This window comes from Pseudarthrobacter sp. RHLT1-30-1 (assembly GCF_059383415.1).
In genome coordinates, this window is sequence record NZ_JBWZCG010000006.1 from 1 (window position 1) to 57,488 (window position 57,488).

The 57,488-nt window shown below is 66.5% G+C and carries 52 protein-coding genes and 1 tRNA gene (1 of these 53 running past the window's edge); 30 read left to right on the plus strand and 23 right to left on the minus strand.

What is annotated here, in order from left to right:
* Positions 1-236: 236 nt before the first annotated feature.
* Positions 237-4,997: a DUF4082 domain-containing protein gene (locus AC50YM_RS06205; RefSeq protein WP_494956100.1), complete on the minus strand. Its 4,761-nt coding sequence runs from the start codon at positions 4,995-4,997 to the stop codon at positions 237-239.
* A 365-nt stretch (positions 4,998-5,362) separates the two neighbouring features.
* On the opposite strand from AC50YM_RS06205, the gene smc reads away from it, so the two are divergent.
* Together smc and ftsY are read left to right on the plus strand one after the other, a co-directional pair.
* Complete coding sequence (smc, locus tag AC50YM_RS06210; protein ID WP_494956101.1) at positions 5,363-8,959, plus strand: chromosome segregation protein SMC; 3,597 nt, start codon at positions 5,363-5,365, stop codon at positions 8,957-8,959.
* A 63-nt stretch (positions 8,960-9,022) separates the two neighbouring features.
* The gene (ftsY, locus tag AC50YM_RS06215) at positions 9,023-10,234 is read left to right on the plus strand and encodes a signal recognition particle-docking protein FtsY (protein ID WP_494956102.1); all 1,212 of its coding nucleotides are present in this window, start codon (positions 9,023-9,025) and stop codon (positions 10,232-10,234) included.
* A gap of 133 nt (positions 10,235-10,367) precedes the next feature.
* Here the strand turns inward: ftsY and AC50YM_RS06220 are convergent, their stop codons facing one another.
* Positions 10,368-11,615, minus strand: coding sequence for an MFS transporter (locus AC50YM_RS06220; protein ID WP_494956103.1), 1,248 nt, complete (start codon positions 11,613-11,615; stop codon positions 10,368-10,370).
* Between the two features lie 248 nt (positions 11,616-11,863).
* On the opposite strand from AC50YM_RS06220, the gene AC50YM_RS06225 reads away from it, so the two are divergent.
* From AC50YM_RS06225 to AC50YM_RS06235, 3 genes are all read left to right on the plus strand, one after another.
* Positions 11,864-13,240: an ammonium transporter gene (locus AC50YM_RS06225; RefSeq protein WP_494956104.1), complete on the plus strand. Its 1,377-nt coding sequence runs from the start codon at positions 11,864-11,866 to the stop codon at positions 13,238-13,240.
* The gene (locus AC50YM_RS06230) at positions 13,237-13,575 is read left to right on the plus strand and encodes a P-II family nitrogen regulator (protein ID WP_494956105.1); all 339 of its coding nucleotides are present in this window, start codon (positions 13,237-13,239) and stop codon (positions 13,573-13,575) included. Before AC50YM_RS06225 ends, AC50YM_RS06230 begins: the two co-directional genes overlap by 4 nt.
* 179 nt (positions 13,576-13,754) lie before the next feature.
* Positions 13,755-14,957 carry an acyltransferase family protein gene (locus tag AC50YM_RS06235; protein WP_494956106.1) on the plus strand — a complete coding sequence of 401 codons (1,203 nt, stop codon included), beginning with the start codon at positions 13,755-13,757 and terminating at the stop codon, positions 14,955-14,957.
* A 63-nt stretch (positions 14,958-15,020) separates the two neighbouring features.
* Here the strand turns inward: AC50YM_RS06235 and AC50YM_RS06240 are convergent, their stop codons facing one another.
* The gene (locus AC50YM_RS06240) at positions 15,021-16,409 is read right to left on the minus strand and encodes a glucose-6-phosphate dehydrogenase (protein WP_494956107.1); all 1,389 of its coding nucleotides are present in this window, start codon (positions 16,407-16,409) and stop codon (positions 15,021-15,023) included.
* A 152-nt stretch (positions 16,410-16,561) separates the two neighbouring features.
* On the opposite strand from AC50YM_RS06240, the gene ffh reads away from it, so the two are divergent.
* The 20 genes from ffh to AC50YM_RS06340 all read left to right on the plus strand — a co-directional run bounded on the left by ffh (position 16,562) and on the right by AC50YM_RS06340 (position 33,786).
* Positions 16,562-18,148 (plus strand): signal recognition particle protein, encoded by a 1,587-nt coding sequence (ffh, locus tag AC50YM_RS06245; RefSeq protein WP_494956108.1) that lies wholly within the window; start codon positions 16,562-16,564, stop codon positions 18,146-18,148.
* Positions 18,149-18,207: 59 nt separating this feature from the next.
* Positions 18,208-18,957 (plus strand): alpha/beta fold hydrolase, encoded by a 750-nt coding sequence (locus tag AC50YM_RS06250; RefSeq protein WP_494956109.1) that lies wholly within the window; start codon positions 18,208-18,210, stop codon positions 18,955-18,957.
* Position 18,958: 1 nt separating this feature from the next.
* Positions 18,959-19,462, plus strand: a complete 504-nt coding sequence (locus AC50YM_RS06255) for a GNAT family N-acetyltransferase (RefSeq protein WP_494956110.1) — start codon at positions 18,959-18,961, stop codon at positions 19,460-19,462.
* Positions 19,463-19,472: 10 nt separating this feature from the next.
* Positions 19,473-20,555, plus strand: a complete 1,083-nt coding sequence (locus tag AC50YM_RS06260; protein WP_494956111.1) for an amidohydrolase family protein — start codon at positions 19,473-19,475, stop codon at positions 20,553-20,555.
* A 101-nt stretch (positions 20,556-20,656) separates the two neighbouring features.
* Complete coding sequence (locus AC50YM_RS06265) at positions 20,657-21,532, plus strand: VOC family protein (protein WP_494956112.1); 876 nt, start codon at positions 20,657-20,659, stop codon at positions 21,530-21,532.
* A 334-nt stretch (positions 21,533-21,866) separates the two neighbouring features.
* Complete coding sequence (locus AC50YM_RS06270) at positions 21,867-22,304, plus strand: hypothetical protein (RefSeq protein ID WP_494956113.1); 438 nt, start codon at positions 21,867-21,869, stop codon at positions 22,302-22,304.
* Between the two features lie 205 nt (positions 22,305-22,509).
* The gene (gene rpsP, locus AC50YM_RS06275) at positions 22,510-22,932 is read left to right on the plus strand and encodes a 30S ribosomal protein S16 (protein ID WP_494956114.1); all 423 of its coding nucleotides are present in this window, start codon (positions 22,510-22,512) and stop codon (positions 22,930-22,932) included.
* A 1-nt stretch (position 22,933) separates the two neighbouring features.
* Positions 22,934-23,176 carry an RNA-binding protein gene (locus tag AC50YM_RS06280; RefSeq protein ID WP_290257539.1) on the plus strand — a complete coding sequence of 81 codons (243 nt, stop codon included), beginning with the start codon at positions 22,934-22,936 and terminating at the stop codon, positions 23,174-23,176.
* A gap of 113 nt (positions 23,177-23,289) precedes the next feature.
* On the plus strand, positions 23,290-23,916 hold the full coding sequence (rimM, locus tag AC50YM_RS06285) for a ribosome maturation factor RimM (protein WP_494956115.1): 627 nt from the start codon (positions 23,290-23,292) through the stop codon (positions 23,914-23,916).
* Entirely contained in the window at positions 23,917-24,726 is an 810-nt protein-coding gene (gene trmD, locus AC50YM_RS06290) for a tRNA (guanosine(37)-N1)-methyltransferase TrmD (protein ID WP_494956116.1), read from the plus strand. It begins immediately after the preceding gene.
* 229 nt (positions 24,727-24,955) lie between these two features.
* Complete coding sequence (gene rplS, locus AC50YM_RS06295) at positions 24,956-25,315, plus strand: 50S ribosomal protein L19 (protein ID WP_494895819.1); 360 nt, start codon at positions 24,956-24,958, stop codon at positions 25,313-25,315.
* Between the two features lie 116 nt (positions 25,316-25,431).
* Complete coding sequence (gene lepB / locus AC50YM_RS06300; protein ID WP_494956117.1) at positions 25,432-26,112, plus strand: signal peptidase I; 681 nt, start codon at positions 25,432-25,434, stop codon at positions 26,110-26,112.
* Positions 26,113-27,174, plus strand: a complete 1,062-nt coding sequence (gene lepB / locus AC50YM_RS06305; RefSeq protein WP_494956118.1) for a signal peptidase I — start codon at positions 26,113-26,115, stop codon at positions 27,172-27,174.
* Positions 27,175-27,186: 12 nt separating this feature from the next.
* The gene (rnhB, locus tag AC50YM_RS06310) at positions 27,187-27,858 is read left to right on the plus strand and encodes a ribonuclease HII (protein ID WP_494956119.1); all 672 of its coding nucleotides are present in this window, start codon (positions 27,187-27,189) and stop codon (positions 27,856-27,858) included.
* A gap of 98 nt (positions 27,859-27,956) precedes the next feature.
* Entirely contained in the window at positions 27,957-28,283 is a 327-nt protein-coding gene (locus AC50YM_RS06315) for a DUF2469 domain-containing protein (protein WP_463873936.1), read from the plus strand.
* A 470-nt stretch (positions 28,284-28,753) separates the two neighbouring features.
* Positions 28,754-29,110 carry a YraN family protein gene (locus AC50YM_RS06320; protein ID WP_494956120.1) on the plus strand — a complete coding sequence of 119 codons (357 nt, stop codon included), beginning with the start codon at positions 28,754-28,756 and terminating at the stop codon, positions 29,108-29,110.
* Complete coding sequence (locus AC50YM_RS06325; protein ID WP_494956121.1) at positions 29,111-30,655, plus strand: YifB family Mg chelatase-like AAA ATPase; 1,545 nt, start codon at positions 29,111-29,113, stop codon at positions 30,653-30,655.
* 82 nt (positions 30,656-30,737) lie between these two features.
* Positions 30,738-31,928 (plus strand): DNA-processing protein DprA, encoded by a 1,191-nt coding sequence (dprA, locus tag AC50YM_RS06330; protein ID WP_494956122.1) that lies wholly within the window; start codon positions 30,738-30,740, stop codon positions 31,926-31,928.
* A gap of 112 nt (positions 31,929-32,040) precedes the next feature.
* Positions 32,041-32,967: a tyrosine recombinase XerC gene (locus AC50YM_RS06335; protein ID WP_494956123.1), complete on the plus strand. Its 927-nt coding sequence runs from the start codon at positions 32,041-32,043 to the stop codon at positions 32,965-32,967.
* Between the two features lie 315 nt (positions 32,968-33,282).
* Complete coding sequence (locus AC50YM_RS06340) at positions 33,283-33,786, plus strand: DUF3145 domain-containing protein (RefSeq protein WP_056426723.1); 504 nt, start codon at positions 33,283-33,285, stop codon at positions 33,784-33,786.
* A 117-nt stretch (positions 33,787-33,903) separates the two neighbouring features.
* Here AC50YM_RS06340 and fabF read toward each other — a convergent pair whose 3' ends face one another.
* From fabF to aceE, 6 genes are all read right to left on the minus strand, one after another.
* Entirely contained in the window at positions 33,904-35,139 is a 1,236-nt protein-coding gene (gene fabF / locus AC50YM_RS06345) for a beta-ketoacyl-ACP synthase II (protein WP_494895203.1), read from the minus strand.
* Positions 35,140-35,295: 156 nt separating this feature from the next.
* Positions 35,296-35,541: an acyl carrier protein gene (locus tag AC50YM_RS06350; protein WP_214840220.1), complete on the minus strand. Its 246-nt coding sequence runs from the start codon at positions 35,539-35,541 to the stop codon at positions 35,296-35,298.
* Positions 35,542-35,668: 127 nt separating this feature from the next.
* Positions 35,669-36,730, minus strand: a complete 1,062-nt coding sequence (locus AC50YM_RS06355) for a beta-ketoacyl-ACP synthase III (protein ID WP_494956124.1) — start codon at positions 36,728-36,730, stop codon at positions 35,669-35,671.
* The gene (locus AC50YM_RS06360; protein ID WP_494956125.1) at positions 36,727-37,656 is read right to left on the minus strand and encodes an ACP S-malonyltransferase; all 930 of its coding nucleotides are present in this window, start codon (positions 37,654-37,656) and stop codon (positions 36,727-36,729) included. Before AC50YM_RS06360 ends, AC50YM_RS06355 begins: the two co-directional genes overlap by 4 nt.
* 87 nt (positions 37,657-37,743) lie before the next feature.
* A complete protein-coding gene (locus AC50YM_RS06365; protein WP_494956126.1) occupies positions 37,744-38,988 on the minus strand; it encodes a PucR family transcriptional regulator in 1,245 nt (414 codons plus the stop codon).
* Between the two features lie 196 nt (positions 38,989-39,184).
* Complete coding sequence (gene aceE, locus AC50YM_RS06370) at positions 39,185-41,938, minus strand: pyruvate dehydrogenase (acetyl-transferring), homodimeric type (protein WP_494956127.1); 2,754 nt, start codon at positions 41,936-41,938, stop codon at positions 39,185-39,187.
* 424 nt (positions 41,939-42,362) lie between these two features.
* Here aceE and AC50YM_RS06375 point away from each other — a divergent pair, with 424 nt between their 5' ends.
* From AC50YM_RS06375 to AC50YM_RS06390, 4 genes are all read left to right on the plus strand, one after another.
* Complete coding sequence (locus tag AC50YM_RS06375) at positions 42,363-42,782, plus strand: DUF3052 domain-containing protein (protein ID WP_494895215.1); 420 nt, start codon at positions 42,363-42,365, stop codon at positions 42,780-42,782.
* Positions 42,779-43,297 (plus strand): peroxiredoxin, encoded by a 519-nt coding sequence (locus AC50YM_RS06380; RefSeq protein ID WP_494956128.1) that lies wholly within the window; start codon positions 42,779-42,781, stop codon positions 43,295-43,297. Before AC50YM_RS06375 ends, AC50YM_RS06380 begins: the two co-directional genes overlap by 4 nt.
* A 31-nt stretch (positions 43,298-43,328) precedes the next feature.
* A complete protein-coding gene (locus AC50YM_RS06385; protein ID WP_494956129.1) occupies positions 43,329-44,222 on the plus strand; it encodes an NAD-dependent protein deacetylase in 894 nt (297 codons plus the stop codon).
* Positions 44,223-44,362: 140 nt separating this feature from the next.
* Positions 44,363-44,438 (plus strand) — tRNA-Val (locus AC50YM_RS06390).
* A 170-nt stretch (positions 44,439-44,608) separates the two neighbouring features.
* Here AC50YM_RS06390 and AC50YM_RS06395 read toward each other — a convergent pair.
* From AC50YM_RS06395 to AC50YM_RS06450, 12 genes are all read right to left on the minus strand, one after another.
* Positions 44,609-44,962 carry a hypothetical protein gene (locus AC50YM_RS06395; protein ID WP_494956130.1) on the minus strand — a complete coding sequence of 118 codons (354 nt, stop codon included), beginning with the start codon at positions 44,960-44,962 and terminating at the stop codon, positions 44,609-44,611.
* A gap of 508 nt (positions 44,963-45,470) precedes the next feature.
* A complete protein-coding gene (locus tag AC50YM_RS06400; protein ID WP_494956131.1) occupies positions 45,471-47,372 on the minus strand; it encodes a hyaluronate lyase N-terminal domain-containing protein in 1,902 nt (633 codons plus the stop codon).
* Entirely contained in the window at positions 47,372-47,578 is a 207-nt protein-coding gene (locus AC50YM_RS06405; RefSeq protein WP_494956132.1) for a hypothetical protein, read from the minus strand. Before AC50YM_RS06405 ends, AC50YM_RS06400 begins: the two co-directional genes overlap by 1 nt.
* Positions 47,579-47,587: 9 nt before the next feature.
* Positions 47,588-47,842, minus strand: a complete 255-nt coding sequence (locus tag AC50YM_RS06410; RefSeq protein WP_494956133.1) for a hypothetical protein — start codon at positions 47,840-47,842, stop codon at positions 47,588-47,590.
* Complete coding sequence (locus tag AC50YM_RS06415; RefSeq protein WP_494956134.1) at positions 47,842-48,759, minus strand: M23 family metallopeptidase; 918 nt, start codon at positions 48,757-48,759, stop codon at positions 47,842-47,844. Before AC50YM_RS06415 ends, AC50YM_RS06410 begins: the two co-directional genes overlap by 1 nt.
* The gene (locus AC50YM_RS06420) at positions 48,756-49,418 is read right to left on the minus strand and encodes a hypothetical protein (RefSeq protein ID WP_494956135.1); all 663 of its coding nucleotides are present in this window, start codon (positions 49,416-49,418) and stop codon (positions 48,756-48,758) included. The genes AC50YM_RS06415 and AC50YM_RS06420 overlap by 4 nt, the downstream gene beginning before the upstream one ends.
* A complete protein-coding gene (locus AC50YM_RS06425; protein WP_494956136.1) occupies positions 49,411-49,668 on the minus strand; it encodes a hypothetical protein in 258 nt (85 codons plus the stop codon). The genes AC50YM_RS06420 and AC50YM_RS06425 overlap by 8 nt, the downstream gene beginning before the upstream one ends.
* A 29-nt stretch (positions 49,669-49,697) precedes the next feature.
* Entirely contained in the window at positions 49,698-50,345 is a 648-nt protein-coding gene (locus AC50YM_RS06430) for a hypothetical protein (protein WP_494956137.1), read from the minus strand.
* Entirely contained in the window at positions 50,342-51,337 is a 996-nt protein-coding gene (locus tag AC50YM_RS06435; RefSeq protein WP_494956138.1) for a hypothetical protein, read from the minus strand. Before AC50YM_RS06435 ends, AC50YM_RS06430 begins: the two co-directional genes overlap by 4 nt.
* A gap of 11 nt (positions 51,338-51,348) precedes the next feature.
* Positions 51,349-52,647, minus strand: a complete 1,299-nt coding sequence (locus AC50YM_RS06440) for a hypothetical protein (RefSeq protein WP_494956139.1) — start codon at positions 52,645-52,647, stop codon at positions 51,349-51,351.
* 2 nt (positions 52,648-52,649) lie between these two features.
* The gene (locus tag AC50YM_RS06445) at positions 52,650-53,489 is read right to left on the minus strand and encodes a hypothetical protein (protein ID WP_494956140.1); all 840 of its coding nucleotides are present in this window, start codon (positions 53,487-53,489) and stop codon (positions 52,650-52,652) included.
* Complete coding sequence (locus tag AC50YM_RS06450; protein ID WP_494956141.1) at positions 53,489-56,845, minus strand: phage tail tape measure protein; 3,357 nt, start codon at positions 56,843-56,845, stop codon at positions 53,489-53,491. Before AC50YM_RS06450 ends, AC50YM_RS06445 begins: the two co-directional genes overlap by 1 nt.
* A 34-nt stretch (positions 56,846-56,879) precedes the next feature.
* On the opposite strand from AC50YM_RS06450, the gene AC50YM_RS06455 reads away from it, so the two are divergent.
* Positions 56,880-57,131: a hypothetical protein gene (locus AC50YM_RS06455; RefSeq protein ID WP_494956142.1), complete on the plus strand. Its 252-nt coding sequence runs from the start codon at positions 56,880-56,882 to the stop codon at positions 57,129-57,131.
* On the opposite strand, the gene AC50YM_RS06460 is transcribed toward AC50YM_RS06455, so the two are convergent.
* Both AC50YM_RS06460 and AC50YM_RS06465 read right to left on the minus strand, forming a co-directional pair.
* Positions 57,128-57,394: a hypothetical protein gene (locus tag AC50YM_RS06460; RefSeq protein WP_494956143.1), complete on the minus strand. Its 267-nt coding sequence runs from the start codon at positions 57,392-57,394 to the stop codon at positions 57,128-57,130. The two genes, AC50YM_RS06455 and AC50YM_RS06460, sit on opposite strands and share 4 nt — an antisense overlap.
* A 41-nt stretch (positions 57,395-57,435) precedes the next feature.
* A protein-coding gene (locus tag AC50YM_RS06465; protein WP_494956144.1) for a hypothetical protein crosses the window boundary here: on the minus strand, positions 57,436-57,488 show its 3' portion. The gene runs 613 nt beyond the window's last position; the window shows 53 of its 666 coding nt (coding positions 614-666); the start codon falls outside the window, past its right edge; the stop codon is at positions 57,436-57,438.

A 57,488-nucleotide genomic window follows, 5' to 3' on the forward strand; every position in this document is an offset into this window, starting at 1 on the left:
AGTCAGCGCCTCCAGGGCGCCTCTGTCCCCGTCACGCAACTCCAATGCCTTCGCCAGATAAACCATGAATCAAGTCTGACAAACAATCAGACCCAAAGGAATCAACGACACGCTACACTAGGAACACGCTGCGCTCCGGCAAGACCCGCGCGCGGACCCCTAATCACCCATCGGTTGCTCCATAACTGCCCTTATCAGGCCCCAAAAGGGCCCTTATGGAGCAACCGGTTGGGGGGTCACGTTGCGGCAGGTGTGAAGACGATATCGACGAAGTAGCTGGTGGCGTTCCAGGAGTTCACCGGCACAGAACCTCCTGCCCCGTACTGGTACCGGCCGCTGTTCGCATCCGGCGCCGTCAGCACGCCGTTGATCCATGGCTCGGCGAAGAACGCCGCCGTATAGGCATAGTTTCCGTTCGGAGCCAGGTACGACACGACATAGCTCCCGCCCGGCTCCAGCGCCACCGGGGCAGCGAACGAGACTTGCTGCCAGCCGGTGGCTGTCTCGTCCGTGAACGTCGCCTGGGCCAGTCTCTCGCCGGCGGCCGTCCACAGCGAGCCGACATGCGTTCCGGTGTTGCCCGCCCCCTTGTAGAACCTCATGCCGGTGGCCTGACCCGACGCCGACACTGAGAAGGCGGTGCCCAGCTCAATGGATGACGTGTCCCCGGTTGAGGCCGGCACATCAGGAAGCAGGGATCCGAACAGCGACTGTTCGGCGCCGGCAGGATTGGTTGTGGTGAACTGCCAACTGAGCGGCGCCAGCGCGGCACCTTGAGTGGAAATGACATTGCTGATGCTGGCAGAGATCACGGCGGCCGCCGGCAGCGGCTGGGCCGGCGTGAACGTGATGGTCCTTGCGTCCGCCGAAAGCGTGGAGATGCCCGAGACGGCGGCACCGCTGGCTGTCAGTCCAAAGGTGAAGCCGGCCTGGATGGGTGCTGACAACTTCACCGATGGTTTGGAGGTCAGCGGGAAACCGACGGAATCTGCCGACGGCGCCAGGGTTGTCACCGTGAGTGGCGGCACCGTCGCGACGAAGTCCACGTCCACGAGGTAACTGGCGGAGGATGGGGATGAGGGAAAGTCGCCGCTGTACGTGTATGCCCCGGCGCCTGCTGCCGCGCGCAGGGGTCCGTTGGTGAGTCCGGAGCTGAAACCGCCCGGTGTCGCCGAATAGATTCCGGTAGGCGTGCGGTAGGCGGCCACATATTCGGTGTCCGCTGCGATGTCCACGGGCTGGCTGAAGGTTGCTGTCTGCCAGCCGGAGGAGGATTCTCCGGTGAACGTGGCCGTCGCCAACTGTTGGCCGGTTGCGGTGTACAGCGCCCCGCTGTGGGTTCCGGTGTTGCCCGCGGATTTGTAGTAGCGGATCCCTGTGATCTGGCCGGGCGAATTGCTGGCGAAGCGCACGCCCAGGGTGAGAGGCACCCCGTCGTTGAATTCCGGGACGCCGGGGGTCACGGTGTCCTGGTACAGCGAGCACGGACAGACGCCATCGGGCCGCGGGGATGGAACGGTCGTGAAGGTCCACGTACCGCCGGCGCTGAGTGCCTGGCCCGTCGTCGAAATTGCAGTCAAGGTGGCCGTGTAACTCGTGGCGGCTGCCAGGGCTGCCGACGGCGTGAAGGCTACTTTGCCCGTCGCCGAGTCGTAGCTGGCCTTGCCGGGAACTTCGACTGAGCCGGGACCCGTCAACGTCAGTGCCACACTCGATCCGCCCGCAGGCTTGGACAAGGCAGCGGACACGGTGGCGTCCAGCGGGACGCTCGACGAGCCGGGGAGCGGCGTCTGCGCTCCGGCCACGAACGGCGGATCCGGATACTGGACCACCACGTCAACGAGGTAGCTGGCTCCGGAGCGGGCACCAGGGAACTCACCCGTGTAGGAGTACTGTCCTGCGGCGGACCCCGTTCTCAGGTTTCCGATGCTCAGTCCGGATCCGAAGCCGCTCAACGTCGCGGAATATGCTCCGGTGGTGCTCTTGTAGGCCATGATGTATTCGGTGTTGGCTGTCATGGCAATGGGCTGGTTGAAGGTTGCTGTTTGCCAGCCGGACGTACTCTCATTTGCGAAGGTGACAGTGGCGAGCTGCTCTCCGGACACAGTGAACAAAGTCCCGGTGTGCGTCCCGGTGTTGCCCGCTGACTTGTAGAAACGGACGCCGGTGACGGTCCCTGCAACAGTGCTGGAGAAGCGGACGCCCAGGGTCAGCGGCACACCGTCCCTGACTTCCTGGATCCCCGGGACGACAGCGTCATCATAGAGGCTGCAAGGGCAGGTGCCCGGAACCGGCGGGGAGACAACCGTCGTGAAGGACCACGTTTTACCGCTGGTGAATGCGCCGCCGCTGGCGGCAGTGGCGCTGAGCGTAGCGGTGTAGGTGGTGCCGAGTTCCAGGCCGGCGGCAGGTGTGAAGGTGACCTTCCGCAACGTGGAGTCGTAGCCGGTGGTGCCGGCGACTGCTGTGCCGTTGGCCGTCAGTGTCAGCCTTACGCTCGAATCCGTGACGGCCTTCGAGAACACCGCCCCGACTGTTGTGGCCTGCGGGACACTCGATGAGCCGTCCAGCGGCCAGTGTCCGGACGCCGTCAGGTCGGAGGTGTCAACAGTATCGAACAGGGCATCCACGAAGTAGTTGCCGTTGTTGTAACTGTTGGACGGAAACGCACCCGGGCCGGCGTACACGCCGGCCGGGGGGCTCCCGAATCCGCCCGCCACGGTCAAGGGCGGGTCGGTCAGGCCAAAGCTGGCCCACTGGTTTTGCTTGCTGGCATAGTGGCCGCTCGGGGCGGTGTACGAGACGACATATTTTTGCCCGGCGGTCACCGGAACCGGCTGGCTGAAACGTACTGCCTGCCAGCCGGACGCGGTCTCCGCGGTGAACGTGGCGGTCGCAAGCCGCTGGCCTGCGGCACTCCACAGCGAACCGTTGTGGGTGCCGGTGTTGGCCGCGCTCTTGTAGAAGCGCGCTCCGGTGATGAAGCCGTCGACGCTGGGCGAGATGGTCATTCCCAGCTCATAGGCTCCGCCGTCCTGGGCGTCAGGCACGTCCGGTACCTGTTGACCGAAGACCGAGTATGGTCCGGTCAGGAGGAGGTGACGGGTGAAGGGTGCGCCGATGTTGGCGCTGTCGTCCACGGCGCGCACTTGGATGCTCGCCGTGGCCAGGCCCTTCTGGATATAGGTGTAGGACCAGCTTTGTTTGCCCTCGGCGCGCCGCCAGCTGGTTCCGCCGTCGGTGGAGACCTCGACGCCGGCCACGATGCCGCCGGTGTCGCTGGCCGTTCCGGTCACCGTGACGCTGGTGCCGTGCCCAATGGTGGCTCCCTCCGCGGGGGAGGAAACTGCCACGGTCGGGGGCACCTTGTCGCTGCTGGCCGACGCGGCTGAAAGGGCGGTGTCTCGCGTGGCGGGCTGGGCATTCATGTCGGCCAGAAGGTTGATCTGTGCCTGCTGCATCCGCCGATCCGCGGGCGCGCCGTCGCCGTCATGCTGCTGGTCCAGGCCCCACGTCCACTGGACCGTACCCGCAGAGAAGACCAGCGCCCCGCTGGGGGCGCGATACATAGTCATGTGGTGCGTCGTAGCTCCCGGCAACACGGAGTTGCCGAAATCCTGCAGGTACTCGGGGGTTGTCCCTGTGGTGGTGGACAGCCGGATCAGCCCTGCCGGCCTGAACCCGTTGTCCACGTCTTCATTCGATTCGTAGCCCACCGTGTGCGGTGCCAACTCGGCTGAGCTTCCGGCGGCGAGGGCTGCCACGGTGGTGTTTCGCCAGAGACGCGCTTTGCCCTCGCCGGCGCTGACCGTGATGGGCAGGTCCGTGAAGTTGGACATGTACATCGTTCCGGTCAGCGCGTTTTCCGGGAGGCCGCCGCCGTTGGCCTGGGCGGCGAACCGCGGATCGCGCCAGGTGCCGGTCCACTCCGTGCTGGGGTCAATCTTTCCGCCGGCCCAGGTCTCCTTGTACGAGGTGATGGTGCGTCCGGCTGCACCGTTGACCGGCGAAGGCTCCATCCGCGTCCGCCAGTACACCTCATTGCCGGAGAGGAACTGCAGATTCACGCCGGCGTTGCGGGCGGCCTCCACATTGGCCCGCTGGGCGCCGGACCAATATTCGTCGTGGCCAACGGAGAGGAACACCTTGTGGTTGAGGAGTTGGGCGCCGTTCCGGTCGGTGTCCACGCCGCTGATGTAGCTGACGTCGTAGCCGTTCTTCTCCAGGAAGCGGACCAGGGGGTACTCGCTGCCGAAGTAAAAGTCGCGGCCGTCCGCGGAACCTCGGGTGTTGACCGGACGGTTATAGCTGATCTTGTAGGCACGGCCGTTCTGTGCACCCCGGTAGAAATCCGAGCCGCCGTAGTCGTTGTAGGCCTGCCACGACGTGTCGGAGGTCTGGAAGACGACGTCCGAATGGCTTCCGTCCGAGCGGACAATGAACGTGATGTGGCTCTGGTTGCCGTTGTCCGGCCGCGTCAGGAGGGCGACATACACGCCGGAGACGGCGGTCGCGGGAACCTGCCAGGTCGCGGACACCGCCCAGGTTCCGCAATCGTAGAGTTCCGTGGTGGCGTCAGCGAGGCATTGGGGTTGTGTTTGCCGGAACGCCGCCGGGGTGACATCGGCAAACTTGCGGGCGCCGAGTCCCTGGTACCAGCCGGTTCGGTAGATGCCGATCGTGTAGTTGGCCGCGGTGGTGTCCACCTTGAAGCTGATGGGCTGGCCCGCATTGACACTGATGTCGGTCGCAAATCCCTGGATGTCGGCATCGCCGGCGCCGGATATGTCCCATTCCGAGGGCGGGCTTCCAGGCTTCGAATTCTCACATGCCACAGCGTTCAGGAGCGGGGAGCACGGATCAGCAGCGTTGGCGGAGGGTAGGAGTGCCGCCGGCGCAGCGACGGGCAGGAGCGCTGCGACCAGCGCGGCGACAACCAGCCGAACGGCGCCTCGTGTGAGTGCTTTCAGCGATCGACCGGCTGGGGATGCGGACATATGAACTCCTGAGTGAGTACGCTGTGGCGGTATCGGGCCGGCGCGTCGTGCGCCGCCCTGTGCCGCACCCCCCGGGGCAGCCAACCAAGTTATCCAGTTGCCTTCCAACATCGAGTCGCCAGCCAAACACCCGCCTTTCGACCGTGGCCGGGACACAGAACCAACTGCGTCCTGCCACGCCGGGACGGCGTGAGCCCGCCGGCCCGAGCAGCATCAAGTAACTCTTCGCCGTCAGCCTAGGGTTCCGCGCAGAGGGCCAGCAAAAGAATTCCTTGGGAAAAGCCTAAATCCGCTGATTTTGGGGCGGTGGCGGTAGATTTAGGGCGGGAGCAGCCGTTTCCGCCAGCCAGGAGATCCGAAATACCTTGCACCTCAAAAGCCTGACCGTCCGGGGATTCAAGTCCTTCGCGTCGGCGACGACTTTCGAATTCGAGCCGGGCGTCACCGCCGTGGTGGGACCCAACGGCTCGGGAAAGTCCAATGTGGTGGACGCCCTGGCCTGGGTGATGGGGGAACAGGGCGCCAAGACCCTTCGCGGCGGCAAGATGGAGGACGTGATCTTCGCGGGCACGTCCGGGCGCCCGCCGCTGGGCCGCGCCCACGTCTCGCTCACCATTGACAACAGCGACGGCGCCCTGCCGATCGAGTACAGCGAAGTCACGATTTCCCGCACGCTGTTCCGCACCGGCGGCTCGGAGTACGCCATCAACGGCGCCGGCTGCCGGCTGCTGGACATCCAGGAGCTCCTCTCTGATTCCGGCTTGGGCCGGGAAATGCACGTGATTGTGGGGCAGGGGCAGCTGGACAAGGTGCTGCACGCCACCCCGGAGGACCGGCGGGGGTTCATTGAAGAAGCCTCCGGCATCCTCAAGCACCGCCGCCGCAAGGAAAAGACGGTCCGCAAACTCGAAGCCATGCAGGCCAACCTCGCCCGGCTCAGCGACCTCACCGGCGAAATCCGCCGGCAGCTCACCCCGCTGGGCAAACAGGCCGAAGTGGCGCGCCGCGCCCAGTCCGTCCAGTTCGAGGTCCGCGACGCGCGTTCCCGGCTCCTCGCGGACGACCTGGTCCAGCTGCAGCAGGCCCTGGCCCAGGAAGTCGCGGCTGAGAGCGCGCTCAAAGCCCGGCGCGGCGTCGTCGGGCAGGAACTCGAGCTCGGCAGGCGCCAGCAGGCCAGCCTGGAGCAGCTCGCCGCTGAAGCCACGCCCAGCCTCAACGCGGCGCGCGACAACTGGTACCAGCTCTCCGCCGGGCGCGAGCGGCTGCGCTCGCTGGGCACCCTCGCCGAGGACCGGCGCCGGCTGCTCGGGGCCGCCGACGCCATCCCCGATACCGGCCGCGACCCGGACCAGCTTGACCGGCAGGCCGCCCGCGTCCGGGAGGAACAAGCCGGGCTGGAGCACCAGATTGTTGGCCGCCGCAACGGCCTGGAGACCGCCTCTGCCGCCAAACAGGACGCCGAGCTCGCCGCGGCCGCCGAGGACAAACGGCTCACGTCCCTGCTCCGCGCCGCCGCGGACCGCCGCGAGGGCCTGGCCAAACTGGCAGGGCAAGTCGGCGCTGCCCGCTCCCGGGTTGAGTCCGCGCAGGCGGAACTCGGCCGGCTCCGTGAATCCCTCACGGCAGGGGAGGAGCGCCGCAGGCAGGCCCACGCCGAGTTCGCCGCCCTGGAAAGCCAGGTCGCGGGCGTGGAGGATGGCGAGGAGACGCTCGACGCCGACTACGAGGACGCCAGCGCGGCCCTGGACGCTATCGCCGCCGAGATCGACGCGCTGAAGGCCGGCGAACGCGAAAACGAGCGGGAACGCGGCGCCCTCCTGGCCCGCCGCGACGCCCTCCAGCTCGGACTCAACCGGAAGGACGGCTCAGGCCACGTGCTGGGGGCGGGAATTCCGGGCGTAATCGGTTCCCTGGCGTCCATGATCGAAGTGGAACCAGGGTTCGAAGCCGCCGTGGCGGCGGCCCTGGGCGCCGCATCCGACGCCATTGTGGTGCAGGACAGCGAAGCGGCGGCCACCGCCGTGCAGCGCTTGAAGGACGACGACGGCGGGCGGGCCGCGCTGCTGCTGGGGGGCGCTACCGGGGCCCGGCCATCCACTGACGGGCGGCTCCCCGAGGACGTCCGCTGGGCCTCCGGGCTGGTCACGGCGTCGGGTTCGGAGGACTCCGGCGGGCTGCCCCTTCCCCTGCCCCAGCTGCTGGCCGGCATCGCCGTCGTCGATGACCTGGCCGGTGCGGCGAAACTGCTCGCGGACCATCCGGGGCTGACCGCCGTGACCCGCGCCGGGGACGTCCTGACCGCGCTGATGGTGAGCGGGGGCTCCGCGAAGGCGCCGTCGCTGCTCGAAGTGCAGGCCGCCGTCGACGCCGCGTCCGCGCGGCTTGCCGCCGTTACCGCGGCGCTGGAACGCCAGCGTTTCGCCCTCGCCTCGGCCCACACCCGGCGGGCCGCGGCGCAGGACCGCGCCGATGCGGCCCTGGCGAAACTCCACGACTCGGATGCCCGGCTGGCGGCCGTCGCCGAACGGCTGGGCCACCTGAATTCCGTGCTGCGCAGCGCGGTCGGGGAAAGCGAGCGGCTTGCCGTCTCCCTCGCAAGGGCCGAGGCCAACATCGCCCGCGAACAGGAGGCGCTGGCAGCCGTCGCGGCCCGGCTCGCCGCGGCGCAGGAAGCGCCCGCGGAGGACGAGCCGTCGGCGGAACACCGTGACGCCCTCGCCCGGGCTGCTGCACTGGCCCGCGGCGCCGAAATGGAGGCCCGGCTTGCCCTGCGCAGCGCCGAGGAGCAGCTCACCGCCACCCGGAACCGGGCCTCGTCGCTCGAACGGGCAGCCGCCACCGAGCGCCGGGCCCGCGAGGAAGCGGCGGAACGGGCACGCCGCCGCCGGCTCCAGGCCACCCGCGCGGCCGCGGTGTCCGCCGCCGTCGGCCAGGTGATTGGCTTCATCGATGTCTCCGTCGAACTCGCCCGGCGTGAGCGCGACAGCGCGGAGGAACGCAAGGGGCAGATCGAGGCCGAGCTCGCCGCGGTGCGCGGCAGTAACGATTCCCTCGCCCGCGAACTGGCCGAACTGACCGATTCCGTGCACCGCGACGAACTGTCCCGCACCCAGCAGCGCCTCAGGATCGAGGCCCTGGAACTCAGGTCTATCGACGAGCTGGGACTGACCGCCGGGCAGCTGGTGGCCGATTTCGGCCCGGACCGGCCGGTGCCGGTGGGTGCCGGCGAATCCGCGGACAAGTGGGCGGCCCTGCGTGCCCCGGTCGACGGGGACGGACGCGAGATCGTCGCCGGAAGGCCGTTCGTCCGGGAGGAGCAGGAGAAGCGGCTCAAGCGGGCCGAGAGGGACCTGTCGGCGCTGGGCCGGGTCAACCCCCTGGCGCTGGAGGAATTCGCTGCCCTCGAGGAACGCCACCAGTTCCTCAGCACCCAGCTCGAGGACCTCAAGTCCAGCCGAAAGGACCTGCTGGACATCATCAAGGAAGTCGACGAACGCGTCCAGAAGGTCTTCGCCGAGGCGTTCGAGGACACCTCGGCGCAGTTCGTCCGGATCTTCGCGCGGCTGTTCCCCGGCGGCGAGGGCCGGCTGGTCCTCACCGACCCTTCGGACCTGCTCACTTCCGGCATTGAGGTTGAGGCGCGCCCGGCGGGCAAGAAGATCAAGCGGCTCTCACTGCTCTCGGGCGGCGAACGGTCGCTGACCGCGGTGGCCCTCCTGGTCGCGATCTTCAAGGCCCGGCCGTCACCGTTCTACGTGATGGACGAGGTGGAGGCAGCCCTGGACGACACCAACCTCGGCCGGCTCATCACCATCTTCGAGGAGCTGCGCGAGTCCAGCCAGCTCATCATCGTCACGCACCAGAAACGCACGATGGAAATAGCCGACGCGCTGTACGGCGTCACCATGCGGGGCGACGGCGTCTCGACCGTTATCAGCCAGCGCCTCGACACCCAGGCCTGAGGCGCACCCGCCCGCGTTTTTCAGGCTCCGCGCCGGCTTTCGGGATTGTGAGAAGCTAGGGGAGTGAACGACATCCTCCCCATTCTTCTGCCCATTCTCGCCGCCCTGGTGGTCCTCGGTGCGCTCATCCCGGTCCTGATGAAAACCCGGAAGAACATCACCAACTACCCCGGAAAGCGTGACGCGAACGATCCTGTGGCGCCGGGTGCCGGCGGCGGAACCCTGCTCGAGGACCGCCCCGCCCCGACGCGCGACCGCACGGCGCCGGATTTCGCCGACCACGACGGCACGGCAACGGTTGAAGTCCCGGACGACGTCGCCGGCCTGGAAACCGTCCCGGTGGAGACGCCGCTGCCGGTGGCCGGCCGCCTGGTCCGGTTGCGGGAACGCCTGGTCAAGTCCAACAACATCCTCGGCAAGGGCCTGCTGGCGCTGCTCTCCGCGGACAAGATCGATGAGAACGTCTGGGACGAGGTGGAGGAAACCCTCCTGCTTGCCGACCTCGGCACCGAACCGACCCTGCAGCTGGTGGACGCCCTCCGCGAACGGGTCAAGGTGCTCGGCACCCGCTCCCCGGAGCAGGTCAAGGCCCTGCTGCGCGAGGAACTGATCAAGCTGGTGGACCCGACGATGGACCGCACGCTGCGGGTCGAACGCCATGCCGACAAGCCGGCCGTGGTCCTGGTGGTGGGCGTCAACGGCGTCGGCAAGACCACCACCGTGGGCAAGCTCGCCCGCGTACTCGTCGCCGAGGACAAGGATGTCCTGCTGGGCGCGGCAGACACCTTCCGCGCCGCTGCCGCCGAGCAGCTTGCCACCTGGGGCCAGCGCGTCGGCGTCGCGACCGTGAAGTCCGACGTCGACGGCGCGGACCCGGCGTCGGTCGCTTACGAGGCGGTCAAGGCGGGCATCGACCAGGAAGTCGACGTCGTGATGATCGACACCGCCGGCCGGCTGCAAAACAAGACCGGCCTGATGGACGAGCTCAGCAAGGTCAAGCGCGTCATCGAAAAGCTGGCCGAGGTGGATGAGGTACTCCTGGTCCTGGATGCCACAACGGGCCAGAACGGCTTGAACCAGGCGCGGGTTTTCGCCGAGGTCGTCAACATCACCGGCATCGTCCTGACGAAGCTGGACGGCACGGCCAAGGGCGGCATTGTGGTGGCCATCCAGAAGTCGCTCGGCGTCCCGGTCAAGCTGATCGGTCTCGGTGAGGGCGCGGATGACCTGGCGCCTTTTGACGCCGAGAGCTTTGTCGACGCCATCCTGAACTAGCACGTGTCTGCCCAATAGGCTGGCCGACCGGCCCGCAGTGCAGCCGTTGATACCGGCGGCGCTGCGGGCCGTTCTGCTTTGTCCCGGCGGTGGTTTAGCCCTGTGGTGGACTCCTGCGGCACCTCGCTGCGGGTCAGGCGCCGCGTACGGCCGGCCGCTGGAACGTCTCCCGGGCCAGCAGCCAGCCCGCGGCGGCGGCGACCAGGACGCCGCCAGTGACACCGAAGGCCCAGCCGTAGCCCAGCCGGTCTGCGAGGATCCCGGCCAGGACCGGGCCAACAATTGCGCCGCTGTCGGCTGTCATCTGGAAGATGGCGAGGACCCGGCCACCGGAGCGCTCGTTGCCAATCACGTCGGCCATGACCGCCTGCTGGGCCGGGCCGAGCAGTCCGGAACCGATGCCGGCGACGGCGGTTGCCGCCAGGAACCAGGGCAGGTCATGCGTGAAGCCGATGGCTGCCGTTGCGGTACCGGTGACCAGCAGGCCGGAAATGATCAGGGGCTTCCGGCCCAGGCTGTCCGCGAGTTTTCCGGAGAACGTCAGCGCCGCCGCGTTGGCCGCGGCGAACATCGCCAGTGCCCAACCTGCCGATTCCGTCCCGGCGCCCAGAGCCACAACGGCGAAGAGGGGGACCGTGGCCATCCGCACACCGAAAGTCGCCCAGCCGTTGGCGAAGCTGGAGAACAGTCCGGCCCGGTACGCGCTGTCCTTCAGGGCCCCGCGCAGCTCCATCGCCGGGGCCGTCCTCCCGTCCGGGCGGGAGGCGGCCGGCACATGGCTGAGCTGGGTCTGCACCACAATCGCGGCCAACACCAGGGCGCCCGCGTAGGCGAGGAATGGCACCCGCAGCCCGAACCCTGCCAACAGCCCGCCCACGACCGGCCCGCACACATTGCCAATCAGGAACGCCGAGGCGTAGGCCCCGGAGACCCGGCCACGGCTCTCGGGCGGTGCGAGCCTGACCACCAGCGCCATCGACGCGACCGTGAACATCACCGAACCGACACCGCCGAGGCCGCGGAAAACCAGCAACTGCCAGTAGTCCTGGGCGAAGGCGCATGCCGCCGTCGACGCCGCAACGATCAGCAGGCCCGCCACATATACCGGCCGTTCCCCGAGCCGCACAATCAGGGCCCCGCCGGCCGGAGCGAACACGAGCCGCATAAAAGCGAAGATGCTCACGATGATGGCCGCCTCCGTGTTGCCGACACCGAAGGTCGTGGCGAACTGCGGGAGGACCGGGGCCACGAGGCCGAAGCCGAGCGCGATGAGGAAGGCAGCCACCAACATCACCTTGATGTCGCGGGGCAGTACCGTCCTTCCGTTGCCGCCGGTACCGGCCTGCGGCGGGGAACCCGCGGGGCGGGAGGTCTTACTCATGGTGGTGGCTTCCTGGCGAAACGGGCGGGGGAACGTGGATGTTGGAAAGCTCGAAACATAACCGTAACAAGAAGGATTTGCACCATTTACTTCCGGGAGGTTCTTGTAACAACGCGGCAATCTAAATCCTCTGCCGGCGAAACACGGCCCCGACAAAATCTTCTTAGAACGCAAACCGCGTTGAGGCACGCGGAGGACTCCGCAAGAACAACTTCTAGATCGCATCCAAGCAAGGGAGGACGTGCACCATGGAACTTACCGCAGGTCACGTATGGCTGATGGTGGCAGCGGCACTCGTGCTGTTCATGACACCAGGACTCGCATTTTTCTACGGCGGCATGACGCGCGCCAAGGCTGCACTGAACATGATGATGATGAGTTTCATCTCCATCGGCATGGTCGGTGTGGTCTGGGTGCTCTGGGGCGCCTCGATGAGCTCCGGCGAGGGCTTCCTGCAGATAGTGGGAAACCCGTTCGCCACCTTCGGGCTGGAGGGCATCACCTCCCCTGACGGACTCATCAAGGTCGGCTACGCGGCCACCTTCGCCATTATCACCGTCGCCCTGATCAGCGGCGCGATCGCGGACCGCGCCAAGTTCGGCGCCTGGACCGTTTTCGTCCCGGTCTGGGTCACCCTGGTGTACTGCCCGCTGGCCTACATGGTCTGGGGCGGCGGGCTGTTCGGCCCGGAAGGCGCAATCGGCCAGGCCCTGGGCCCGGCAATTGACTTCGCCGGCGGCACCGTGGTCCACATCAACGCCGGTGTTGCCGCGCTGATCCTCGTGCTGATCATCGGCAACCGCAAGGGCTTCGGCAAGGACCCCAACCACCGCCCGCACAACATCCCGTTTGTCATGCTCGGTGCTGCGATCCTGTGGTTCGGCTGGTTCGGCTTCAACGGCGGCGCAGCGACGACGGCCGAACAGGGCGGACTGATCTGGGTCAACACCCTGGCAGCGCCCGCCGCGGCCATGCTCGGCTGGCTCATCACGGAGCGTATCCGCGACGGCCACCCGACCTCCCTCGGTGCCGCCTCCGGCGTGGTGGCCGGCCTCGTCGCCATCACCCCGGCCTGCGCCAACGTCAGCCCGCTCGGCGCGCTTGGCCTCGGCCTGATCGCCGGTGCGGCGTCAGCTCTCGCCGTCGGTCTCAAGTTCCGCTGGGGCTTTGACGATTCGCTCGACGTCGTCGGTGTCCACCTGGTCTCGGGCATCATCGGCACCGTGGCACTGGGCTTCATCGCCCTCCCGGTCGAAGGTGTCGGCGGCGGCCTGTTCTACGGCGGCGGACTCACCCAGCTGTGGGCCCAGCTCGCAGCGGCCGGTACCGCCATCGTCTACTCCGCGGTGATGACCACCATCATCGCCCTCGCCATCCACAAGACCATGGGCTTCCGGGTTTCCCAGGAACAGGAAGTGGTGGGCGTGGACCTTAGCCTGCACGCCGAAACCGCCTACGAATTCGGTGTTGGGGGCCACGGCGGCAGCTTCACCCCGCTGCACGAACTCATCACCGGCAAGTCCCAGGCCGTGGCTCCCGCCGCCGGAATGGTGGACGCGCCGGCCAGCGCGTCGTCCAACGGACAGAAGAAGTCAGCCGCAGGCAAGGAAAGTGTGGAGGCATGAAACTGATCACAGGAATCGTTCGGCCGGAGAAGCTCGACGCCATCCGGGAAGGGCTCGAATCCTACGGCGTGCAGGGCCTCACAGTCAGTGCGGCCAGCGGCTACGGACGGCAGCGTGGCTACACCGAGGTGTACCGCGGCGCCGAGTACAACGTGGACCTGCTCCCCAAGATCCGTGTGGAGGTCCTAGCCACCGACGAACAGGCGGACGACATCCTTGATGTCATCATCGCCAGCTCGAACACCGGCCGGGCTGGCGACGGCAAGGTCTGGACCGTGGATGTGTTCGAAGCGGTGCGGGTCCGCACCGGCGAACGCGGATCAGCCGCCATTTAGCTTTCGGAACTGCAGACAAGCCCCGATTGGCGTGGACACCAGAAGTCCACGCCAATCGGGGCTTTCGCGTATCCGGCACGTCAAATCTGCTGACGCGCACGAAGGCTTGCCGTAGGCTGGCGGCACTGAGCGGAGCTAGTACGCGGGTGACACCCACCGGCGCTGTCGATGGAGGAAAGATGGAATCAACCCGCCCCCGATACACGTCATTGGACGGACTGCGCGGTGTCGCTGCCGCAGCTGTGGTCGTCTGCCACGTAGTTATTGCGGACGGGAGGGCGGGCGCTATCTACGAGCTGGAGAACACAGGGCAACTGACTCTCTTTGAGCAAATCATGCACTATTCCCCGGCAAGGATTCTCTGGTCGGGCTCTGAAGCTGTCGTGGTTTTTTACGTGCTCAGCGGATTCGTGCTGGCTCTTCCATTTGCCCGCAATCATGGTCAACCGTGGCGATACTTCTATCCCAGGAGGCTCCTACGCCTCTATTTGCCGGCCATCGCCAGCCTTGTTTTTGCATATCTGACCACACTGGTGGTCACCCGTTCGGTGCTGCCGGATGCCGGCCTATGGCTTAACGAACACGCCGAGAAACCCAACGGTCTGCTGCAGGTCCTGCTTGGATCATCATTGATGGCAGGTTGGGGTGGGCTGAATACATCCTTGTGGTCGCTGCGGTGGGAAGTCATTTTCTCGTTGCTGCTCCCGGTGTTCCTACTTTTCGCCGTCCGGTTCAAGCGGCTCCTGTGGTTCAAAGTTGCCGCCGTTCTGACATTCTGCATTTTTTGGCGGCTTTCCGGCGTGTTTTATCCCGATCTCGTGTACATCTCTGTGTTTGCCCTGGGTGTGCTGATGGCATACAACACCGACCTTCTCCGGGACTGGGCGCAGCGTGTTCCGTCCTGGGGATGGATCCTGATGCTGGTGATGTCGGCGGTGCTGATTACCAATTCCTGGCTGATTGCAGGAATTGATCCGGATTCTGCCCTGCGTGCGGGCTGGATCGGACCTGCAGCTGCTGGCGCCGTCCTTCTGGTGTTTGCGGTTGCCCATTGGGCACCCGCCGTCCGTTTTTTCTCCACGGCCGGAGTCCGCTGGCTGGGACGGATTTCTTTCAGCCTCTACCTCACGCAGGAACCGGTGGTTGTGGGATTGGGATTCCTGACCCGTGGGCAGTCGCCCCTCTGGCTCCAGTTACCGCTGGTTGTCGTCGTCTCACTCCTGACCGGTTGGCTGTTCTATGTTGGAGTGGAGAGACCGTCACATCGGATATCACGTCAATTCGGGCTCGCGCGGCAGCAACGGCAAGAGGCGGAACAAGCGAGGGAACCGCGGCCAGCAACGGTCCAGCAGACACAGGGCGACCTGACTGGTACGTCCTAAGGCAAGCCTCCCGGCGCAGCTTTGCCGCCCTATCCTGTAGGCCGAGGTTATGTACTCCGAAGGTCAGCCCGGCCAGCCCTCCGGGCCGCCGCTACCTGCGGCGTACTCCTCCAGCGGTGCGCTGTCCCGGGCCCAGGCCTTGAGGACAGGCGCCAGGATCCGCCAGCAGTCCTCCGCGGTGTCGGCCCGGACGGAGAGCAGGGGATCACCGGTCAGCACCCCCTCCAGGACCTCGCCGTACGGCAGCAGCTCAGAGCCGCTCAGTTCCGCCTTCAGGGTGGTGCGGTCCAGGCTGAGGACATCGCCGGGGCCATTCACGTCGACGTCGAACTGCAACGTGTCCGGCCCGAAACCGATCCTCAGCTGGTTGGGGGAGTCGACCCCGGTGAAGCCCCTGGGCAGGTGCGGCACCGGACGGAAGGTCACCACGGCCTCCTTGCGCTTGCGGCCCAGGGCCTTGCCGGAACGCAGGATGAAGGGGACACCCTGCCAGCGCCAGTTGTCGATCCCCACTTCGACCTCGGCGAGCGTCTCGGTGCCGCGGGCCGCGTCCACGCCTTCTTCGGTGGCGTAGTCCGGGACCTTCCGGCCGTCGATGCTTCCGGCGGTGTACCGGGCGCGGCGGGTGCTCCTGGCGTAGGGTGCCTTGATGCTGCTGGCGCGCAGCACCGTCGCCACGGCGTCGCGGAGGTCCCGCTCGTCCACCGACGCGGGCGGTTCGATCGCCAGCAGCGCCATGATCTGCAACAGGTGGCTCTGGATCATGTCGCGGAGGGCCCCGGCGCCGTCGTAGTAGCGGGCCCGCCCCTCCAGTGCGAGGTCCTCGTCGAAGACAATCTCGACCTTTTCGATGTGCTCCCGGTTCCACACCGGCTCCAGGAAGGTGTTGGCGAAACGCAGGCCCAGGATGTTCAGGACCGTTGCCTTACCCAGGAAGTGGTCCACCCGGTGGATGTGGTCCTCCGGGGCCAGCGCGGCCAGCGTTTTGTTGAGGTGCCTGGCGGATTCCTCGCTGGAACCAAATGGTTTCTCCATGACCAGCCGGGTCCCCGCCGGGACCTGGTCGGGCGTCAGCGCCTCGCAGGCCAGCTGGCTGACCCGTGGCGGGAGGGCGAAGTACATGGCCACCGGCCCCTCCAATTGGGCCAGCAGGCCCGCCAGTTGCCCGTCGGCCGTGACGTCCAGCTGGTGGTAACTGGTGCTGTCCCGGATCCGCTTGAGCTCCCGCCGGCCGTAGGCCTCGGCCTGGGAGGTGGCGTCCGCGAAGGACTCTTCGACGCGGTCCAGCCATTGTTCCGGGGTCCAGTCATCCGAGCCCGCGCCCACCAGGGTGAGCCCGTCGGCGCGCCCCCGGGACACGAGCCGGGCCAGGCCCGGCAGCAGGAGCCGGCCCGTCAGGTCGCCCGAGGCGCCCAGGATGAGCAGGGTTTTCACTGTTGGTTGGCTGGTCATCTAAGCCAGCATGCCATCTTGAAGGCTCGTCTTGGTACCCTAGATAGTCGAGTCCCGTTGTCGAGACGGTTCGTTCAGGCGAACATCAGTCGCGACGCTGGCGTGCCAGACCGGCCGCCATCCGTAGATCCACTGAAAGAAGTGCACGGCGCGTGTTCAATTCACTCTCTGACCGGTTGACAGCAACCTTCAAGAATCTCCGTGGCAAGGGCCGCCTGACCGAGGCGGACGTGGACGCCACGGTCCGCGAAATCCGGCGCGCCCTCCTGGACGCCGATGTCGCCGTTCCCGTGGTCCGCGAATTCACCGGGCGGGTACGCGAGCGTGCCCTCGGCGCCGAGGTCTCGGCCGCGCTGAACCCGGGCCAGCAGATCGTGAAGATCGTCAACGAGGAGCTTGTCGAGATCCTCGGCGGCGAGACCCGCCGGATCCGACTCGCCAAGACCGGTCCCACCGTCATCATGCTCGCCGGCCTCCAGGGTGCCGGCAAGACCACGCTGGCCGGCAAGCTGTCCAAGTACCTCAAGGCGCAGGGCCACAGCCCCATGCTGGTGGCCTGCGACCTGCAGCGTCCCAATGCCGTCACCCAGCTCCAGGTCGTCGGCCAGCGCGCCGGTGTGCCCGTGTTCGCCCCGCACCCGGGCGCCACCTCGACTGAACTTGACCACCCGGCCGGCGACCCGGTCTCGGTCGCCCGTGCCGGCGTCGAGGAAGCCCGCCGCACCCTGCACGACGTCGTCATCGTTGACACCGCCGGCCGGACCGGCGTGGACGCAGAAATGATGGAACAGGCGCGCCAGATCCGCCGCGCCATCGTGCCGAACGAAGTGCTGTTCGTGGTCGATGCCATGATCGGCCAGGACGCTGTCAACACGGCCATGGCCTTCGACGAAGGCGTCAACTTCACCGGCATTGTGCTCTCCAAGCTCGACGGCGACGCACGCGGCGGTGCCGCGCTGTCCGTCTCCTCGGTCACCGGAAAGCCGGTGATGTTCGCGTCCACCGGCGAAGGCCTGGACGACTTCGAACTCTTCCACCCGGACCGGATGGCCTCACGCATCCTTGACCTCGGTGACGTGCTCACCCTGATCGAGCAGGCGGAGAAGTCCTGGGACAAGGACGAAGCCGCCCGGATGGCGCAGAAGTTCGCGGACCAGGAAGACTTCACGCTGGACGACTTCCTCGCCCAGATGCAGCAGATCCGCAACATGGGTTCCATGAAGAAGATGCTCATGATGATGCCCGGGGCGCAGAACATCCGGCAGCAGCTTGAGCAGTTCGACGAGCGCGAAATCGACCGCGTTGAGGCGATCGTGCGTTCCATGACACCGCACGAACGCGTCGCCCCCAAGATCATCAACGGCTCCCGCCGGGCCCGCATTGCGCGCGGCTCCGGTGTGCACGTATCCGAGGTCAACGGCCTGCTGGAACGTTTCGCCCAGGCCCAGAAGATGATGAAGAAGATGGCTGCCGGCGGCGGCATGCCCGGCATGCCGGGAATGCCCGGCATGGGCGGCGGAGCAGCCCGCAAGGGAGCCAAGAGCGCACCCAAGAAAAAGGCCCGCTCCGGCAACCCGGCCAAGGCGGCGCAGGAGCTCAAGGATGCCCAGGCCCGCCGGGCCGAGGGCGCGAAGGCCCTTCCGACCGGTGCCTCGTTCGGCCAGCAGGGCGGGGACTTCGATCCCTCCCAGCTGAACCTGCCCAAGGGCTTCGACAAGTTCCTCGGCGGCGGCAAATAGCCGCTTCCGGCCGAAATGTCGCCGGCCCGTTGGCCGGGCCGGTGTCATAGGGTTAAGCCATGTACAAGCAGCGCGTAGTCTTCGTCCACGGGGCGGGCAGCTTCGGCGCTGCCGCGTGGCCGAAACAGCACGGGATGGCGCTGGGCTACGATGCGCTCTTCCTGCGCCGCCACGGCTATGACCCCGTCGCCGAGCCGCTGGAAACGGACTTTGCTGCCGACGCCGCCATCGTCCTGCGCGCCCTGGCCGATGACGGCCGCGGCGAGGCGGGCGGTCACGTCGTCGCGCATTCGCAGGGAGCCATCGCCGCGATGATGGCCGCCGTCGAACGCCCCGACCTGGTCCACTCCCTGACCCTGGTGGAACCGGCCTGCCTCTCGCTGACCGCGGACCAGCCCGCGACTGCGGCGCACCGGGACCTGATGCAGCCGCTTTTCGAAGTCCGCCACCACCTGAGCGATGAGGACTTCCACCGCGAATTCGTCCGCCGGGTGTTCGCGGCGCACACCCCGTCCCAGGCGACCCTGGGCGCCCCGAGCCCGGAGGACCAGCGGGAGGCGCGCCGCCTGCGCCTGCAGGCCCCGGCCTGGGAAGCCCCGCTGCAGATCGTTCCGGGCGTCCCAACGCTGGTGCTGACCGGCGGCTGGGAGCCGCTCTACGAAGAAATCGCAGTCTACCTGCGGGAGACCGGCGCCGTGCACCGCATCGCGCCGGGCGGCCACCGGCCGCACGATTCAGCCGAGGGGAACCGGATCATCCGGGCCTTCATCGCCGACGTCGGGCGGCAGCAGCACGCCCACGCCTCCTGAGGTGAACCGTGAGCCCTGGGCCGCGACCCGGATCAGGACCGCGACGCCGGAAGACCTGCCGGCGCTGACGGTCCTCGAAGCTGCGGCCGACCGTCTCCTTGAGGCGCAGCTGGGTCACCGGCCGCTCCCGGCCGCGGAGCCGCCGACGGCAGAGGTTCCGCTCTTCGTCCTGGTCGCCGGAACCCCGCCCGTGGGGTTTGCCCGGGTTGATGAGGTGGGGGGCCAGGCCCACCTGGAACAGCTCTCCGTGCATCCGGACTCTGCCGGGCACGGGATCGGACGGTCCCTGCTCCAGGCCGCCCTCGCGGCGGCCCGGAGCCAGGGTTATGAATCGATGACGCTGTGCACCTTCGCGGACGTTCCGTTCAATGCTCCGATTTACGCGAGCTGCGGCTTCGAGGAGATCGCCGAGCCGGGGCCCGCACTGGCCGCGTTGAGAACCCGCGAGGCGCAACTGGGGCTGGATGATCTCGGCCGGCGGATCGCCATGCGGATTAGGTTTTAGGCTTTAGGCCATGACCGGAATCATCGAGTTCAGCGGCCCCGTCCTCACCGGACCCGGGCAGGAACACCACGGACTGTGGTCCGTCGACGGCCGCCTGACTTTCCACCGGCCCGCCGCCGCCCCGGACCGGGCCCTGGCCGGGTGGGTCATCCCCGGACTGGTCGACGCGCACTGCCACATCGGGCTTGGCCCCGGCGGGGACGTTCCGGAGCTGATGGCGGAAGAACAGGCCCTGACTGACCGCGACGCCGGGACCCTCCTCGTCCGCGACGCCGGTGCCGTCCACGACACGCGCTGGATCCAGCAGCGTGCGGACCTGCCGCGCATCATCCGCGCCGGCCGGCACATCGCGAGGACCCGGCGGTACCTTCGGGGGTTCGCCGTCGAGGTGGAGCCCGCGGACCTGGTGGAGGCCGTGCGCAAGCAGGCGCGCGCAGGCGACGGCTGGGTCAAACTCGTGGGGGACTGGATCGACCGCGACGCCGGTGACCTCGCCGCCAGTTTCCCGGCCCGGACGCTCAAGGACGCGGTCCAGGCCGCCCACGATGAAGGCGCCCGGGCCACGGCACACTGCTTCGCCGAAAACACCCTGGACGACATGCTCGACGCCGGAATCGACTGCATCGAGCACGCGACCGGCCTGCTCCCGCGGCACCTGGCACGTTTCGCCGAGCAGGAAGTCCCGATTGTCCCCACGCTCATCAACATCGCCACCTTCCCCGACATCGCCGCGCAGGCGGAGGCGAAGTTCCCGCGCTACGCGGCGCACATGCGCGCCCTCTGGGAGGGCCGGGCGGAACGGGTCCTGGCAGCCTTCGAAGCCGGCGTCACAATCTACGCCGGAACGGACGCCGGCAGCGTCATCAGGCACGGCCGCATCGTCGACGAAATCCAGGCGCTGCACGCCGCCGGGCTCCCGGCCGTCGCCGCGCTCGACGCCGGCGCCTGGGCCGCCCGGGCCTGGCTGGGGGCCGGCGGCATCACGGAAGGTGCCAGCGCCGACGTCCTGGTCTGCGCCGAGGACCCGCGCAGCAACCTCGCAACCCTGGGGAGCCTTCGGAACATCGTGCTGCGCGGGGAAGTGGTCCGCTAGGAAAATCCGGACCGCATTAGGAATAAATTGAAGCTTCAAGTAATTTAGCTATATGTAAGGCCATCGGAGGTCGGTGGCCGCCTAAGCACCGGAGCGATCACATGACTGCAGAAAACAGCACCCAGGATCTTCTTCCCGCCGAACTCACCATGGGCACCGTGATGCTCAAGGTCGGCGATATGAAGGTTATGACGGATTATTACCAGCGCGCCCTCGGCCTCGATATTGTCACCGAGCAGGACGGCGGGATCTACCTGGGACGCCAGCAGAAGCCCCTGGTCCACCTGGCGCCGGCGCCAGGTCTGAGCATCCCCTCCCGCGGTGAGGCCGGTCTCTTCCACACGGCACTCTTGTTCGAGGACCAGCCCTCCCTTGCCGCCACTGTCGCCAGCGCCGCGCAGTACGAGCCGCAGTCCTTCGCCGGCAGCGCCGACCACCTCGTCAGCGAAGCGTTCTACTTCACCGATCCCGAGGGCAACGGCATTGAGCTCTACTGGGACCGTCCCCGCGACGCCTGGTCCTGGGACGGCAAGAACGTCGTCATGGACAGCCTGGCCCTCCCGCCGCAGCGCTTCCTCGAGCAGTTCCTGACCGAGGAATCCGTGCGCGGGCAGCGCCAGTCGGACGCCGGCATCGGCCACGTCCACCTCCAGGTCGGCGACGTCCAGTCCGCCCAGGACTTCTACGTCGGCACCCTCGGGTTCGAACGGACCGCGGGCTGGCACGGGCAGGCCCTGTTCGTCTCCGCCGGCGGCTACCACCACCACATGGCCATGAACGTCTGGAACAGTCGTGGCGCCGGCCCCCGCCACGACACCCTGGGTCTGGGCGAGGTCCTGATCGAAGTACCGTCCGGAGACGACGTCGGGGCGCTCGCCGACCGCCTCAAGACCGGCGGGGTCCAGTCCCACCACACCGGAGCCGAACTCCGCTTCGAGGACCCGTGGCGCAACCGGATCCGCGTCGCCGTCCGCTGAGTGACCGCCGGGCATGTCCAGCGCAGGCGGCAGCGGATGGACATAGTGCCTATATGTCCATCCCTGTAGGTCGGGAGAAAGCATGTCCACCGGCCGGGGGCGAGGGAGGCATAGCGCCGCCAGGTGGGCGGAGGACATGTCCAGTTTTCGCTGATAGGACCGCGGAGCATGTCCACCGGTCGCAGCCAGGAGCGGGCATAGTGGCTGTATGTCCACTGGTCACGGTTAGGGGAGGGCATGTCCAGTCCGGGCACTGGCCCGGGCTGAAACGGTTAGGCTGAAGCGACGCCGAAATCAGCGGCCCCGCGCCGCCAGACATCTAAGGATGACTTCCATGGGATTCACCGAAGTCTTTGTTTCAACCCACGATGAAGCCCTCAAGCGCGCCACCGCCCTCGACGGCGGGGCTGCAGCGGCCCCCGGAGCCGTCCGGATTGCGGACATCAGCGACTTCGAGGTCGAGCGCCTGGGGGACCTGGCCGGCACTGCCGTCCACGCCTCCGGCGCCGACTACGAACTCGCGATGGTGGATGTGGCCAGTGACTCCCTGCTCGGCGTTCCGCCGGCGATGGTCCGCGCCCTCGCCGATCTGCTCAGCTACGAGACCGAGGGCGAAGGCGACGTCCTGGCCGAGGTCGCCGAAAGCTGGGCCGCCGAAGAGGACATGCCCTTTGGTGCGGAGCAGGCCGTCCACTACGTCCGGCAGCTGGCCGAACTGGCCGCCGGCGTCGATCCCGACAGCAGGTCCGGCCTCTACGTCTGGACATCCTGACTCACACCAGGGCCCAAAATGGACCGGCCGGGGGTGTCAAGTCGAAATCCCGCCGCCGATCTGGCACAATAGGCAGGTACTCGATCTGCGTGGCCCCTCTCTCCACGTCCGGATCCTGTCCTTTTAGAACCCCCTAGTATGGCCCGCCCCACGGGTGCAGAACGCCGGGCTCGACCCCGTTTCAGAAACAGGAGTGACCACAAAAGTGGCCGTAAAGATTCGCCTTAAGCGCTTTGGCAAGATGCGCGCACCGTACTACCGCATCGTCGTCATGGACGCACGCTCCAAGCGTGACGGCCGTGCCATCGAAGAGATCGGCAAGTACCACCCGACCGAAGAGCCCTCGTACATCGAGGTCGACGCGGAGCGTGCCCAGTACTGGCTCGGCGTCGGCGCACAGCCGTCCGAGCAGGTTGCCGCGATCCTCAAGATCACCGGTGACTGGCAGAAGTTCAAGGGCCTCCCGGGCCAGGAGGGTACCTTGAAGACCAAGGCCCCCAAGGCTCCCTTCGTGACCCCGGAAAAGGGTTCCGTGATCATCCCGGAAGCCATCACCAAGAAGGCCAAGAAGGACGACGCAGCCGAGGCCCCCGCCGACGCCGCAGCAGAGACCACCGAGGCTGAGTAACTTGCTGGCTGATGCGCTCGAACACCTGGTCCGCGGGATCGTTGACAGTCCTGAGGATGTCAAGGTCAGTGCGAAGAACAACCGCCGCGGGGACACCCTCGAAGTGCGCGTTCATCAGGACGACCTCGGACGGGTGATCGGCCGCCAGGGCCGCACCGCACGCGCGCTGCGCACTGTGGTGGCGGCGCTGGCGGACGGCGAGCCGGTCAGGGTCGACGTCGTCGACACCGACCGCCGCCGGTAACGCTTTCAGCAGTACTTGTCTTGAGTCCGGCCCCTTCACCAGATAATGGTGGAGGGGCCGGACTGTTTTCCCCAGTAGACCCGCAGAAACACCAATCCCGAACAGAGGAACAGATGCAGCTTCAGGTGGCACGAATCGGCAAGCCCCACGGCATCCGCGGCGAAGTGACCGTGCAGGTGCTCACCGATGCGCCCGGCGACCGCTTCGTCCCGGGCACCCAGTTCGTGGTGGAACCTGCCTCGGCCGGCCCGCTCACCATCCTCAGTGCACGCTGGAACAAGGACATCCTGCTGCTGGCGTTCGAGGAGATCGAGACCCGTAACGAGGCGGAAACCCTCCGCGGCGCCAAGCTGTTCGTCGAAACTGAAGAACTCGATGACGATGACGACGACGAAGGCTGGTACGAGCACGAGCTCGAGGGCCTCGAAGTCCGCGTCGGCGGCCAGGTGGTCGGCAAGGTGTCCGGCCTGCGCACCCTCCCGGTCCAGGATCTTCTCATGGTCACCGCGACTGACGGCAAGGAAGTCCTGATCCCCTTCGTCGAGCAGATCGTGCCCGAAGTCAATGTCGGCGAGGGGTACGTTGTGGTCACCCCGCCCCCGGGCCTCTTCGAAGTCAACGCCGAAGATGAGGCAAAGTCAGCAGACGAGGCACAGTCCGGCGACCAGCCGAAGTCCCCTGCAGCCCCCAGTGCAGCCTCCGTCTCCGACGACCGCGCCGACGCCGGAGACAACGCCTAAATGCGGATCGACGTCGTCAGCATCTTCCCCGAATACCTGGCACCCCTGGAACTTTCCCTGATCGGCAAGGCGCGCCAGGACGGGCTGTTGGAACTGAACGTCCACGACCTCCGCGACTTCACCACGGACCGCCACCGCACCGTGGATGACACCCCGTACGGCGGCGGCGCCGGCATGGTCATGAAGCCCGAACCGTGGGCCCAGGCGCTGGCGGCCGTGGCGGCTGACCGTCCCGCCGAGGCCGGGAAGCCGGTCCTGATCGTTCCCTCACCGGCAGGGGAGCGGTTCACCCAGGCGACGGCCCACGAACTGGCCGAAGAGGACCGGCTGGTGTTCGCCTGCGGTCGGTACGAAGGCATCGATGAGCGGGTGATGGAATGGGCCGCCGGGCACTTCACGGTGCGTCCCGTGAGTCTCGGCGATTATGTCCTCAATGGCGGCGAAGTGGCTGTGCTGGCCATGGTGGAGGCCATTGGGCGACTGCTCCCCGGCGTCGTCGGCAACCCGGAGTCGCTCGTGGAGGAATCGCACTCGGACGGGCTGCTGGAGTACCCGGTCTACACCAAACCGTCGAACTGGCGGGACCGCGAGGTTCCGGCGGTGCTGCTCAGCGGCAACCACGGCAAGATCGCCCAGTGGCGCCGGCATGAACAGTACCGGCGCACCGCCGAACGGCGCCCGGACCTGCTCGCGGAGTTCGACGCCGCCAGGCTGCCCCGCGCCGACCGCTCCGCCTTCGCAGACATCGGGTACGACATAGTGGACGGCCGTCTGGTGCGCCGCGCGGACGCCGGCGGGGATTCCGCCTGAGCGGATTGGCTGGAATGCCCCTGATGTGGCAAAATTAGTCCTTGTGCCTACTGGGTCGCGAACCTGCCACAGGGGGAGCGCGACCAACAGTGCGGCACCCCGGTCCTGTCTAGTCCTGACGGAGCCGGATTCACAAATTTTCGGCGGGATTTCCGGGCCATAGATTCGCCCGGGTTTGGCTGCCGTGACCCAACGTGAAGGACCTGTGGCGTTCACCAGGAGTGAATCCATGCATATTCTCGATTCCGTAGACGCAGCCTCGCTGCGCACCGATATTCCGGCCTTCCGCGCGGGTGACACGCTCAAGGTTCACGTGAACATCATCGAAGGCAAGAACTCCCGTGTCCAGGTGTTCCAGGGCTTCGTCCTGGGGCGCCACGGCGACGGACTGCGCGAAACCTTCAGCATCCGCAAGGTCTCCTTCGGCGTTGGCGTGGAGCGTAAATTCCCGGTCCACTCCCCGATCATCGAGAAGATCGAACTCGTTTCCAAGGGTGACGTGCGCCGCGCCAAGCTGTACTACATGCGCGATCTGCGCGGCAAGGCCGCCAAGATCAAGGAAAAGCGCGACTTCCAGACCGCAAAGTAAGTCTTCCGGACTTTCACCGCGGGCTTCCATCGCGGGACCACGGACCGTGCCCGGCCAGCGCCGGAGCATCCGCAACAGCGCTGTTCACTTAAGAAAGGCGTTAGAGGGTACGGACCATGGAACACACAAAACGCCAGCCCAGGAAACTCGGCTGGCGTTTTGTGTTGCCGGCAGTGGTCCTGGCTGTCATCATCAGCGGGCTGGTCCGGTCGCTGTGGCTCGACGTGTACTACATCCCCTCCGCCTCGATGGAACCGCTCTCCCGCGAGGGGGACAGGATCCTCGTGTCGCGCACTGACTTCCGGGACGAGCCGGTGGGTCGTGGCGACATCGTCGTATTCGATGGCCGGGGCTCCTTCGCCCCGCTGACCAGCGGCAACGGCCCGGTACTGGACCTCCTCGGCGGCGTAGGGCACTGGATAGGCCTTTCCGGCGGGGAGAACACCTTCATCAAACGAGTCATCGGACTCCCCGGCGACCACGTGATCTGCTGCGACTCCGCCGGCAAACTCACAGTCAACGGCCAGCAAGTTGCGGAACCCTATCTCTATGAGGGGGACGCCCCGAGCGAGCTGAAGTTCAGTGTGATCGTTCCCCGGGGCAGGCTCTGGCTGATGGGGGACCACCGGTCCCTGTCCGCCGATTCCCGCAGCCTGCTGGGCGCCCCCGGCGGAGGGATGGTGCCGGGGGACCGGGTGATCGGCAGACCCGTCCGGATCATCTGGCCGCTTGATAGATTTACAGCAGTAGAACGGCCACCCGAGGCCGCCACGACGACAGAAAAGAACGGACAGTAGATGCCCGAGACCGGACCCCGGATTCCTGATCCGCGGGGGCAGGACCAGCCCCGGGTTGCCTCCTCCGCGATTCCCGTCACGGAACACCCCGTTGGAGGGGACCACGCTGTCACGCCCGATACCGGCACCGATCGGGGCTACGCCGATGAATCCTCGCCGGCGACTCAGGCGTATTCGGTTCCGGCGCCTCCTTTTGCGGCAAAGGACAATCCGGGAACAGGCATCCCCGCCCGGGACAACCCGGGAACGGTCATCCCCGCCCGGGACAACCCGTCCAGCGACGTCCCCGCCGCCGGCGGACCCGACAATGACATCCCGGGGGCGGGCGGACCCGCCCACGCGGGAACCGCGTCGAAGCGTGCCCGACGGGCGAAATCCCGGGAGCGCCACAGCCCGCTGTTCCTCTGGGCCAAGGAAGTGGCCACCGTGGTGCTCGTCGCCATCGTTTTGTCCTTCCTGATCAAAACCTTCCTTTTTCGCGCCTTCTACATCCCGTCCGAATCCATGGTCAGCACGCTGGACGTAAATGACCGGATTTTTGTCAACCTCCTGGTCCCGGAGCCCTTTGCCCTGCAGCATGGCGACGTCGTGGTGTTCCGGGACACCCAGGGCTGGCTCGTCCCGATGGCGGAGAAGGAAGCCGGGCCCTTCAACTGGGTGCAGGACGGGCTGACTTTCATCGGCCTGCTGCCGGACAATTCGGAGCAGCACCTCGTCAAACGCGTCATCGGGCTTCCCGGTGATCATGTGGTCTGCTGCGACGTGGGCGGCAGGATCATGGTCAACGGTGCGCCGCTGGACGAGAGCTACATCAACCCCGCCGAAGTGCCCCAGATCCGCGACTTCGACGTCGTGGTGCCCGCGGGCAAGGTCTGGGTGATGGGCGATAACCGGAACCATTCCGCCGACTCGCGCGCGCACTCGGACAGCAACGGCGGCTTCGTCGACATCGCCGATATCGAGGGCAAGGCCGCAGTCATCGCCTGGCCGCTGAACCGCATCACGACCCTGGACAACTACCCGGACGTCTTCCGCGGTGTGCCCGCCCCGGCAGGAAAGTAACTGGCCGACATTATGTCCGAAGCACCCACGCTCGACTACGAACGCCGCTTCCGCAGCTCCGGCGCCCGGCTCGTCGCCGGTATCGACGAGGTGGGCCGTGGCGCCCTGGCCGGGCCGGTCAGTGTGGGCATCGCCGTCGTGGATCTTCAGCAGCAGAAGCTGCTCGCCGACGTGAGGGACAGCAAACTGCTCAAAGTAGACGACCGCGAACGCCTGGTCCCGCTGGTCAGGAACTGGAGTGTGGCCTCCGCCGTCGGGCATGCGTCCGCGAATGAGATCGACGACCTGGGCATCATCGCCGCGCTCCGGCTCGCGGGCACGCGTGCGTGGTTCGCGGTGCTGGCCGCCGGGGTGACACCCGACGTCGTGCTCCTGGACGGCAGCCACAACTGGCTCTCGCCTGCGACCCAGCCGTCCCTGTTCGACGACGGGCCCGCGGCGCCGGCGTGCGAAGCGCCGGTGCATACCCTCGTCAAGGCGGACATGCAGTGCCTGAGTGTTGCCGCGGCGTCGATTCTGGCCAAGGTGGAACGTGACGGCCTGATGCGCGAACTGCACCTTGAATATCCTGCCTTCGGCTGGGACGAAAACAAGGGCTACGGCACCGCAGCACACAAGAACGCGCTCCGTGCCGCCGGGCCCACGCCGTACCACCGGGTGAGCTGGCAGCTGCTCGCGGACTGACGTCCGGTGGCGCCAACGCCTTCGAGGCAATGGCTGCGGCAGGTGGCGCGGGACTGCCCGTGGCGCGCGGGTGCCGCCGGATGGTGCAAGATGGAATCATGAGTGCCGAGGACCTTGAAAACTATGAGACCGACATGGAGCTGCAGCTCTACCGCGAATACCGGGACGTTGTCGGGCTGTTCAGCTATGTGGTCGAGACCGAACGGCGTTTCTATCTGGCAAACCATGTTGACCTGCAGGCGCGCAGTGCCGACGGCGAAGTCTACTTCGACCTGACGCTGCAGGACGCCTGGGTCTGGGACGTCTACCGCTCCGCCCGCTTCGTCAAGAGCGTCCGCGTCATCACCTTCAAGGACGTCAACGTCGAGGAGCTCCCGCGCAGCGAGGAACTCGCCCTGCCCAAGACTGGCGATCTCGGCAACTGACCCGGATGTCCCGACAGCGGAGGACCATCTCCGGCCGGTACTCCTCTGCCGGGATGAAGCTCACTTCGATGAAGATTGAGTTGACCTGATCCGGGAAGCCGGCCAGAGCCCTAAACTGCGCGGCCAGGGCCGCCAATTCAGGTTTTCCGGCTGGCAGCGTCTGTTCCTCGCGATCTGAGTACAGGCACCGCAGGGTGAGGCACTCGCCTGCAGCATCATTGTGCTCGTCGAACCACGGCTCACATGCTGAATACCGTGTCATGTTCGTCCTCCTGAACTGGTGATGGTGTCCGGCCGCCTGGTGACTTCCGGCACTTGGAGGCTAAGGCGGTGCCCTGACAATCTGCTGCGGTCCGCGTCCCCCGTCCAGGGACGCCGGAGTTCCGATTGGCGGCCGGTCCTTGCCAGGGTTTCCCACATAGCGTCATGGACGCCTGTCCCAGGCCATTACCGCGGCGCAGGCTGGTTTCATGAGAGCTAAGGACGTGTTGGGCCGGCGCGGGGAGGAACTCGCGGCCGGGTACCTGAAAGCCCAGGGCATGCGGATCGTGGACCGCAACTGGCGGTGCCCGAAAGGCGAAATCGACATCGTCGCGCTCGACGGCGACACGCTGGTCATCGCTGAAGTGAAAACACGCACGTCCCTCGCCTACGGGCATCCTTTCGAAGCCGTCGGTGCGGACAAATTGGCCCGCCTGCACCGGCTGGGCTCCGCGTGGTGCCTGGACCATGAACTCCGCATGCCGATACGCCGGATCGATGTGATCGCCATCCTCGACGACGGGACCGGTGACCCCGCCCTTGAACACCTCAAGGGGGTGGGCTAGGTGGCGCTCGGACGGACCTACTCAGTGGCCCTCGTGGGCCTGAACGGATACATCGTTGAAGTGGAGGCCGACATCGGCCAGACCTTGCCAGCCTTCATCATCTTGGGTCTGCCGGACGCCTCGCTCAACGAGGCCAAGGAACGGATCCGCTCGGCCGCCCAGAACTCCGGAATTCCACTGAGCCGCCGGAAGATCACGGCCAACCTCATCCCGGCGTCGCTGCCCAAGCGAGGCTCCGGCTTTGATCTGGCCATCGCCATGGCCGCCCTGCTGGCCGCCAACGATGTGCGGTCCACCGGCCGGACAGTGTTCATCGCCGAACTTGGACTGGACGGCAGGCTGCGCCCCGTCCGCGGGGTCCTTCCCGCCGTCATGGCTGCGGTCCGGGCCGGCTACACCGACGTGGTCGTAGCCGAGGCAAACGCCGCCGAGGCGGAGCTGGTGCCCGGCGCGCGCGTGCTGGGCTACGCCACGCTTGCCCGCCTGGCCTTCGATTTTGGAGCCGATCCGCTGGGCCTGGCGCTGGACTTTGAACCCGAGCCCGAGCCCGGTGACGCTGATGCCGCCGACTCGCCGTCCGTCACACCGCCGGATATGCGGGACGTCTCCGGGCAAGGGGACGCACGGAAGGCTTTGGAGGTCGCTGCCGCCGGTGCCCACCACCTCTTGCTGACCGGACCGCCGGGGGCAGGAAAAACGATGTTGGCTGAACGACTTCCCGGGCTCCTGCCGGACCTGGCGGACGCCGAGGCCATGGAAGTGACGGCCATCCATTCGCTCTGCGCCGTGAACTCATCCTCACTTCAACTCGTGCGCAGGCCGCCATACGAGAACCCGCATCACACCGCCACGGCGGCGGCTATCATCGGTGGCGGCTCCGGGCTGCCGAGACCAGGGGCCGCCTCCCGGGCCCACCGGGGCGTCCTGTTCCTGGACGAGGCCCCTGAGTACGAACGCCGGGTGCTGGACGCACTGCGGCAGCCGCTGGAGAGTGGCGAGTTGGTGCTTCACCGTTCGGCGGGAACAGCTGCCTACCCTGCCCGCTTCCAGCTGGTTCTTGCGGCCAACCCGTGTCCTTGTGGCAAGGCAACGGGCAAGGGAGTCGACTGTGTCTGCACCCCCACCATGCGCCGGCGCTATCTGGCCCGCCTGTCCGGGCCGCTACTGGACAGGGTCGACATCCAACTGCAGCTTGAACGGGTGTCGCTGGCCGATTTCGGCCGGCCGGGGGCGGAGGAGGACACGGCCACCATCTCGGCCCGCGTTCATGCTGCACGGGAGCGGCAGCGCGCCAGGCTGCTGCCGTTCGGCATGGACACCAACGCCCAGGTACCGGGGCGCCTGCTGCGCGGTGCCCTGCGGCTTGACGCCCCCACTACCCGGATCCTGGACCACGCGATGGAACGCGGAGTGCTGACGGCGCGGGGCTACGACCGCGTCCTGCGTTTGGCGTGGACGCTGGCGGACCTCGGCAGCGGGGATGTCCCCGGGGCCGACGACATCGGGCAAGCCCTCAATCTGCGGCAGGCCGCCGTCGCCGCCTAGCTGAGCATCACAGGGGGTCGCAGATGGAGGCCCATGAATGCTTCCCAACCCAACGAATGGCAGCCAGTGAAAGGAGACCACTATGACAGCGAGCGAAAGAGCCGCCCGGGCGGCGTTGTCCCGGCTGTTCGAGCCGCAGGACGCCGCGGGCCTTGCCCTCGTGCAGATTGCCGGGGCGGAGGATGCGTTGAGGATTGCTATCGGGGAGCTGGCCGCCGGTGCGGAGCTGGAACGGGAGATGTCCCGGCTGTTGGCCGAGAACAGCCTGGGCACCGGCTGGACGGGCCTGGCGATCGCCCGGAAGCGCTGGGCGCCGAGGGTTCCCGATTTGGCGCCGGCACGGGACCTGGCAACGATGCAGCGGCTCGGCGGACGCTTGATCATCCCTTCAGACGAATTGTGGCCCCGCCAACTTGCCGACCTCGGTCTGCAGGAACCCATCTGTCTCTGGTGGCGCGGCATCGAGCAGGAGCTGCCCCCGGCCAACAAATCGATCGCCCTGGTTGGCTCCAGGGACAGTACCTCCTACGGGTCCGCTGTCACGGGGGACCTGGCGTATTCGCTGGCGCAGCGGGGATTCACGATCATCTCCGGCGGTGCCTACGGGATCGACGCGCACGCCCATCGCGCTGCGCTCGCCGGCGGTTCGTCCGGCAGGATCCCCACAATTGCCGTGATGGCTGGGGGAGTGGACCGTTTCTACCCCTCCGGCAACGAGGACCTGCTGCGCGCGGTCGCCAATCAGGGGGCGGTCCTCGCCGAGGTCCCGCCCGGGTCCGCGCCGACGCGTTACAGATTTCTCCAACGGAACAGGCTGATCGCCGCGCTGGCTTCCGTCACCGTCGTCGTCGAAGCCAGGTGGAGGTCCGGTGCGCTGAACACGGCGCACCACGCGGAAACTCTGGGCCGAGCCGTGGGTGCGGTGCCGGGATCAGTGCACAGCGCCAACTCTGCGGGCTGCCACCGGCTGCTCCGGGAAGGCGGGGCTGTCTGTGTGACGGATGCGGGGGAAATCGCCGAGCTTGCCTCGCCCAGCGGTGAATCGCTGCCCGAGGTCAAGTCAGGCCGCGCGGCAGTGCAGGACGGGTTGACCCTGGAGGACCTCATCCTGTTGGACGCCCTGCCACTGCGGACCACCAGCTCGGTGGAAAAGCTTACCGCTGTCGCCGGGCTGAGCGCGGATTCGGTCCGGGCAGGCCTCGGTCGCCTTGGACTGCTGGGCCTGGCCGAGTCTCACGGTGGCGCCTGGAAGCGGTCGGGCACGTCAGGCTGAGTGGCGGCCGCCGGAGGGGGCAACAGCAGTTTGCCTGTCCTCGGGGACACCTGATGAGCGGCTCGCCGTCGGGCTCCTTGACCACCGGGCGAATCCTGCCAGTGTTAGGGGAGTGTCCAACCAACAAATCCCGGCCGGACTGGCCGCCGCGGCCCAAGGCTTCAGCCGCTACCTCGAGGCCGAACGCGGACGCTCGGCCCACACAGTGCGCGCCTACCTCTCTGACGTCCGAAGCCTCCTGCAGCACGCCGTCTCCGAAGGCGTCGACGATCTCGCCGGCGTGGAGCTCGGCACCCTGCGGCGCTGGCTCGGCTCGCAGAGCGAAGGAGGGATGTCCCGCGCCACCCTGGCCCGCCGGTCCGCCACTGCCAGGGCCTTCACCGCCTGGGCCGTCCGTGAGGAGCTTATCCAGGCGGACCCCGCGCTGCGGCTCAAGGCCCCGAAGCGGGAGAAGTCCCTGCCCGGGGTGCTGCACCAGCAGCAGGTCCTTCGGCTCGTCGAAGGAGCGGAATCTGCTGCCGCCGAGGGGGAGCCCATGCCCCTGCGGAACCGGGCCATGGTTGAACTGCTGTACGCCACCGGCATCCGGGTCGGCGAACTGGCCGGCCTGGACGTGGACGACCTCGATCCCGACCGGAGGACCCTTCGTGTGCTCGGCAAGGGCAACAAGGAACGGACCGTGCCGTACGGCCTGCCCGCGGCACTCGCCGTCGACGACTGGCTGCGCCGGGGCCGGCCAGCCCTTGCCACCGGCCGCTCGGGCCCGGCGCTGTTCCTCGGGGTGCGCGGAAACCGGGTCGACCAGCGGCAGGTCCGCAGCGTCGTCCACGACTTACTGGCCGACCTCGGCGACACCGCCGCCACCGGGCCGCATGCCCTGCGGCACTCCGCCGCCACGCACCTGCTCGACGGCGGGGCGGACTTGAGGGCGGTGCAGGAAATCCTGGGCCACAGCAGCCTGGCCACCACCCAGATCTACACCCATGTGTCCGTGGAGAGATTGCGGCAGAGCTACCAGCAGGCCCATCCCCGCGCCTGACCGCAGGGAGCCCAGCGGCGCGCGGCTCGACGGGGCCCTTCGACCGGATGGCGAGTTAACCTGACGCCGCGCGGCGCGCCGGGAAAGACGCGCCGAATTGCACTGGCGTAATTAGGTGGGGTGCGGCAGAATGAGACTCACGCCCGGCAACTTCCAGTGCGGCTTGACGCTCCATTGACTCAAGTCCGAATGCGAAACCGGGCAGCAACTTAATAGTCTGGCAAGTACCACCGGCATCACTACGGTACCGCGCAACAGACAGACATCCAGGCAGAGGTCGTTGGGGAAGACGTACCTACAGCTATGGAGGATGGAATGTCTGTTGCACTGACCCGCGGTGTGTTGTTCGTTCACTCGGCCCCAACTGCCCTGTGCCCCCACGTTGAGTGGGCCATAGGTTCTGTTGTGGACAAACGGACGGACCTTGAGTGGACTGCTCAGCCGGCTGCGCCCGGAATGTTCCGGGCCGAGCTGTCGTGGACCGGAAATCCGGGCACGGGGGCTCAACTGGCGTCTGCTCTCCGGGGCTGGGCGCATTTGCGCTACGAAGTCACCGAAGAGCCCAGCCAGGGTGTTGATGGCGGCCGCTGGTCGCACACCCCTGAGCTTGGCATCTTCCACGCCGTCACGGACGTGCACGGCAACATCATGGTCTCCGAGGACCGCATCCGCTATGCCTACGAATCCGGCGCCGGCGACCCCTCGGCCGTCTACCATGAACTCTCCCTGGCCCTCGGCGAAGCATGGGACGAAGAGCTCGAGCCCTTCCGGCACGCCGCCGAAGGCGCACCGGTGCGCTGGCTGCACCAGGTCGGCTAGGGCTCCGCCGGCCAGGGCTCCCACCGCAACACACTCCATAGCAGCGCCTGAAAACAGATGGCGGCAACGTTCCCGAAAGAACGTTGCCGCCATCTGGGCGTGCAGCGAGGGCCGGCGCTAGATGCTCCGCACCGCGATCACGGCGTTGTGGCCGCCGAAGCCGAAGGAGTTGCTCAACGCCGCGATGCTGCCGGAAGGCAGGTCGCGGGCACTCGTGACAACGTCGAGCGGGATCTCCGGATCCTGGTTTTCCAGGTTGATGGTCACCGGTGCCTTGCGGTCGTAGATGGCCATCACGGTCAGTACGGCTTCCACCGCACCGGAGGCGCCCAGCAGGTGGCCCATCTGCGACTTGGTGGCGGAGACGGCGACGTTATCCAACTGCTTGCCCAGAGCGGCCTTGAGGGCCGCGTACTCGGGCTTGTCGCCAACCGGGGTGGAGGTGGCGTGCGCGTTGACGTGAACCACATCTTCAGGCTGGATTCGGCCGTCGAACATGGCGGCCTTCAGCGCGCGCGTGGCACCAAGGCCCTGGGGGTCCGGGGCGGTGATGTGGTACGCGTCGGCGGTGACAGAGGTGCCGGCCAGCTCGGCGTAGATCCGGGCGCCGCGGGCAAGAGCGTGTTCCTCCGCTTCCAGCACCAGGGCACCGGCGCCCTCGCCCATGACGAATCCGTCACGGCCAAGGTCGTAGGGGCGCGAGGCGTGCTCGGGATCATCGTTGCGGCGCGAGAGTGCCTGCATGGAGGCGAAGGCTGCGATCGGCATCGGGTGGATGGCGGCTTCGGCACCACCGCAGACGACGACGTCGGCCTTGCCGGAGCGGATCAGGTCAAGGCCCATGTGAACGGCTTCGGTGCCGGATGCGCAGGCGGACACGGGGGTATGGGCGCCGGCGCGGGCACCGAGGTCAAGGCTCACAGCCGCTGCCGGTCCGTTGGGCATCAGCATCGGCACGGTCATGGGGAGGACCCGGCGGGGGCCCTTTTCGCGCAGGGTGTCCCAGGCGTCAAGGAGGGTCCAGACGCCGCCGATGCCGGTGGCGAAGGCCACGGCCAGGCGGTCGTGGTCGACTTCGGTGATGCCGGCGTCGGCCCAGGCCTCGCGGGAAGCGACCACGGCGAATTGCGTGGACGGGTCCATGCGCTTGGCCTCGACGCGGCTCAGGACCTCCGTGGCGGGGGTGGTGGCGCGGGCGGCAAAGTGGACGGGCAGTTCGTACTTGGCCACCCAGTCATCTTCAAGCGTGTGCGCGCCGGAGACGCCCTTGAGCGCGTTCTTCCACATCGTGGGGACATCGCCGCCGATGGGTGTGGTGGCACCCAGACCGGTAATGACTACTTTGCGTGCCATGGGATCACTCTCTGTCGGTGCGCTGGCCGGTGTCCGGAACCTGGGGAGGTTGCCGGGGCCCGCGTTTGAAAAACTTTGGGGTGGTGCAGTGGATGGTGCTGCAAAGCGGCGCGGTCCGGGGGTGCAGTTGCGCCCCCGGACCGGCCGGGGCCGGAATTAGGCCTGTGCGTTCGAGATGAAGCTGACGGCGTCGCCGACGGTCTTGAGGTTCTTGACCTCTTCGTCCGGAATGCGCACGCCGAACTTCTCTTCGGCGTTGACGACGATCGTCATCATCGAGATGGAGTCGATGTCCAGGTCCTCGGTGAAGGACTTGTCCAGTTCGACGGCCTCGGTGGCGAGGCCGGTCTCTTCGTTGACGATTTCAGCCAGGCCGGCCAGGATCTCTTCGTTGCTAGCCATGATGGCTCCTTTTCTGTTGTGCCTTCGGCTGCCGGTGTGTGGCGGCCCCGGGCGGAAATGATTCAAACCGAGGGTTCGGCTTGCTGTGCGATATGAAGACGGGGAAAGAGGGGGAAGGCAGGGACGGCTATGGAAGCACGATCACTTGGGCACCGAAGACCAGACCGGCACCGAAGCCGATCTGCAGTGCCAGCCCGCCGCTGAGCTGCGGGTTCTCCTGCAGCAGGCGGTGGGTGGCGAGGGGGATGGACGCTGCGGAGGTGTTGCCGGCGTCGGCGATGTCCCGCGCGATGATGACGTGCTCCGCGATCTTAAGCTTTTTGGCCATCTCATCAATGATCCGCATGTTTGCCTGGTGCGGGATAAAAGCGGCGAGGTCATCGGCGCTGATGCCGGCGACGTCCAGGGCCTGCTGGGCGACTTTGGCCATCTCCCAGACGGCCCAGCGGAACACCGTCTGGCCGTCCTGGCGGAGTGTCGGCCAGACGGCCGCGTCGGTGACGGCGGCTTCCTGGGCGCTGAGCCCGCCGCCCTGCTTGCCGGCCGTGGCGAGCTCGCGGAGGTCCAGCATGGAGTTGGTCATGCCGATCGCGTCCCACTTGCTGCCGTCCGAGCCCCACACCGACGGGCCGATGCCCGGGGTGTCGGAGGGGCCGATCACCACGGCGCCGGCACCATCGCCGAGCAGGAAGGAGATGCTGCGCTCGGTGTTGTCGATGACGTCGGAGAGTTTTTCCGCGCCGACCACGAGGACGTAGTCCGCCGCTCCGGAGCGCACCAGCGCGTCGGCCTGGGCAATGCCGTAGCAGTACCCGGCGCACGCGGCGGAGATGTCGAAGGCCGGTGCCGGCGTCGCGCCGAGGCGGTCGGCGAGGCTGGCCGCGGCAGACGGGGTCGCGTACGGGTGGGTCACAGTGGAGACGATGACGGCGCCGAGCTGGGACGCTTCGATGCCCGCCTTCTGCAGGGCCTCGCGGGCTGCGCCTTCGGCCATGTCGATCACGCTGATGTCGGCCGGGGCGCGGTGCCGGGTGACGATGCCGGTGCGCTGGCGGATCCACTCGTCGGAGGAGTCGATCCACTGGCAGACATCATCGTTGGTGACGATCACGTTCGGCCGGTACGCCCCGACGCCCATGATGCGGGTGTTCTCGTGCAGGGGCGCCTGCTTCAAAGTGGGAACGGTCATGCCTGTCCTTCCAGTTCTGCGAATAGGGCCAGGGCGGCGGACATGTCGTCCGGGGTCTTGACGGTTACGGTTTTCACTCCTGGCATGCCGCGCTTGGCGAGGCCGGCCAGCGTTCCGGCCGGGGCCAGTTCAATCACGCCGGTCACGCCGCGCTTTACCAGCGTTTCCATGCAGCGGTCCCAGCGGACCGGGCGGGAGACCTGGGCAATCAGGCTCTCGACGGCGGCAGCACCGTCGGTGACCGGGGCGCCGTCGAAGTTGGAGAGCAGCGGGACCTGCGGGTTCCGCGGGTGCAGCGAGGGCCGGAGGGCCCGCAGCGCGGCGACGGCGGGGGACATGTGGGCGGTGTGGAATGCTCCGGCGACCTTCAGCGGGATGACCCGGGCCTTGGCAGGGGGGTTCTCGGCGAGGGCCTTGAGCTGGTCCAGGGTTCCGGCCGCGACGGTCTGGCCGGCACCGTTGACGTTGGCCGGCGTGGCGCCGCAGGCCTCGATCGCGGCGAGAACCTCGGCCGGGTCGCCGCCCACGACGGCGCTCATGCCGGTGGGCGTGGCGGCAGCGGCGGCGGCCATGCTGTTGGCGCGTTCGCGGACGAAGGTCATGGCTTCGGTTTCGGTCAGCACACCGGCGAGGGCGGAGGCGGTGATTTCACCGACGGAGTGGCCTGCAAGGATGACCGGCAGGGAGGCGAGGTCGACGTCGAACAGGGAGTTCGCGGCAATCAGTCCGGCGGCGACGATCAGGGGCTGCGCAACGGCGGTGTCCTTGATGGTCTCCTCATCCGAGGTGGTGCCATGGGCGGTCAGGTCGATCCCTGCGATTTCGCTCAGGGCAGCCAAATGGCCTGCGACGGGGGGCAGTTCAAGCCACGGGGCGAGAAAGCCGGGGGTCTGGGAGCCCTGTCCAGGGCAGACGATTGCAAGCACGTATCCAGCTTTCCAAACTACGGCGGTTTTCTCGGTGCATTGATGCACCAAGCTCATCGGGTCACTTTGTAGGAAGTCTACAACTGCTCAGGTGCTGTTACGCGACGGCTGACGTTCCGTGGCGGGCTTCGGCGGTGCCGCGAGCCGGCCCACGACAAGGGCGGTTTGGAGCACGAATGCCTCCCGCGGCAACAGCGGATCCCAGCCCGTGACGTCACAGACGCGCTTGAGCCGGTAGCGCACGGTGTTGGCGTGCACAAAGAGTTCCCGGGCTGTGGCCTCAAGCGAATGCCCGAGCTCGAGGTAGGTGCCAAGGGTCTCCACCAGCCCGTTGGAGGCCGCGAGCAGGGGCCGGTAAATGTTCTTGACCAGCGACCGCCGGGCGGCGTCGTCCCCGGAGATCACCCGCTCGGGCAGGAGGTCATCGGCCGCCACCGGCCGCGGCGCGGCGGGCCAGGCCCGGGCCGCGGTCAGCCCCGCGAAAGCGGACTGGGCGGAGCCGCTGGCCTCCAGCAGGGAGCCCGCTTCGGCGCCGTACACGACGGGCCCCGGAGCGAAGAGTTCGGCGAGTTTCAGGTAGGCGGTCTCCCGGTCGTGAAGCCCGCCGAGGATCAGGATAAGCCGGTCGCCCTGGATCCCGACCAGGGCGTCTTCGGCGAAACGCCCGGCCGTGCGGCGCAGGTCGCTGACGTAGCTGGCGTTGGGTTCGGACGGCGAATTGCCCACCATGACGGTGAAACGCTCCTGGGCCTTCCAGCCGAGCGCAGCGATCCGGGACCGCAGCGCATCGGTGTTTTCGCCGCGGAGGATGGCGTCAACAATAAGCGCCTCAAGACGGGTGTCCCACGATCCGCGGGTTTCGGCGGCGCGCGCGTAGACATCGGCGGCGGCGAAGGCCACCTCGCGGGAGTAGCGCAGCACCGCCTCGCGGAGCGCGCCCTGGTCCGCCTCGGGGGCGATCACGGGAACCTGGTCCTCGACCACCTCAACGACGATCCGGATCAGCTGGAGGGCCTTTTGCAGGCTGATGGAGCGGGTAAGTTCGGTCGGCGCCGTGCCGAAGACGTCGGACAGGATCCAGGACGGCGAGCTGGGACGCTCATACCAGGTGACAAACGCCGCGATCCCGTTCTGCGCCACCATGCCCAGGGCGGAGCGTTCATCCGAGTTCAGCCGGCTGTACCACGGCAGGGACTTCTCCAACTGCCGCAGCGTCGTCGTGGAGAGCTGCCCGACGCTGGCGCGGAGCTTCTTGAGCGTTTCCACCTTCTCCGGAGGGACCGCCCTTGATGCGGGCTTGCGTTTTACGGGAGTGGTGATCGGCTCGGCCATGCATCGAGCATACGGTGCGGCCCGGTCAAGCTCCATTTGTGCAAAGGCTACAAGACGCGTTGTGCTGGATCACAGTGCCGCCGGGCCGAAGGGCGTCAGTGCCGCCGGGCCGGCGTCGAGCCCGCACTTGATAAACAAAACGACGGCGGCCCCCGCCTTCCGGAGGGGACCGCCGTCGTTCACTGCAGGTCTGACTCTAGGAGTCGCCGCCCGCGTTGCCGGTGGTGCCGGCGTTGACGTTGTGCAGGCGGTACTTCTCGATCGCCTGGGCCGGGGCCTGGGCGTCCACCTCACCGCGGCGGGCCAGCATCTCCAGGGAACGGACCACCACGGAGTGGATGTCGTTCTTGAAGAAGCGGCGGGCTGCGGCGCGGGTGTCGGAGAAGCCGAAGCCGTCCGCTCCGAGCGAGGCGAACTCGTTCGGGAGGAACTGGCGGATCTGGTCCGGCACGGCCTTCATGTAGTCGGTGACAGCCACGATCGGCCCGGTCGCGCCGGCGAGCTGTTCGGTGACGAACGGGACGCGGGCGGGCTTGCCGGGATTGAGGAAGGCTTCTTCCTCGGCGGCCATGGCGTCACGGCGCAGTTCGGTCCAGGACGTCACGGACCAGACGTCCGCGGAAACGCCCCAGTCCTCGGCGAGGACCCGCTGGGCCTCGAGGGCCCACGGTACGGACACGCCGGAGGCGAGGATCTGCGTGCGCGGTCCGTCGATCTTCGCCGGCGCCAGCAGGTAGATGCCCTTGATGATGCCCTCGACGTCGAGTTCCGCCGGCGCCGGGGGCTGGGAGATCGGCTCGTTGTAGACCGTGATGTAATACATCACGTTCCGCGACGGGTCGTTGTCCGCCAGACCCGGCCCGTACATGCGCTTGAGGCCGTCGCGCATGATGACGCCGATCTCGTAGCCGTAGGCGGGGTCGTAGCTGAGGACCGCAGGGTTGGTCGCGGCCAGGATCGGGGAGTGCCCGTCCGCGTGCTGCAGGCCTTCGCCGGTCAGTGTGGTGCGGCCGGCCGTGGCGCCGATGATGAAGCCGCGGGTCATCTGGTCCGCTGCGGCCCAGAACGAATCGCCCGTGCGCTGGAAACCGAACATCGAATAGAAGACGTAGATCGGGATCAGCGGTTCGCCGTGCGTGGCGTAGGACGTTCCGGCGGCCGTGAAGGCTGCCACCGAACCGGCCTCGTTGATGCCGGCGTGCACGATCTGGCCGGAGATGGACTCCTTGTAGGCCAGGACCAGCTCGCGGTCCACGGACAGGTAGTTCTGGCCGTTCGGGTTGTAGATCTTCGCGGTCGGGAAGAACGCGTCCATGCCGAAGGTGCGGGCCTCGTCCGGGATGATCGGAACGATCCGCTGGCCGAACTCCTTGTCCCGCATGAGGTCCTTGAGCAGACGGACGAACGCCATGGTGGTGGCCGCCAGCTGCTTGCCGGAACCGCGGTTCGCGACTTCGTAGACCTTGTCCTCCGGGAGCTTGACCTCGGAGTGCTTGGAGCGGCGTTCGGGGACGAAGCCGCCCAGCGCGCGGCGGCGTTCCATCAGGTACTGGATCTCCGGGGAGTCCATGCCGGGGTGGTAGTACGGGGGACGGTACAGGTCCCCTTCGAGCTGCTCGTCCGTGATCGGGATGCGCAGGTGGTCGCGGAAGGCCTTGAGGTCCGCGAGCGTGAGCTTCTTCATCTGGTGGGTCGCGTTGCGGCCCTCGAAGTGCGTGCCCAGGCCGTATCCCTTGACCGTGTGGGCCAGGATGACGGTGGGCTTGCCCTTGAACTCGGTCGCGGCCTTGTACGCGGCGTAGACCTTGTTGTAGTCGTGGCCACCGCGCTTGAGGTTCCAGATCTGGTCGTCGGTGAGGTCCTGGACCATTTCCTTGGTCTGCGGAGTCTGGCCGAAGAAGTGTTCGCGGACGAACGCGCCGGACTCGGCCTTGTAGGTCTGGTAATCGCCGTCGACCGTTTCGTTCATGATCTTGACGAGCGAGCCGTCCTCGTCCTTGTCGAGCAGGTTATCCCACTCGCGGCCCCAAACGACCTTGATGACGTTCCAGCCCGCACCGCGGAAGAACGCCTCCAGTTCCTGCATGATCTTGCCGTTGCCGCGGACCGGTCCGTCGAGGCGCTGGAGGTTGCAGTTGATCACGAAGTTGAGGTTGTCGAGCTTGTCGTTCGCGGCGAGCTGGAGCAGGCCGCGGGACTCAGGCTCGTCCATTTCACCGTCGCCAAGGAACGCCCAGACCTGCTGGTCGGACGTGTCCTTGATGCCGCGGTTCTGCAGGTACCGGTTGGACTGTGCCTGGTAGATCGCGTTCATCGGGCCGATGCCCATCGAGACCGTGGGGAATTCCCAGAATTCCGGCATCAGACGCGGGTGCGGGTAGGACGAGAGCGCGTGCCCTTCCTTGGACTTCTCCTGCCGGAAGCCGTCCATGTCCTCCTCGGACAGCCGGCCTTCCATGAAGGCGCGGGCGTACATGCCGGGGGAGGCATGGCCCTGGAAGAAGACCTGGTCGCCGCCGCCGGGGTGGTCCTTACCGCGGAAGAAGTGGTTGAAGCCGACCTCGTACAGCGTCGCCGCACCTGCGTAGGTGGAGATATGGCCACCGACGCCGATATCGGCCCGCTGCGCGCGGTGCACCATGATCGCGGCGTTCCAGCGCAGCCACGCCCGGTACTTCCGTTCGATTTCCTCGTCGCCGGGGAACGGTGCTTCCTGGTCCACCGGGATCGTGTTGACGTAGTCCGTGGTGGTGACCATCGGAACGCCTACGCTCTGTGCGCCGGCCCGCTGAAGCAGACTGCGCATTATGTACTGGGCACGTTCCGTGCCCTGTTCCTGAATCAGGGCGTCCAGGGACTCCAGCCATTCGGCGGTCTCTTCCGGATCACGATCAGGCAGCTGGTTTGTCAACCCGCTGAGGATATGGGAGGTCTCTTGTCCTGCAGCCACGTCCAACCTCTCTTTGAGCGCATTCACCGGCGCCCTCAGCTGCGGCAGGGTAACTGCCTGGCGTGAACGCGACGTGTGCGACATATCGGTTACAACTGCCCGGTCATGTGCGCCGGGCAAGGTCCAATCACAACTGTGCCCGCCTGTGTCGGCGGGACGTTCGCCCTCGCGGGCGCAGTCGTCAACAGCCACTCTAGCCCGCACATCTTGGGGATGCGTAGCGCTCGCGTGGGGGTACCGTCGTATTTGACGGGCATACTGGTTGTGTGAAGAAGTGCCGCCCGCCGGTCTTCGGATCGCCGTGTGTGACGCAGAATATGGCGGATCGCGGGGCCAACAGCTTGAAGCGCAGGCGCAAAGGGTGTTGGCTTGCAGTAATGGAAATCACTAGATTTGTTGAAATGACCAAGCATAGGAGTAACAAGTGAGTGAGGCCGACGCCGCCACTTCGGTAAATGTGGCGGAAAAACTGGGTTTCAAAACCGGGGATCTGATTCAGGAATTCGGTTATGACGACGACGTCGACTTCGACTTGCGTGACGATATCGAAGACTTCACTGGCTCCGAACTCTTCGATGAGGACGACCATGAAGTAGTTGATGCTGCCATTCTGTGGTGGAGGGCCGGCGACGGCGACCTCGTCGACACCCTGGTCGATCCGCTGACCACGCTGACAGAGGGCGGTGTTATCTGGGTCCTGACCCCGAAATCCGGCCGTCCGGGGTACGTTTCACCTGCCGACATCCAGGATGCCGCCCCCACCGCCGGTCTCCACGTCACCACCTCTGCAGGCGTTTCCAGGGACTGGAGCGCGACCCGGCTGGTCTCGCGGAAGAACAAGTGACCCAAGCCGGCGCGGTCCGCACGGTCGGGGAAGGGACGGTTGGAGCGCTCGCGGTGCCCGCCGTCGGGGAGGCCGCGCCCGACTTCGAACTGCTCAACCAGTTTGGCGAACCCGTACGGCTCTCGGAGCTCCGGGGCCGGAACGTCGTCGTGGTGTTCTTCCCGTTCGCTTTCTCCGGCATCTGCACCGGTGAGCTGTGCGAAATCAGGGACAACCTGGCGCTGTTTGAGGATGCCGACGCCGCCGTGCTGGGGATCTCGGTGGACAGCAAGTTCGCCCAACGGGCCTACGCGGAAAAGGAAGGCTATGCCTTCGACCTGCTGGCGGACTTCTGGCCGCATGGGGCCGTCGCCGAGCAATACGGGGTGTTTGACCCCGACAGCGGTATGGCCAAACGCGGAACATTCATCATCGACGCAAGCGGAATCGTGCGTTACGTCGTAGTGAACCCCCGAGGCCAGGCCCGCAACTTCACGGAGTACCGCTCCGCCTTGGCGGGAATCAGCGGGAGCTGACGCGGTGAGGACGCGGCGGCCCGGGGTTGGCATGACTGGTTTTGCCAGCCTGCCGCCGGTCCCCGCGGGTGAGCCCGCCCGGAATGAGCTGGAGGTCCTCAGGGAAATCCACGGCATTCTTGCGGGGGACCGATTCGCGGTGCTGACCGGCGCCGGCCTGAGCACAGATTCCGGCATTCCGGACTACCGCGGACCGGGCGCGGCAGCCCGTGCACCCATGACCTACCAGGAATTTATCGGCGAAGCGGACAACCGGCGCCGCTACTGGGCCCGGAACCACATCGGCTGGTCCCACCTGCGCCGGGCCGACCCCAACGCCGGCCACGCCGCCGTCGCCCGGCTGGAGCGCCGCGGGCTGCTTACCGGACTCATTACCCAGAACGTGGACCGCCTGCACGAGGACGCCGGCAGCGTCAACGTCGTGGACCTGCACGGCCGCTTCGACCAGGTGGTGTGCCTCGCCTGCCACCGGCGGTACAGCCGCACACTGCTGGCGGGCGTGCTGGAAGAACTCAACCCCGGCTTCCTGGAACGGGCACTCTCCGCCGGCGTGGTCGAAATGGCTCCCGACGCCGACGCCACGGTCGAGGACGCCGCCCTGATCAGTAGCTTCGTTGTGGCCCACTGCCCGGCCTGCGGCGGGACGCTCAAACCCGATTTCGTCTACTTCGGCGAGAACGTCCCGAAAGACCGTGTGGAACGCTCGTACGCCATGGTGGATGAGGCCGGCGCCCTCCTGGTGGCGGGTTCGTCCCTGACAGTGATGAGCGGACTGCGGTTTGCCCGGCACGCCGCCAAGCACGGCAAGCCCGTAGTGATCATCAACCGGGGACAGACCCGCGCGGACGAGATCGCCACGGTCAAGCTCGACGGCGGCGTCAGCGAGGCGCTCACCTGGCTCGCTGCCGAGCTGCCGACGCTTTGAGAAGCTCACTTGGGTCGCTGCCGAGCTGCCGACGCTCTGCGCCGTCCTGTGCGGCCGGGGTGCGATTGGCGCTCCGCAGGGTTCATCCGGTACAGTAACTCTTCGTTGGTTGAAGCGCGGAAGCGCGGAAGCAGCGGTTTGGGTCTTTAGCTCAGCTGGTAGAGCGCCACGTTTACACCGTGGATGTCATCGGTTCGATCCCGGTAGGACCCACCAAGTTACGCAGCCCCGACGTTCTGGAAATCCCCGAAACGGCGGGGCTTTTGCGTGGTGTCGGGCGTGTCGAGTTCCGTACAAATCTTGACTACTCATCCGCAGAGGTTCGCAGAGTTACAGTCCCCGCAAGGGGCCTGCGGTGGCCCACTCTCCCTGAAACCTCCCTGGGGTTAGGCGGGCAGGAACCCCGGAAGCCTTTCGCCCCAGCGGACGCCGCGGAGGTTGTCCGGGCAGCGTCGGTACTCTTCAATGTCCCATTCGGAGTCGTTGACGCGGCGGACGTTGCCGGCGGGTATCCAGGCCCAGTGCGCGTGCCATTCATCGTCTTGCCAGGACACGAGGATGTAGGACGGGTTCCAGCGTTCGGCGACGGCGTATACGTCCACTGTGCCGACCGTGAGGGGCAGGGTGGCCATGACCTTCGGGTACTGCCCGTACGTCCATGAGTGCGCCTCGTCCGGGTCATGGCCCGGGTCCGGCCGCAGGTACTCGTAGGAGATCCCGTCGAGAGTGAACGATGCCATGCGGCCCATGCTACTCACCGGGTTCACGGTGCCGCCAATGCACACTCGAACTAAGGTGTCAATAGTACTCTCTGGTAATATTGGTCTCAATGACGATTGAGATGAGGTGATCACATCAGCCATAAAACAATCACCGACGGACCCGACGACGGGGACCGAAGGAAACTCACCGTAACTATCGAAGACGAACACAAGCCGTTTTGGGAAACCTACAGCGCAGCGGAAGACCGTTGGATACGTGACTAGACAGACGACGAAATGCCCCCACCCTCCTCAAGGAGAATGGGGGCATTTCAGTTGGGGCACTTAACCGGTCTTATGGGCATGTGCGGAGGGCATGAAAAAAGCTGGTCACATGGAGGGATTTGAACTCTCGGGCCGGTCGATCCTGCGCCGGCAACCCTGCCCGGAACGCGATCCGGAGGTTGTTGGGGGCCACACCCAACCTTCATGTGAACTAGCCTGTTTCAGATTAACATGACAGGTCTCATATAGTCGCCTCTAGGGTCTAGGCGGGCGCAATGGTGGTGACAGTGCCGGCGCTGCCCCGGTATTTCAGCGCTCCAGCTTCAACAAACAGGGTGCCACCGTTCGTTGGGGAGTTTACTGGCGCAGTGCCGGGTAGCAGGATGATGACGTTAGCGCCGCCGCCCGGGTAGTTTGATGCCTGCCCGACTGTCAGGTTCCCTTGGACCGACGCGTTGGACCATACCCGAGTTTCTGCGGTCGAATAGGATGCGCCCGGAACGTACTGAACTTGGTCCCGGTTGTTGACCTTGTCTTTCAGCTGTAGTGCGGTATTGCCCGCCACCTGGTAGAGATCCCACGACGCCGTGCCAGCCTGCTTGAAACTCAGCGCTGCGGAACCCCCTCCGTCGAGGGTTGCGTTCTCGAAGATGCCGGTCAGGTTTGGCTGGGTGCCGGGAACCTCCATGCCGGGTGCATTGAGGATCAGCGTTGCGGTGGCCGCGTAGCCCGCCCCATTGGGGTGAACGCCGTCGCCAGATGTAACACCGTTTGCGACCGCCTGAACATCGGTGCCGAACACTGCCGCGTAGGCGTCGATCAGCGGAACGTCCAGCGCGTCCGCGAGGTCGTACATGCCTGACACGTAGGCGTTCCACTCGGCAACGGTCGAGCTGTTCTGCGTGGGCTGCGCCGCCGCGACCAACACAACGTCAGCGGATGCCAGCAGACCAGAGTTGCGGAGGTCTGTCATCTGCGTCTTGTAGGTGGCTACGGGTATCTTGCCTACGGACCAGTCGTTGACGCCGAGTCCGATGAACGCTACGTCAGGGCTTGCCCCTGCGTGTGCGGTGTTGGCGATGTTGTAGAGGTAGTCGAACGGTGCCGTCGGCCCCCAGGATGATGCACGCGAGCCGGGTGCGCCAAGCTGGTTCAGCCGCAAGCCAGCCGCACGCTCGATGGCAATGCCAGTCAGCGAGCCCGCTGCACTGGTAGTGGTGATGACCACCTTATGCTTGCTATCGACCAGTCCAGAAACGGTGTAGGTGCCGATGGTGCTGGCACCGCTGGGGGTGACGGTCACGGCGGCGGCATTGTCGATGGCTACCGTAAACGTGCCTGACGTGTTCAGGTAATAGACCTTCACGACGGTCCCCGTCAGGTCAGCGTTATGCGTCAGGATTGCGCCTGTCGCGGTCCAGGGCCGCACGCCGTTGTTGCCTGATGCCCAAGAGCCGGAAACGACAGTGCGGGTGTCGTTGTCACCCGTTGAGACGGTGATGTAACCGGGGCCTGCTGCGGAGATGCCACGGGCTAGAAGTGCGTTGCGGACAAACATGGGCATGGAGTTCTGAAGGTTCGGCGAGCCCCACCCTGCAAACTCGGAATCACCGATGAACGTCATGACGCCGAGCCCGCCACTCCGCGCCCGCCCGAGTGCAGCGCGGAGCTTCTTAGTGTTGGAGCCCTTCCAGTTGTACGCGCCGGTCCGGGGCTCATACCTGCCGGTTCGCGTGCCAGCATGAGCAGGAAGTGCTGAAGCGGCGTAGTTTGGCGACAGGTTCCAGTTGGCAGCGTTGTAGCTTGCTCCCGATGTGAAGTTGGCTTTAGCCGTGACTGTATCGCCGGACGGGTTGAGTACGGCATCCCCCGCGAGGTATGCCGTGGTGGCCTTCCACTTAGGGACATAAGTGGCATTAAGTGCCGTCCTCGTAGCGCTGTCCGGGGCCGCGGCGAGGGCCGCCACGGCCGCGTCGTCCGCGATGCCGGCCGGGCCCGTGGGACCGACCGATGCGTAGGGCAGGGCCGACCATGCCGCCGTGCCGTTGCCGAACTTCTGCTTGCCCGTGTCCGTCTCAATGCCGGGTTCGCCCTGGGCAAGGACGGGGTTGGTCGCCGTCCATTGCGCGGCGGTGCCGCGGCGTAGCTGAATCCTGTTGGCCATCAGATGGTCCCTCCGTCGATGAATTGGTCCGCCGCGTAGACGGTGCTTGGGGAGCCGCCGTCAAAGTGCGACGGGAACCGGCCGAGCAGTTCCTCGATGAGGTCCTGCGATTTTTGGGCGTTGTGGGCGATGACGTCGTCGCCGCCCTTGACGCGTTCATTGCTGTCAGGTTTCTTGAACCCGAGCGCGGTTTCTTCGATGGCCACGGCCGACTCCTAACCCTTATCGGGCGCGAGCCACGGTGCGAACTGCCGGATCAGGGAGTCGACGGCCGGGAGGGCCATGACTCGGGTGATGCCCGCGGCGATCGTCAGGGAAGCGCCGGCCCATTCGAGGCCGGGGTCGATGCCGGCGGCCTGGATGATCAGGGCCCAGGCGGCGGCGACGCCGACGAGGAACGCGAACACGGTCCGGACGGTTGCCCGCCACGGGTGCGCGGCCTGTGTGCTGGTCGGTGAGTGGTCGCCCATCAGTTGTCCTTCACGGTGATCTGGAGTTGAGCGGCGAGGGCCTTCACGTCAGCGGTGGCGAGCTGCTCCGAGAGGGCCTTGGCGAGTGCGGGAACGTCCACGACACCAGCAGCACCCGCCAGGCTGTTCCAGAGTGTCTGCTTCTGCCGGTCCACAAGGTTGCGGCCCTCCTCGTCGCGGTGCCCGTAGAGGATCTCTTCATCGACGCCGAGAGCTGCAGCCTCAGCCCGGCCCGCCTTGATGTTCGCCTGACGCAGCCACTCATACGCGGGCACGAACGTGCCCGGCTTGTTCGGGTCCTCGATGGGGTGTGACCAGATTTCATCCAATGTCGGCATGTCGTCCTCCTCGATATGTGGTGTGTTGTTGCTTTGCGGGGTGATGCCGCCAGCCGCGGCGAGGCCGGCGTTGAAGAACTTGGACGGGTCGGTGCGCCCGTAGATGAGCCCGCCGCCGGTTCGGTAGGTCAGATCAACGAGGGCTTCGACGTGAAGGTGGGGTGCGACGCCGCCGGTGTTGCCCGACAGGGCGATGAGTTGGCCCATCTTGACGCGGGTACCAACGGGCGCCACGTCGTTGTTGGACAGGTGCGCGTACACGCCGATCCATCCCGGGTGCTGGATGACCGTGACGATGCCGGGGAAGTTGGCATACAGCAGCCACTTCCTGACAGCCCCGGTGCCGGGCAGGTTGTCACTCCAGCCCGCGTACAGGACGACGCCGTCCGCCATCGCATAGACCCGTGTGCCGATCGGGCAGGCGAAGTCCATCCCGGCGTGCCCGAACGGCTGGTAGTTGCCGTAGAGGGCCACGTAGTAGGCGACGGTCCCCTTCGCGCCGATGTTGCCGACGACGCCCGCGGTGGGCATCTGGGCGAAGTATTGCGAGACGACATGCTCGACGGTGACTGGCCTCATTTGCCCGGTATCCCGTCCGATGTGCAGGTGTAGGTTGAACTGCCGGGCGGGTTCGGGCTGCACACGTAGCTTGTCCCGGCGGCGTCTTTGAAGGTGAAAGAGGACGGGGACGCCCCGTCGGTGCCTGCGGGCCCCGTTTCGCCAGCGGGTCCGGCAGGTCCGGGGACGGTCGAGTCGGCGCCCGGTGCCCCGGTGAGGCCCTGCGGCCCGGGGATGGTCGAGTCGACACCGTTCACGCCCGGGGGTCCTTCCGGTCCGGGCGGGCCCGGGACGGTGGAGTCGGCGCCCGGTTTGCCGGGGACGCCCTGCAAACCTTGGACACCCTGCGGCCCGGCCAGCGGCGACCCCGGTTCGGACGCGACCTGTTCGGCCTTTTGGCAGATGTTCGACCCGGCGGCCGAGGACTGGAAGTCCGCGGACTTGCACGCGTCGTCGAACTCCTGGGCGAGGTTCTGCTTCTCCTGCTGCTGCTCCACCCCGTACCCGCGGGCCTGCGCGGCGAGGCGGCCGTTATCGTTTGCCAGCCACGCCGCGACCGCGACCGCCCCGATCAGGATCAGCGACAGGAGCGCGAGCCCGAGCATCGTCCACTTCGCCATCCTCCGGGACCGGGCGGCTTCCTCCTGCGCGGCTTGAAGCTCAATATCGAAGTCACTCATGGGGGTCCTCCGGCCATTCGGCAGGTTGTGGGCTGATGTCGTTTGCGATGAGTTGTTCCCGCCATTTGGTGGCGGCCGCGTGGAGCCGGGCATACCGTTTGTCGGCCTTCGCGGCCTGCGCCTTCAGGAGTTCCTCCACGGCTGTCTCCCGTTTCTCGCGCTTGCGGTCCATCCGGTCGATGATGTACTTCGCGCCGGTGCCGAGGACCGCGAGGGCGCCGACGATGGCAGTGATTGTTCCGGCGTCCACACGTTGGTCCCTCCTCGGTTGCTGGTTGGTTAGCCGATCTTGCTGATTCGGGCGAGCGTGGACCATGTCTGGGTCCCGCCAGAATTCTGTAGGAACTTGATGAACACGCGCCCGCCGGCGGCGGGGAAGTAAACGACGGGGGCCGGGATCACCATCTCCGTAGCCCCCGCAGCGGGGTATCCCTGTCCGTAGACGGACTGCCCGAACTCGGACTGGATGGTGCCCTTGGTGAACCCGGCAACCGTCCCGGAGTCGAGCTTCATGTGCGCCGAGATGGAGTAGAGGCCCGGCTGTGTGAACTGGATGCAATCAGGGACGGGGAACGTCGCGAAGGTGCTGTCGGTCGAGTTCGCCCCCGAGATGGTGAGCTGCCCCGAGCCCCAGGGGGACGCATTCGCTACCGCAATGGAAGCGGACGCTTCGGCGTAGATGAACTGCACCCATTTGGTGCCGTTCCATTTCTGCTTCGGCAGGGTGTTGTCCCCGGTGATGATCACCTCCGTGCCGGCCGGCAGGACACCGCCGGGCGCCAGGGCGGCCAGCCCGTCCCGTGCCGTCTCGTTCGGGACCGGAATGGGGATGTTCAACGACAGGCACATCTTCACCAGGTCTTCGGTGAGCGCGTAGTCATCGGAGTTCGTCGGAACCACGGCGCCGTTGTACAAGGTCTGTGTCATGAGTGATTCCAATCGAATTCGAGCTTGCCGGAGTCGGGGTCTTTGAGGCGGCCCTGCACCCCGAGATACGGGTCGCCGGATATGGAAATGCCGCCCCCGCTGACGAGTGGGGCATGGAAGGTGTCTGGGAGAACCACCCAGCCGGGGTCAAGGCCGGGGGTGAAGATGTGCCCGCCGGGCGTGTAGCGGGCCGGCAGTGTCACATCGAACGGGCCCGCCACACGGGTGACGTCCCCGCCGGGCCGGGACTGCGCCCCGTGGACGTACAGGTGGATGGTTGTGGCGCTGTTGAAGTTGCCGGCGTTGAGGCGTGCCGGGATCCGGAACCGGGCCTGCTTGATGACCCGCCCGGAGAGGACCGTGTTGGATGCGCCATAAAACCATGCACCCGTTGTGGGTCCGGAGAAGTACGAGCCGGTGTAAATATCCTCACCACCACGCTGGGACGTGGCGTAGGAACCCCACCCGCCCGGACCCCACCACGTATCCGTCGCGCTGGCAGGGGTCCGCTGCGTCCCGGAAAAGTCACCGCCTGCAGCTGGTGCAGGCGCGTTCTCCTTCGGTGTCACCGTGATGGCGTTGACCTTGCCCAGGATCGTGGGGATCGCAGCGTCCCAGGTGATGTAGACGTTGTCGCCGAGCGCGTACCCCTCGATGGGTCCGAGATAGCGTTTGGTGGTGTAGGTGACGCCGTCCTCGCCGGTAATGACGATCTCCAGCACACCGAACGCGAGGATAGCGCCGGTGCTGGGCCGGGGCTGGTCCGTGTATCCGCCGATGACCAATGCTGAGTACAGGCCGCGGCCCCTGTTCGTGATGTCCACGACGATAGGGCCGCCCTGCAAAGGCTGGATGGGGTCAAGCCAGCGGGCGTTGATCGGGTTCCCGCCGACGCTCGCGACCCACCGCAACCCGTCAAAGTAGGCGGTGCCGTAGGTGCGGCGGGTGGAGCCCTCCGGGATGGCCGCCAGTGTGTGCTTGAACGCTTCCACGTCATCGCCTCCTATGGCAGGTCATCCCAGATCACGTCGGGCAGTTCGCCCCACGTAGCGGGTATCAGGTCCCAGATGAGTTCCGGTGTCCCGGCTGTCAGGTATTGCGCCCACTCGGTGCGGCCCAAGGCGATCACGAGATCCTGGTAGGCGCAGTGGACGGTCAGGCGTGTCCCGCCCGGGGTGTTCGCCCCGGACCGGTTGATGCCCACGATCTGGCAACGGAAGTACACGAGGTGCCCGGCCGGGACCGGGTATCCGACTTCGATCCAGTCCCCGCCCTGCAGCTCAGGCCGCGGTGTTGTCTCGATGGTCAGTTCAACAGCGAGGGAGCCGAGGAACGCGTCCCGGAGCTGCAGGCCGTAGTCCAGTGCCTGGCCGTAGGATTCGATCATTTCCGAGGTGTAGAACGTCTGCGCCCGGCCGTGGTCCCCGCCGAAGCGCAGCGGCCCGTTATCGATGGACACGACGGCGCGGACCGGCTTGTCATCGGCCGAGCTCTTGCCCTCCACCACCCAGCGGTTGTACAGGGTGTCAAGGACCTGGGTGCGGGAGACACTGACCATGCAGTTGCCCGGCTCCACCCGCCACACCGGTGCAGTGGTGCGCGGGTAGACACGGAGTTCGCCATCGCCGCCCATCCGGTATCGGGCGTTGAGCCGGCCGAGGATGTCCTGGACGGCCTCGAGGCGTTCCCGGTCGAACACCGTGTTCGTGGGGATGGTCGCGTCGGTGACGCCGGGTTCGATGACGACCGGGAAGTGGTTGACGGTGAGGCGCCGCACTTCCCCCAGGTAGGTCGCCCCGGCCTGTGGTGATTCGGGTGCTTCGAGCTTGTCCCGGTCCGCGTCGATGGTGATGTCGACGGCGTCAAGCTTCACGACTCCCCGGACGACGGCCTTGTGCCGTTTGTGCGGACCGAACGCGGCGTCGGGGATGTCGAGTCCAAACTCGTTCACCGGACGCCATTCGATGACCTCATCCGGTGCGTTCCCGGTGATCCGGAACTTCCCGTAGTTCAGTGCCCCTGCGCCGCCGATGCGGTAGATGATCTGGAGCTGTGTGCCGCCCACACCGAGCGGGTCGTCGAACCGCCATGCGCCCAGTTCGCCGGTGGGGTCCGCGATGGTCAGGGAGACCTGCTGTCCGATCTTCACCGAGTCGCTGGCGGAGTCCTGGAAGGACCAGTCGATCACGTCCAACGGTTCGTCAAGGACGAGCCGCCCGCCCCGCCACGCCCACACAATCAGGGTGTCGGTGGGGCGGGAGCCCTCCAAAGCGCGGAGGCTTGCATCGTCAATCGGACGCACGGTCAGCCTCCAATCGGGTTCTTCAGGTCATCCAGATATGTCTTGCCGGCCATGAGGTCCTGCTTCTGCCCGTAGGTGGCCAGCAGGATATCGACGTCGCCGTAGGTGAACGCGGCGGTGAGGACCTTGATGGCCGGGCCTTGGACGGTGTCGGTGGGCAGGTCCCACCAAGTGAGCTTCCCGCCGTACATCACATTCACGGGGGTTTGCCGGACCATGGCCGAGGCGAGGAACATGGACCCTTCAAGGTCCAGTGCGCCCCACTCCGGCAACGGTCGGAAGTGCAGCGACGTCGTGGACCGGAGCAGCCGTTTCAGGCGGGTGTTCTCCTCTGCGGAGCGCAAGCCCACGGAGATGTCCATGCCCGTCTCGGCCATCCGCTCCCCAAACAAGGCCATGGGCTTATTGATGCCCATGATCTTGAACAGGGACACGTCACCCTGGTACTCGAGGGAGGCGAGCGCCTGGCCGCGGAGGTAGATGTCCCCGTCGGAGCGCCGCTCGCCCACCACGGGGATGGCGGACTGTGGGATCAGCGGATCCATGAGCCAGCCCGTGGCGGAGACCACGGTGATCGGGGCGGAGCTGGCCCGCGTCGCGCCCGTAGGCCCGGACAGCACCTCCACCTCGTACGTCACCGGACGGTTGACCGGGACGTAGTAGTCGGTCACGAACGCGGCGTCGTTCATGTGCTCCCGGCGGAACCCGGGGAGCGGCTCCCTGAGCCCGTCAGCGAGCCGCCACACGGTCACCACCGAATCCCCGACGCCCAGCCCCGTGATCGTCACACCGGCCCGGGAACCCGGCGCCGGGGGCAGCGCCTCAGCCGTTACAGCAACCATCAGCGGCCTGCCCTTCTGTATTGGGATTGAGAGTCGGCCGCGGAGATCGCGCCGGCCGCTTCCTGCCGGGCGATGCCGCGGAATGTTGCCTTCGTCGCGTCAGCGTTGAGGGTCAGCGTTCCGACGAGCTCTGTCGGTCCGGCACTTACTGCGGCGGCCGTGCTGTGCCCCGGCATATACCCGGAGAAGGACTGGGACTGCCCGTAACCGCCCGCCAGAGACTTCGACGGGACGACTTCCAAACCAAGCCGCGGGGCGATGGTCTGCATGATGCCTCGGTTGCGCGCTTCCTGCCCAGGCTTCCCGCTGATGTAGGCTTCCCAGCCTGTCTCCGGTTCCGCCCACGTGATATTCGCGCCGCCGCGGGCAATCATCGACTGACGGTGCAGCCCGTTGGCCGCAAACACGTGGGGAGTCCCGAACGCGCCGTTGATGCCACCGTCCGCGAACTTCTTTGGGTTGGGACCGGACTTGCCGCCCGAGCCCGCACCCTTACCATCAGTGCCCGCGCTCGGGTCATAGAACCCCGAGGCGTCCGTCTGGAAGAAGATCGTCTTGACGTTGCTGATGTTGTCTACGGCCTGTTTGATCTGCCCGGCCTTGGTCATGGTGTCCGCATAACCTTGGATAGCAACATCAATCGGGACGTTCTTCGGGATGCCGAGCGCTGCGCGGGCCATGTCGTCAGCCTTCGTCTCACTGGCACCAAAGGCCATCGCCGTGTCTTTGAGCGATTTGTGCGTCTCGGCCAGCTTGGCCTGCAACTCGGGCTGGGATGCCCCAGCGTCAGCCATAGCCTTCGTCGTGTTCCGGGCGTTCGTTTCCAGTTCACCAAACACGCCATTAGCCGCCCGGCCCGCCACGGAGGTCACATCAAATGTTTCCTTCGTGGCGTCCCATACCTTATTCCCCGCCGACTGGCTCGCCTTGACCTTGTCAATGCTGGCCGCGAGCGCGTCAAGGTTCTCCTGGTATGCAGCCTCAGCGTCCCGTGCCGACATTGTCGCCATGCCCGAAGCGAACATGGCGTCAAGCAGCTTGGTCAACGAAAGGACCGCACCGTCAGCGGATAGTCCCATGTCGGCGAGTGCCTCTGTGGCCTCCGCAGTAGCAACCTTTTGCGCCTCAGCAGCAGCAGCCTGACCCTCTTGTGACTTTGCCGCGGCTTCCATCCTGGCGGGGATCTTGCCCGCGGCGAGTTCCAGAAGCTCGAACGGCTCAAGTGGCACGCCAGCAGCCTGGCCCAACTTCATGAGCGCGTCCTTGTAGCCGGGCATTTTGTCTAGCGCTTCCTGCGCGCCCTGCCCGTTCTTCTTGAACTCCTCCGTTAGCAGGTTGAACGTCTTGGCCGCGGACGCGGCGCCGCCGTTAGACGCAACCTCACCGAGGGTTTCGCCCAGCCCCTTCAACTTGTCGTCGAGTTGACCGAGCGCGGACTTTGGCAGGTTGAACATGCCCGTGAATCCGTCGAAGAACTGGTTGACGTTAGCCTGCCAGTCGTTCTTAGTGAGCTTGCCGATAGCGTCCGACAGGTTGTCCACGCCGGTCACGGTGGAGGATCCGCCGAACTTATCGAACGACTGGAACAGTGAGTCAAGCCCGGACGAATCCGCGCCCTTGCTCGCGTTGGATACCTTCATGATTGCGCCGGCGTACTCCGTGGCCGTGGTCGTCTGCTTATCCGAGAAAATCGCGCCAATAGCACCGAGCGCCAGGAGGGCAATCATCGCCACGCCCGCAACCTTGGCGACCCGCCCAATACCCGCGGCCAGGGGCGCGTTAGTAGCCGCCAGCGTCAGGAACGCGGCACGGGTCGCAAGGATCTTGGGAAGCAGGGTTAGAAACCCGCCGGCGAGCAGAGCGGTGACACCAACAACACCGGCCATGCCAACGCTCATTGACAGCAGTTCGGGCTTCACCTTGCCCAGCCCGTCAACCATTCCCTCAAGACCCTTGACTAGATCGCGGAGGACTGTTGCGGCACCCCCGCCGCCCTGGATTAGGACGGTGTCGAACGAGCCGCCCAGCTTCTCCAGGTCGCCCGCGAGGTTGTCCTGCTTGATCGCAGCCACGGAAGCGGCGAAACCGGACTCGTTGACCTTATCAATCCAGCCCGAGATGCCCTCCGCACCCTGCTCGTACAGAATGTTTGCGGCGCGGACGGCATCCGACCCGAAGATAATCTTCATCGTAGAGGCGCGCTGCTCCACCGTTAGGCGCGAGAGGGAGGTCTGCAACTTACCCGCGTAATCCGCCATACCAATAAAGTCGCCCTGAGAGTCGTAGGCGGAGAGGCCAAGCCGCTCCATCTCCTTACTAGCGGCCTCAGATGACGGCGTGAGCGCCTGCAGCATAGTCTTGAATGACGTGCCAGCGTCGGAGCCAATGAGGCCCGCAGACGCGAACGCCGCAAAGGTGCCCGTAGTCTCCTCGATGGTTAGCCCGGTGGCGGCGGCAACAAGTCCGCCCTGCTTCAAGGCCATGCCCATGTCCTCGACGGAACCCTGAGCCTTGCCAGCACCAGCAGCCAAAAGGTCAGCGATATGCGGGACGTCAGTACCCTTGAGCTTGAACTGCGTCATCGCCGTGGCCGCGAGTTCCGCTGCATCAGCAACACCCAAGGAGCCGGCGGCGGCAAGTGACAGCGCACCCGCAAGCGCGCCGCCAAGGATGTCTTTCGTTAGAACGCCCGCCTTGGCGAGTTCGCTGATCGCATCAGCAGCCTCCGTGGCAGAGAATGACGTATCGGCGCCCATCTCAACAGCGGCGCCCCTCAAGAGCTGCATGTTGCCAGCAGTCTCGTCGGTAGCCGCCTGAACCTCAGACATCGCCTTATCGAACTCGGCAAACTTAGCGATAGCCAGACCGACGCCAGCGACGACGGCGGCACCGAACCCAAGGAGGGTTGAACCTGCCTTATCCCAGGCGTCTTCGTTATCGCGGACCGATGCGGCGAGGCGTCCCATGTTTGTCGTCGCTTCGCCCGCGGCCGCCGTCGCGTGCTGCTGCTGCGCGGCGAACTCGCGGGTCGCGTCGCTGGCCGTCTCCAGACCCAGCTCCGCCGCGTGCGCCTCGGTAACCATGTTCCCGAACTGGTCGGTGAGCTGGCCTGCGGCGTTGTATGACAGCCCGAACCCCTTGGCAGCCTCCTGCGCCGCCTCACCGGCGGCGTTCAGCGCGGCCCGGGCATCGCGGGCGGCAGCCTGCGTCTGGGTCATAGCCGTGGACGTGGTCTGCCCGGACTCCGTCGCGGCGCGCCCCATGTCCCGGGTCGCGGCGGCGGCCTGATCCATCTGGCGGCGGAAGTCGCCGATCTCGGCGCGGATACGAACAACTACGGAGCGCTCGGAAGCCACGGGCTATACCTCCACTGTGTGGTTGAATTGCCGAATGACTCAGCAGGGGGAAATTGTGAAGACACCAGGCAAGCGACTGACTACCGGGGGGCTGGTTACTGCCGCCATCGGTCTCGTGCTATGTGTGCTGCCGCTCTTCGTGACGAACGTTGACTACGTCGGCGGCAGGATGGTGGAAACTCAGGGGACGCCGTCAGCGGCGGCGATTATCATCCTCTTCGTCGGGCTGCTGCTGGCCGGGATCGGCTTCGCCCGGCGACTTCTCGCCGCCGCCGAGCGCCGCTAACCCCACTCCTTGGCTTCGCGCAGGACGATCTTCTGGCCGGGGAACGTGGGCCGTTTGTCGTTGCCGCGCATCGCCTCCAGCGGGGCGCACCCCTCGCAGAGGACTTGATCGTCTGCTTCGTGGCGGCCGGCGTTGTGGTCCCCGCGGGTCACCGAGTGGTGCAGCCCGCAACCGGTGCACAGCCCGTCCTCGTAAGCGGTGAGGGCGAGGGCCATGACCCGGTCCACGAACGTCCACGTACCGTCAGCCTTACGCCCACGCATGACCGTCTGCGGAACCTTCCAGGCCCGGGCCGTGCGCGCCTCTAAGAGGACGTGAGCCCATCGTCGGTCGGCGAGGGCGTCGACGATTTTGGGA

Excerpts from the sequence above, each read along its gene's own strand:
- AC50YM_RS06205 (WP_494956100.1), bottom strand. The coding sequence starts at position 4,997 with ATGTCCGCATCCCCAGCCGGTCGATCGCTGAAAGCACTCACACGAGGC.
- AC50YM_RS06220 (WP_494956103.1), bottom strand. The coding sequence starts at position 11,615 with ATGAGTAAGACCTCCCGCCCCGCGGGTTCCCCGCCGCAGGCCGGTACC.
- AC50YM_RS06225 (WP_494956104.1), top strand. The coding sequence starts at position 11,864 with ATGGAACTTACCGCAGGTCACGTATGGCTGATGGTGGCAGCGGCACTC.
- AC50YM_RS06230 (WP_494956105.1), top strand. The coding sequence starts at position 13,237 with ATGAAACTGATCACAGGAATCGTTCGGCCGGAGAAGCTCGACGCCATC.
- AC50YM_RS06235 (WP_494956106.1), top strand. The coding sequence starts at position 13,755 with ATGGAATCAACCCGCCCCCGATACACGTCATTGGACGGACTGCGCGGT.
- AC50YM_RS06240 (WP_494956107.1), bottom strand. The coding sequence starts at position 16,409 with ATGACCAGCCAACCAACAGTGAAAACCCTGCTCATCCTGGGCGCCTCG.
- AC50YM_RS06250 (WP_494956109.1), top strand. The coding sequence starts at position 18,208 with ATGTACAAGCAGCGCGTAGTCTTCGTCCACGGGGCGGGCAGCTTCGGC.
- AC50YM_RS06260 (WP_494956111.1), top strand. The coding sequence starts at position 19,473 with ATGACCGGAATCATCGAGTTCAGCGGCCCCGTCCTCACCGGACCCGGG.
- AC50YM_RS06265 (WP_494956112.1), top strand. The coding sequence starts at position 20,657 with ATGACTGCAGAAAACAGCACCCAGGATCTTCTTCCCGCCGAACTCACC.
- AC50YM_RS06270 (WP_494956113.1), top strand. The coding sequence starts at position 21,867 with ATGGGATTCACCGAAGTCTTTGTTTCAACCCACGATGAAGCCCTCAAG.
- rimM (WP_494956115.1), top strand. The coding sequence starts at position 23,290 with ATGCAGCTTCAGGTGGCACGAATCGGCAAGCCCCACGGCATCCGCGGC.
- trmD (WP_494956116.1), top strand. The coding sequence starts at position 23,917 with ATGCGGATCGACGTCGTCAGCATCTTCCCCGAATACCTGGCACCCCTG.
- rplS (WP_494895819.1), top strand. The coding sequence starts at position 24,956 with ATGCATATTCTCGATTCCGTAGACGCAGCCTCGCTGCGCACCGATATT.
- lepB (WP_494956117.1), top strand. The coding sequence starts at position 25,432 with ATGGAACACACAAAACGCCAGCCCAGGAAACTCGGCTGGCGTTTTGTG.
- lepB (WP_494956118.1), top strand. The coding sequence starts at position 26,113 with ATGCCCGAGACCGGACCCCGGATTCCTGATCCGCGGGGGCAGGACCAG.
- rnhB (WP_494956119.1), top strand. The coding sequence starts at position 27,187 with ATGTCCGAAGCACCCACGCTCGACTACGAACGCCGCTTCCGCAGCTCC.
- AC50YM_RS06315 (WP_463873936.1), top strand. The coding sequence starts at position 27,957 with ATGAGTGCCGAGGACCTTGAAAACTATGAGACCGACATGGAGCTGCAG.
- AC50YM_RS06320 (WP_494956120.1), top strand. The coding sequence starts at position 28,754 with ATGAGAGCTAAGGACGTGTTGGGCCGGCGCGGGGAGGAACTCGCGGCC.
- dprA (WP_494956122.1), top strand. The coding sequence starts at position 30,738 with ATGACAGCGAGCGAAAGAGCCGCCCGGGCGGCGTTGTCCCGGCTGTTC.
- AC50YM_RS06340 (WP_056426723.1), top strand. The coding sequence starts at position 33,283 with ATGTCTGTTGCACTGACCCGCGGTGTGTTGTTCGTTCACTCGGCCCCA.
- fabF (WP_494895203.1), bottom strand. The coding sequence starts at position 35,139 with ATGGCACGCAAAGTAGTCATTACCGGTCTGGGTGCCACCACACCCATC.
- AC50YM_RS06350 (WP_214840220.1), bottom strand. The coding sequence starts at position 35,541 with ATGGCTAGCAACGAAGAGATCCTGGCCGGCCTGGCTGAAATCGTCAAC.
- AC50YM_RS06355 (WP_494956124.1), bottom strand. The coding sequence starts at position 36,730 with ATGACCGTTCCCACTTTGAAGCAGGCGCCCCTGCACGAGAACACCCGC.
- AC50YM_RS06365 (WP_494956126.1), bottom strand. The coding sequence starts at position 38,988 with ATGGCCGAGCCGATCACCACTCCCGTAAAACGCAAGCCCGCATCAAGG.
- AC50YM_RS06385 (WP_494956129.1), top strand. The coding sequence starts at position 43,329 with ATGACTGGTTTTGCCAGCCTGCCGCCGGTCCCCGCGGGTGAGCCCGCC.
- AC50YM_RS06395 (WP_494956130.1), bottom strand. The coding sequence starts at position 44,962 with ATGGCATCGTTCACTCTCGACGGGATCTCCTACGAGTACCTGCGGCCG.
- AC50YM_RS06400 (WP_494956131.1), bottom strand. The coding sequence starts at position 47,372 with ATGGCCAACAGGATTCAGCTACGCCGCGGCACCGCCGCGCAATGGACG.
- AC50YM_RS06410 (WP_494956133.1), bottom strand. The coding sequence starts at position 47,842 with ATGGGCGACCACTCACCGACCAGCACACAGGCCGCGCACCCGTGGCGG.
- AC50YM_RS06415 (WP_494956134.1), bottom strand. The coding sequence starts at position 48,759 with ATGAGGCCAGTCACCGTCGAGCATGTCGTCTCGCAATACTTCGCCCAG.
- AC50YM_RS06420 (WP_494956135.1), bottom strand. The coding sequence starts at position 49,418 with ATGAGTGACTTCGATATTGAGCTTCAAGCCGCGCAGGAGGAAGCCGCC.
- AC50YM_RS06430 (WP_494956137.1), bottom strand. The coding sequence starts at position 50,345 with ATGACACAGACCTTGTACAACGGCGCCGTGGTTCCGACGAACTCCGAT.
- AC50YM_RS06445 (WP_494956140.1), bottom strand. The coding sequence starts at position 53,489 with ATGGTTGCTGTAACGGCTGAGGCGCTGCCCCCGGCGCCGGGTTCCCGG.
- AC50YM_RS06455 (WP_494956142.1), top strand. The coding sequence starts at position 56,880 with ATGACTCAGCAGGGGGAAATTGTGAAGACACCAGGCAAGCGACTGACT.
- AC50YM_RS06460 (WP_494956143.1), bottom strand. The coding sequence starts at position 57,394 with ATGCGTGGGCGTAAGGCTGACGGTACGTGGACGTTCGTGGACCGGGTC.